Raw genomic sequence first — 56,601 nt, forward strand, 5'->3', positions numbered from 1 at the left:
ACCAACGTCGAGATGGCCTGGGCACCCCAATCGGTGACCGTCCACCTCACCGACGACCTCGACATCTCCCGCGGCGACCTGATCGCCCCCACCACAGGCGCCCCCACCCCCACCCAGGACATCGAAGCCACCGTCTGCCACGTCGCCGACCGTCCGCTGAAGGTGGGCCAGCGGGTGCTGCTCAAGCACACCACCCGCACCGTCAAGGCCCTCGTCAAAGACATCCCCTCCCGCCTGACCCTGGACGACCTCTCCCCCCACCCCACCCCCGGCCACCTCACCGCCAACGACATCGGCCAGATCACCGTGCGCACCGCCCAACCCCTGGCCCTGGACACCTACGCCGACTCCCGCCGCACCGGCTCCTTCCTCCTGATCGACCCCGCCGACGGCACCACACTCACCGCCGGCATGACCGGCACCGCCTTCACCCACACCGCGGCACCCGCACCCAACGACGCGGCGGACGACGAGGGATGGGACTTCTGATCATGCTCAGGGACGTGTTCTCGACCTTTGCGAAGGAAGGCGGCCGCGTGGGCAGCGGCGCGCTCGGCAGCGGGCAGGGCGGAGTCGGCCGATGTGCGCGCTGACCGTGATCTCCGACTCCATGCCCCCCACGTCCTCCTTCCGAAGATCCACCATCTCGCCGGGCGCGCCTTAACGGGGCGCACACCGCCCCGGCCTTCCGAGAGGAACTCCCGCCGTGCCTGCCGTTCGTCACCGCCTCCTGGCGGCCGCCACCGCCGTCCCCTTGCTGACCGTCGCACTGGGGGCCTGCGGCTACGGCTCCGAGGCCAAGAAGGACACCGCGGCCACCGTCGCCCCGAAGGGACCGAAGGTCGACGGCCTCGACTCGGTCAAGATCGGGTTCTTCGGCAACACCACCCACGCCACGCCACTGATCGGACTCCAGACGGGCCAGTTCCAGAAGGAACTTGGCGGCACGGCGGTACAGTCCTCGGTCTTCAACGCCGGACCGGCGGAGATCGAGGCGCTCAACTCCGGGGCCATCGACATCGGTTGGATCGGCCCCTCCCCCGCGATCAACGGCTATGTGAAGTCGCACGGCAAGAGCCTGAAGATCATCGCGGGTTCGGCCTCCGGCGGGGTCTCGCTGATCGTCAACCCCAAGAAGGTCAGCGGTCTGGACGACCTCAAGGGCAAGACCATCGCCACCCCCCAGCTGGGCAACACCCAGGACGTCGCCCTGCTCAACTACCTTGCCCAGAAGGGCTACAAGGTGGACGCCACCAGCGGCAAGGGCGACGTCACCGTCCAGCGCATCGACAACAAGGTGACCCCCACCGCCTTCCAACAGGGCAGCATCGACGGCGCCTGGGTCCCCGAGCCCACCGCGTCCAAGCTGGTCGCCGCCGGTGGCAAGACGCTGCTGGACGAGAAGCGGCTGTGGAAGGACGGCAAGTTCGTCATCACCAACGTGATCGTCTCGCAGCGGTTCCTCAAGGAGCACCCGAAGGCGGTCGAGGCCGTGCTGCGCGCCTCGGTGAAGACCAACGCCTGGATCCGCTCGCACCCCGCCGAGGCGGTCAAGGCGCTCAACGACAAGCTGGCCGACCCGTCGATCACCGGTAAGGCACTGCCGGACGACGTCATCGACCCGGCGTTCAAGCACGTCGACGTCACCGACGACCCGCTGGCCGCCACCCTCCAGGAAGAGGCGGACCACGCCGTCCAGGCAGGGCTCCTCAAGAAGCCCGACCTCAAGGGCATCTACGACCTCACCCTGCTGAACAAGGTGCTCAAGTCCGAGGGCAAGCCGCCGGCCGACGACGCCGGCCTCGGCGGCAACTGACCCCGGCCCCCCGATCTCCCAGGAGGTGACACCGATGACGACCAGCACACTCACCAAGCCCGCCCCGGCGGACGCCGGCACCACCGGCCCGTACGCCGCTCGCATCCACCACGTCTCGAAATCGTTCGGCCGCCCCGGCACGCAACAGCAGGTGCTGGACGACATCAGCATCGACGTCGCCCCCGGCGAATTCGTTTGCCTCCTGGGGGCCTCGGGGTGCGGCAAGTCCACCCTGCTCAACCTCGTGGCAGGTCTGGACAAGCCGACGGCCGGCAGCATCGAGGCGCCCGGCGGCCGGCCGGCGCTGATGTTCCAGGAGCACGCGCTGTTCCCGTGGCTGACCGCGGGCCGCAACATCGAACTGGCGCTGCGGCTGCGCGGGGTGCCGCGCGCGGAGCGCCGCGACGAGGCCGAGCGGCTGCTGGAACTCGTCCGGCTCAAGGGCGCGTACGGCAAGCGGGTGCACGAGCTGTCCGGCGGCATGCGCCAGCGGGTGGCGATGGCCCGGGCGCTCGCCCAGGACAGCCAACTGCTGTTGATGGACGAGCCGTTCGCCGCGCTCGACGCCATCACCCGCGACGTGCTGCACGACGAACTGACCCGGATCTGGCAGACCCAGAACAACAGCGGCTCCGCCGCGAACAGCCTCTCGGTGCTCTTCGTCACCCACAACGTCCGCGAGGCGGTGCGGCTCGGCGAGCGGGTCGTGCTGCTCTCCTCCCGCCCCGGCCGGGTCGCCCGGGAGTGGCGGGTGGACATCCCCCAGCCGCGCCGCATCGAGGACTCCGCGGTCGCCGACCTGTCCGTCGAGATCACCGAACAGCTCCGTGGGGAGATCCGCCGCCATGGCCAGCACTGAGACCAGCACCACCTCCTCCGCGGAACAGCCCGCCACGGAACAGCCCGCCGAGGCCCCTGGGGGGCCCGCCGAGGACGCCACAGGGCCAGCCAACGCCCCAGCCGCGAACCGGACCCCGGACTCGGGATCAGGTTCGGGATCAGGTTCGGGATCGGGGTCAGACTCGGCCGCGGCCCCGGACACCGGGACGACTCCCGGCGCCGGCGATCTCGCCGGTCTGGAGGCCGGGCTCGACGCCCTGGACTCCACCGTGATCTCCAGGCAACCGTGGCTGCGCTCCGCGCTGTCAAAAGCGTTCCCTCCCCTCGTCGCGATCGTGATCGTGCTGGGCGTGTGGCAGCTCGCCTATCACTTCCAGCTCAAGCCGCACTACCTGCTGCCGAGCCCGCTCGACGTCTACCGCTCGCTCCAGCAGAAGTGGCTCGAAGGCACCCTGCTGAGCTTCGTGTGGACCAGCGTCTCCCGCGGCGCCCTGGGCTTCCTGGCGTCGGTCGTCATCGGCACCCTGCTCGGACTGATCGTGGCCCGCATCAAGCCCGTCCGGGCGGCGATCGGGCCGATCCTGAGCGGGCTTCAGTCCCTCCCCTCGGTGGCGTGGGTCCCGGCGGCGATCATCTGGTTCGGGCTGAGCGACGCCACCATCTACGCGGTGGTGCTGCTCGGCGCCGTCCCGTCGATCGCCAACGGGCTGGTGTCCGGTGTCGACCAGATCTCCCCCCTCTTCCTCCGTGCCGGCCGCACCATCGGCGCGACCGGCCTCGCCGGCGTCCGTCATGTGCTGCTCCCCGCCGCGCTGCCCGGCTATCTCGCCGGCCTCAAGCAGGGCTGGGCGTTCTCCTGGCGCTCCCTGATGGCCGCCGAACTCATCGTCAACGCACCCGACCTCGGCACCGGACTGGGGCAACTCCTGGAGCAGGGCCGGGAGTTGCAGGACATGTCCTGGGTCCTGGCCGCGATCCTGCTGATCCTGATCGTCGGCATCGGCATCGAGTTGCTGATCTTCGCCCCGATCGAGCGCCGGGTGCTGCGCAGCCGCGGCCTCCTCGTCAAGAACTGAAGCCCATGAGCACACGCCCCACTCTCCTCGTCATCGCCCACGGCAGCCGCGACCCCCGGCACGCCGCGACCGTCTCCGCGCTCTGCGCGCGGGCCCGGAAGCTGCGGCCCGAGCTGCGCGTGGAGGTCGGCCACCTCGACTTCAACGCACCCCGGGTTCCCCGGGTGTTGGAGCGCCTCTCGGCCGACGGCGTACGGAACGTGGTGGCGCTTCCGCTCCTCCTCACTCGCGCCTTTCACGCGAAGTCCGATATCCCTGCGGTGCTGCGCGAGGCCGCCGCGCGGCTACCGCTGCTGTCCATCCATCAGGCCGAGGTGCTCGGCCCCTCGCCCCTCCTGACCGGCGCTCTGGAACGCCGGTTGGCGGAGGCCGGGTTGCGACCCGGTGAACGTCGCTCGACCGGGGTCGTCCTGGCCTCGGCGGGCTCCTCAGACCCGGAGGCGATCGCAGTGATCGCTGAAATCGCGCGGGAGTGGCGGCGCACCGCTGAGTGGTGTGCCGTGCGACCTGCGTTCGCCTCCGCATCCCTTCCCCGCACGGCCGACGCCGTGCGGGAACTGCGGGCCGACGGCTGCAAGCGGGTGGCCGTCGCCCCCTACGTGATCGCGCCGGGCTTCCTGCCGGACCGGATCGCTGCCGGCGCCCGCGAGGCCCGCGCCGACATCCTCGCCCCGGTGCTCGGCGACGCCCCCGAACTGGCCCGCCTGCTGCTGCGCCGCTACGACCAGGCCGTACGGGCCCACGCCCGCGGCGACATGACGACCGTGAGCACCATGAGCGCCCTTACGGCTTGAGGGCCTTACGGCCCAAGAGCTCGATGGCCCCAGAGCCCGATGGCCGCGCACCGCCTGGCAAGCTGCCGGGCTGACGGGGTGCCGGGCTGACGTGGTGCCGGGCTGACGTGGTGCCGGGCTGACGTGGTGCCGGGCTGACGTGGTTGCCGGGCTGATGTGGTGCCAGCCAGGCGGCCCAACCGCCTGGTGGCCCGAGCGAGATCGGCCGCGGGAGCAGCCGTGCCGGAAGCGGCGGCCACGTCGCAGCAGCGCTCCACACTCGACCACGACCGCGCTCGGTCAGGCCCACGGCCGGCCGCACTCACCGTCGACCACGCCTACCGCCAGCCGCCGGCCGCACCCGCGCCCCAGGCCCCGGGGCCCGCCCGGCTACGTCCCCACGGGAACCACCCCCCGATCCGTCCCCCGCCGCCCCGCGGGCGTGTCCGCGCGTCCCTTCTCGTAGACCGTGAGGCCCCGCGCCAAGTGCAGGGGGACCAGCAGGAGTTCCACTACCAGGGCCTTCCAGGCGTAGACGACGTTGACGGCCTTGGTGACATAGGCGCAGGGGATGTTGACCAGCACGCCCAGCAGCGGGAGTTTTCGGCGGCGGGCGGCGTACACCAGAGGTGCCACCGTCAACGCGAGGTCGGCGCCGGCCCACCAAGCGGCCGCGGCCGGTGGCGAGGCCCCGGTGGTCATCGCGGCCACGAAGGGTGTGGCCCACCACAGGGGTGCGGTGACGATCTCGAAGAGGGCGAGCAACACCCAGAGCGCCAGCAGGGGTTTGCGGACGATCAACGGCCCGGCGTGCAGCCGGACGTTCTGACAGAAGCCGGCCATCCAGCGCTTGACCTGTTTGCGGAAGTAGGTGAGGTTCTCCGGATCGGCGGCGAGGGCGACCGCGTCGGCGACATAGACCGCGCGGCGGCCGGCGATCTGCTGGGACCAGGTGTAGTCCATGTCCTCGACGATGGTCCGCTCGGGGAATCCGCCGAACGCCACCAGCGCGTCCCGCCGGAAGACCGAGCAGCAACCCGAGCACACCATGGGGCTGTTGGCGAGCGCCTGGATCGGTCGGTGGAAGTGGAAGCCGAAGAGGTACTCCGTGGAGCGGCCGCGCTCCCAGACCGTGCGGGTGTGCCGGGTGCGTACCATGCCCGCGGCGACCGCGACCCCGGGGTCGTCGAAGACCGGGAGGATGCGCTCGATGTAGTCGGGCGCGAGGACGGTGTCCGCGTCGACGGCCAGGACGAGATCGGTGGTGCACCGCGGGAGCGCGTGGTTCTGCGCCCTGGCCTTACTGCCGAGGTTGCGCGGCGGGCGCAGCACCGTGGCGCCGTGTGCGGCGGCTACCTCGCCGGTGCGGTCGGTGGAGGCGTCGTCGACGACCAGGATCCGGTCCGGCGGGACGGTTTGCCGGGCCAGGGATTCCAACGTGGCCGGCAGGCCCTCTTCTTCGTTGTGGGCCGGGACGATGACGGTGATGGTGTGCATGGTGGGCTCCCCCCTGTCCTGCGGACCGCGCCGACGACGACGCAGATCAGTCCGATGAATCCGTAGACGATGGTGCTGATGCCGAGGAACGGCGTGACTCCGTGCATGTCACTGACGGTAGCCACGCTCGGCCGCCCATGGTTTCGGAGAGAGCCTCCTGTGGATAACTCCGCGCGAGGGAGGGCGCGTTGGGGGTCCGGAAACGCGGCGACGCCGGCCGCCGCGCCCCGTGGGGGCGAGCGCGACGGCCGGCGTGCGGTTCCGGGTGACCCGGTGGGTTACTTGACGATCTTCAGCAGCTTGTTGGGCGTGCCCTGGCCCGGGTTGCTGATCTTGTCCGGCGTGGCGCCGTCGGTCAGCGCCTTCTCCACGTCGGCCGGCTTGGCGTCCTTGTGGTCGGCCAGGTAGACGGCGGCGGCACCCACGACGTGCGGGGTGGCCATCGAGGTACCGGAGATGGTCTTGGTGGCGTCGTCGCTGCCGTTCCAGTCCGAGGTGATGTCGGAGCCGGGGGCGTAGAGGTCCACGACGCTGCCGTAGTTGGAGAAGTCCGACTGCTGGTCGTCCTTGGTGCTGGAGGCCACGGTGATGGCCTCCTTGACGCGCGCCGGGGAGCTCTGGCCGGCGTCGGTGGACTCGTTGCCGGCCGCGACGCCGAAGGTGACACCGGAGTCGATGGCCTTCTTCACGGCCGCGTCGAGCGCCTCGTCGGCGCCGCCGCCGAGCGACATGTTGGCGACCGAGGGGCCCTTGTGGTTCTTGGTGACCCAGTCGATGCCCGCGATGACCTGCTCGGTGGAGCCGGAGCCCTGCCCGTCGAGCACCTTGACGGCGACCAGCTTGACCTTCTTGGCGACGCCGTGGGCGGTGCCGCCGATGGTGCCGGAGACGTGGGTGCCGTGGCCGTTGTCGTCCTCGGCCTTGTTGCTGTTGTCGATGGCGTTGAAGCCGTACGACGCGCGGCCACCGAAGTCCTTGTGGTTGATGTGGATGCCGGTGTCGATGACGTAGGCGGTGACGCCGTCGCCCGCGCTGTCCGGGTAGTTGTACTTGCCGTCACCCTTGGTGTCGGTCTGGTCGATCCGGTCCAGGCCCCACGACGGCGGGTTCTCCTGGGTGCCGTCGATGTGGAACGTGTGGTTCTGGACGACCTTGTCGACGGCCGGGTCGGCGGCGAGGCGCTTGGCGTCCTCGGCACCCAGGCCGGTGGTCGAGAAGCCGTCGATGGCGGAGGTGAAGGTCCGCTTGACCTTGCCGCCGTACTTGGCGGCGAGGTCGCCGCTCTCCGCGGCGTGCATCGCGGCGGACTTCTTCAGCAGCACGATGTAGCTGCCCTTGACGGCGCCCTTGGCGTCGGCGCCGTAGATCTTGCCCTCGGCGGCGGGCGACGCGCCCGCGGTGACCGCGGTGACGGCGGCGATACCAGTGGCGGCCACCGCGGCGGATATCGCCGTGATGAGCCGCTTCTTGCTGGAACGCTTATGAGCCATGGCGAGGGTTCTCCTCGTTCGTGGTGTGGGGGGAAGCGTTGCGTGACAGCCCGAAGGGAGCGGAACGGCTCCGCGCCGGACTGGTTCGAAACCTTGTCGGATTGACGAGTGCAATTCAAGGCCAGCCGGGCCGTGTGAGATTCACAACAACCCTGTAAAAATGCAAAACGGTCGAGAACTAGCCAAAAAGAACGGGGAGTTGACACACCACGGAGAAATGCGGTTCACGTTTACGCAATGAAGGGGGACAGCTGACGAACCGTTTGCACGTTCAACTGTCCCCCTGTGGCAGGCTCGCGCCCCGCAAGACGCGTACCGGCCGTTACCGCGCCGGGAGTTGCGCCTCGATGAGGTCCGCGGCTCGCCGGCTGCCGCCCTCCTCGGCCATCTCCGCGCGGATCCGACGGAGCGCCCCGGCCACGTCGGGGGCGTCGACCACCGAGCCCACCGCCTCCGCCAGCGCCTCGGCCGTCACCTCGCCCTTGGTCAACTGCCGGGCCACCCCGAGGGATTGCAGCGTCTCGGCGTTCATGAACTGGTCGGCGGCCTGCGGGACGCACACCATCGGCACCCCGTTCGCCAGCCCCTCCTGGCTGCCGCCCATCCCGGCGTGGGTGACGAACGCGTCCGCCTGTCGGAGGACCGCCACCTGCGGGACCCAGGTGTGCACCTCGACGTTGTCCGGCACCTCGCCCAGCACCGCCGGGTCGGTGAACTTCCCGATTTGCAGCACCACATGCCACTCCGGCCGCCCGCCGAACGCCTCGATGGTGGCGCGGTAGACATCCGGCGCGTCGGTGAACACCGACCCCAGGGAGACCAGGAGCACCTTGGCGTCCGGCGCCAGACCGGCCGGTCGACGCCAGTCGCCCTGCGCGGCGCGGTCGCCCTGACAGGAGCCGACGAAGGTGAAGATCGACGCGTCGACCCGGTCGGCATGCGGCTGCATGGCTCGCGGGATCAGGACCAGGGCGTGGGCTGGCCGGCCGGCCAGCAGCTCCGGTTCGGCGATGTCCGACATGCCGTTCTCATCCAACCAGGCCCGGAAACGGGCGGAGTAGGCGCGACCGCGCTCGGTGCGCAGGATCTCCTCCCGCACCGCCTCGCCCATCTCCTCCTCGTAGCCGTCCCAGGCGACGATGTGCGGGGTCAGCTGGATCGCCGGGACGCCCCACCGGCGGGCGAGCAACGGGGCCGGGAACGAGGCGCTGTCATGGAGGACGAGGTCCGGGGCGTCGCCCTCGTAGGCGGCGGCGAGTTGCGGCAGCGCCTGGATGGCGTCGTCGAGGAACGGTTCGAGGTGATCGAGGAGTTCGGCGCCGAAGGCTTCCGGGTTGTCGTCGGTGGGCAGGACGGAGGTCCAGGGGCGGGGCTCCGCCCCGGTGGCGGCGACGAGGTCGGCGAAGGCGGCCGGGACGGCGTAGCTGACGCGGTGCCCGCGGTCGACCAGTTCGCGGATGACGTCGAGGTTCGGCTGGACGTGACCGTGCGCCGGGATGCTGAACATGGCGATGTGCGAGGGGTGTTGAGGCATGTCCAGGACCCTAGACGAGACGATACGTATCGTGCAACGTGAAAAAATCGCCACCTCCCCTCGATGCGGGAGCCAACTCCCCTGTCGAGCAGCGTCGTTCCGGTGCCGGGCGGCCGCGCCCCTCGGTGGTTTTGGGCACCTGCAAGACTGGGCGCGAGACCGCACCGCAGGAGGCCGCCCGATGACCGAAACCAGCCCCGCCTTCACCGAGGCGCGCGCCCGTGACGTGCTGGCCGCGGCCGGGCACCCCGGCGCGGCGGCGGACGCCCGGCTCCTCGCACTCGGCGAGAACGCCGTCTTCGCCCTGGGCGACCGCGGACCGGTGGTGCGGGTGGGCCGCAGCCCCGAGCTGCTACCACGCGCCGAGCGCGAACTGGCCGTCGCCCAGTGGCTGGCGGCCGAGGGCGTGCCGGCGGTGCGGGCCGCGGAGCCGGCCGCCCGGCTCGCCGACGGGCACCCCGTGACCTACTGGCAGCGGCTCCCGGAGGCCGTTCGGCCGGCCGGGCCGCAGGACCTCGCCGCGCTGCTGAAGCTGGTCCACGCGCTGCCTGAGCCGCCGTTCGCGCTCCCCCGGCGCGAGCTGCTGGGCGGCGTGGAGCGCTGGCTGCGACTGGCCGGCGACGCGGTGTCGCCGTCGGACGCGGAGTATCTGCGCGGGCGCCGGGACGCGTTCGCGCTGGCTGCCACGGCGCTGGAGCCGCATCTGCCGCGCGGGCCGATCCACGGCGACGCGCTGCCCCGCAACGTCCATGTCGGGCCCGAGGGGCCGGTCTTGGTCGACCTGGAGACCTTCTCCTCGGACCTGCGCGAGCACGACCTGGTCGTGCTCGCGCTGAGCCGGGACCGCTACGGACTGGGCGCGGACGCCTATGACGCCTTCGTGTCGGTGTACGGCTGGGACGTCAGGGACTGGGAGGGGTGCGCCGTGCTGCGCGGCTCCCGGGAGACGGCGAGCTGCGCCTGGGTGTCCCAGCACGCCCCCGGGAACCCGGCGGCTCTGAAGGAATTCCGGCGCCGGATCGCCTCCCTACGGGAGAAGGACGCGGCGGTGCGCTGGTATCCGTTCTGACCCCGCGCCACGACCGCCGGCCCAACTAGCGCCTGCCCGACGGGCCATGGCCGGGGCCACGACGCCTGGCACGGCACCTCGCGGCGTTGCCGAAACGTCCCAATAGCTCCCCCTATCAGGTCGCTTTGACGCCTTGCGCTGCACCGCACCAGATGCACCGGCGTCGGCCCGCCCCTGACTCGCCGGACAGACCCCAGGGCCCGTCAGCGCTGATACGGGATCAGCGGCCAGGCCGGCTCGACTATCGCGCCGGGATTGCCGGAGCGGCGCAGATACGCCTGGAACGAGGCGGCCTGCTCCGCCGCGGCCTGCTCCTGGAGGGCGTGCAGATCGCGCGGTGCGGGCAGGGCGACGTCCGGGTACTTCTCGCCGATGCGACGGGCGACGCCGGCCGCGGCCGCCGCATCGGCACCCGCCTCGTGCGCGCCGTCCAGCGGGACGCCGTAGTGCCAACAGAGCGCCTGGAGGGCGCGCTTGCCCTTGCGGTAGCGGTCCACGTGCTTGTCGAGGACGAGCGGGTCGATGACCGGGGCGGGCGGGTGGCCCAGGCGCTCGGTCAGGGTCGGCACGCCGTGGCGGCGGCACTCGCGGTCGAGAAGCGAGAGGTCGTAGCGGGCGTTCATCACCACCAGCGGGAGATCCGCGCGCAGGGCCTCGGCCAGCGCCTCGGTGATCTCCGCTATCGCGCCGGCGGGCGGGCGGCCATGAGCTTGGACATATGCGGTCGAAATGCCGTGAATTTCCGCCGCTTCCTCGGGAATCGGCACACCCGGATCGAGCAGCCAGGACTGCCGCCCGGCCACCGTGCCGTCCCCCTCCAGCCGGATCAGCGCGGCCGTGACGATGCGGTCCTGCTCGACGTCGGTGCCCGTGGTCTCCAGGTCGAAGCTGACCAACAGCTCCTGATGCCAGCTCATGCGGCCTCCTTCGGTGGTACTCCCCCGTGATGTGACCAACTCTCCCACGCACCACTGACAACGGGCCGGCCCCGCCCGGCGCCGGCCGCCCGGACCGGCTCAGGAAACCGGTCGGGAGTCGGCCCACACGCTCTCGAACTCCTCGCGGTAGATCTCGAAGAGCCCGTGGTCGCCGTCGCGCACGTCCTGCCGGACCGCCTCGCGGCCGCCGCCGCGCAGCACGAACACCGGCGACTCCATGCCGCGGCTCTTGCGGAGGTAGGGCTGGACCACGGCTATCCCGTCCGGCCCGTCGCCGTCGACGAGGTAGGCGGTGAAGCGCGGGGTCTCGTCGAAGACCTGGATCTCGAAGGCGCCGGGGTCCCGCAGTCGGGCCCGGACCCGCCGCATGTGCAGGATGTTCATCTCGATGGAGCGGCTCATCTCGCCCTTTTTGAGGCCGATTTCGCGCTCCCGGCGGCGGACCGCGCTGCTGGCCGGGTTGAGGAAGAGGAGCCGGACCCGGCAGCCGGATTCGGCGAGCCGCACCAGGCGGCGGCCGGAGTAGTTCTGCACCAGGAGGTTGAGTCCTATGCCCACCGCGTCGAGGCGGCGGGCGTCGCCGAAGAGGTCCTCGGCCGGTAGCTGGCGCTGCAACCGGACCCGGTCGGGGTGCACCCCGACGACGTCGGCGTAGCGGTCGCCGACGAGGTCCTCGACGGCGTCGATCGGCAGCCGCCCGGAAATACGGGTGCCGGCTCCGGAGCCGAGGATGTCCAGGAGCCGGGCGGAGGCCCGTTCGGCCTGGGCCAGGACGGTCTCGGACAGCGCGCGGTTCCGGGAGACGATGTTGCGGGCGACCTCCAACTCGTCGAGGACCAGCTCGACCTCGCGGCGGTCGTCGACGTAGGGCTCGAAGCACGGCCAGTGCTGGACCATCAGCTCGCGCAGCTGCGGCAGCGTCAGGAAGCTGACGATGTTGTCGTCGGCGGGGTCGAGGAGATAGCCCTTGCGGCGGCTCACTTCGCGGACCGCGACGGCGCGCTGGACCCACTCCTGGCCCGCCGGCCCGGCGGCCGCGATGACCCACTCGTCGCCGTGCACCGGCTCGTAGATGGGGCGCAGGACGGCCGCGACGACGGCCCGTAGGCGCTGCTCGACGAGATTCAGCCAGATGTAGGCGCGGCCGGCCCGGCGGGCCCGGGTGCGCACCTCGCTCCAGGCGTCGGCGCCCCAGTCCAGTTCGGCGCCGATCTCCAGCGGTCGGGCCAGGGATACCGTGCCGGGCGGCGCATCGACGGAGCCGCCCTCGTGGCCCTCGTGACTCTCGTCACCAGGGGGCAACTCCAGCCCGCCGCTCACCTGCCACCGCCTTCCGAACCCCCGTGCCAACGATCAAGGCAGACTACTGCGGCGCGGGGGGCGGTGCAGCAGGATGGATCGAGTCGGTTGCCAACTCCCCTTGTCCATACTGCCGGTTGTGCGCGCGGAGCGTGGCCGGAGTGAGCGGTTTCATAGCCGCGAGGGGGGCGGTGGTTCGATTCCGGCCCACGCGATGGGGTGTTCCGGCGACGGCCCGTTGACACCACCCCCGAGGGCCCACCCAGGGGCGAATTCGCCGATTGGCCGGGTTTTCCCTGGTGAACTGCGCGCATCTGAGGTAGTCCGTCGAGGAGAAGTCACTTTCGGGACCGACCCGCCGTCTCGCCGTCCGCGGGTGGCCGCCCGCACCACCCGTTCACCCCCCGATCGACCCACGGTACGACTATCCGACATCGCCGAAGACGAACCACCGTTCAGCGGAGTTCACGCGAAAATCTCCCGCTATCCGGCAAGTTGGGACACGTTGGGGAAAGGATTCCGATTCGGTCCGCGGACGTGTGTCGGTCAGTCGCCGCCGCCCCGTAGAGAAAGTGGAAGAGACTACGCATGCAGGTCTGGCCGGGACAGATGTACCCGTTGGGTGCCACCTACGACGGTGCGGGCACCAACTTCGCGGTGTTCTCCGAAGCCGCCACGCGCATCGAACTGTGTCTGCTGCACGACGACGGGTCGGAGACCGCCGTCGAGCTGCGCGAGTCCGACGCCTTCGTGCGGCACGCGTATCTGCCGGGGGTGATGCCGGGGCAGCGCTACGGCTTCCGGGCGCACGGCCCTTACGAGCCCGAGCACGGGCACCGCTGCAACTCCGCCAAGCTGCTGCTCGACCCGTACGCCCGGGCGATGAGCGGCGTGATCGACTGGGACGAGGCGGTCTACGGCTACCACTTCGGCCGCCCCGAGGTGCGCAACGACCTCGACTCGGCGCCGCACACCATGGCGTCGGTGGTGGTCAACCCGTACTTCGACTGGGGCGACGACCGCCCGCCGCGGACCGCCTACCACGAGACGGTGCTCTACGAGGCGCACGTCAAGGGCCTGACGATGCGCCACCCCGAGCTCCCGGAGGAGCTGCGCGGCACCTACGCGGCGCTGGCGCACCCGGCGATCATCGACCACCTGACGAAGCTGGGGGTCACGGCGCTGGAGCTGATGCCGGTGCACCAGTTCGTCCAGGACCACCGGCTGGTGGACGCGGGGTTGACCAACTACTGGGGCTACAACACCATCGGGTTCTTCGCCCCCCACAACGCCTACGCGTCCTGGGGGGATCGCGGGCAGCAGGTGCTGGAGTTCAAGACCGCGGTCCGGGCGCTGCACCGGGCGGGCATCGAGGTCATCCTCGACGTCGTCTACAACCACACGGCCGAGGGCAGCCACTTGGGGCCGACGCTGTCCTTCCGGGGGCTGGACAACGCCTCGTACTACCGGCTGTCGGACGACCGGCGCTACTACATGGACACCACCGGCACCGGCAACTCCCTGTTGATGCGCAGTCCGCACGTGCTCCAACTGGTGATGGACTCGCTGCGCTACTGGGTGCAGGAGATGCGCGTCGACGGGTTCCGGTTCGACCTGGCGGCGACGCTGGCCCGGCAGTTCCACGAGGTGGACCGGCTGTCGTCGTTCTTCGACCTGGTGCACCAGGACCCGGTGGTCAGCCAGGTGAAGCTGATCGCCGAGCCGTGGGACGTCGGGGAGGGCGGCTACCAGGTGGGCAACTTCCCGCCGCTGTGGACGGAGTGGAACGGCAAGTACCGGGACACCGTACGGGACCTGTGGCGCGGGGAGCCGCGCACCCTGGCGGACTTCGGCTCCCGTTTGACCGGCTCGTCGGACCTCTACCAGGAGGACGGGCGGCGACCGCTCGCCTCGGTCAACTTCGTCACCTGCCACGACGGTTTCACCCTGCGCGACCTGGTCTCGTACAACGACAAGCACAACGAGGCCAACGGCGAGGACAACCGGGACGGTGAGCGCTTCAACCGGTCCTGGAACTGCGGGGTGGAGGGGCCGACCGACGACCCGGCGGTGCGCCGGCTGCGGCTGCGGCAGATGCGGAACTTCCTGGCCACGCTGATGCTGTCGCAGGGCGTGCCGATGCTCAGCCACGGCGACGAGTTCGGGCGCAGCCAGCGCGGCAACAACAACGCGTACTGCCAGGACAACGAGCTGACCTGGGTGCGGTGGCCGGAGCGGCGGCCGCCGACCGACGACGAGGGGCCCGACGGCGACCGGGAGGGCGCGGCGGACGGGGCCGGCGGGGCGGTGCTCGCGCCGGGGGCGACCGAACGGGAGGAGGCGCGGGCGCTGCTGGCGTTCGCCCGGCAGATGGTGTGGCTGCGGCGGGACCATCCGGTGTTCCGTAGGCGGCGGTTCTTCCAGGGGCACCCGATGGAGGGCACCCACGACGAGCTGTCCGACATCGCGTGGTTCACCGCGGCCGGCGCGGAGATGGGGACCCGCGACTGGCAGTCGGTGCACGACAAGTCGTTGACGGTGTTCCTCAACGGGAGCTCGATCTCCGAACCGGGGCCGCGCGGCGAGCCGGTGACCGACGACTCGTTCCTGCTGATGTTCAACGCCCATGAGCAGGAGCAGGAGTTCACGGTTCCGGAACACCTGGGGCGGCAGTGGCAGGTGGTGGTGGACACCGACCGGCCGCAGGCGCCGGCGGACGGCCGGGGCGCCAAGGTCAAGGGCGGCGACCGGCTGACGCTGATCGGGCGGAGCCTGCTGGTCCTCCAACGGCCGGCCTGAGCGCACCCGGGAGGGCCGCCGGGTCAGGGGGCCAACACCCGTGCGGCGTCAGGCAGTCGGGGTGCGGTCCATCGCGGCCCCCTGGCCGGGGCGGGCGGTGCGTACGGGGGCGGTGGGCCGGGAGCCGGCGCGGGTGCGGAGGGCGACGGCGAGGATCAGCACGGCGGCGCCGACCGCGACCGCGAAGGCGGCGGACGGGCCGTACGCGTCGGCGAGCCGCCCGGACAGGGCCAGCGCCAGGGCCTGGCCGCCGACCACCGCACTGGTCAGGAAGGCCATCGACTCGGCCAGCCGGGCGGCCGGCACGAGCCGTTCGGTCAGCCCGAAGAGCGTGATCAGATGCGGCGCGAAGGCCACCCCGAGCACCACCACGACCAGATAGAGCGCCCCCATGGAGCGGACGAGGAGCAGCGGCGCGGAGAGCACGATGAGCGCGGCGGCGGCCGCCCGCCAACGGGCCGGCAGGCCGATCCGGGCCGGCACCAGGGCGAGCGAGAGCCCGGCGACGGCGCTCATCACGCCCATCGCCGCGTACACCAGGCCGGCCTGGGCGGGCTGGTGGAGGCGTTCGGTGAGCGCGGTGATGCCGGCCTGGCAGGCGCCGAACATGGCGCCCTGGAGGGCCGTGGAGAGCCGCATGGCGTGCACGGCGCGCGGCATCCGCACGCGGGCCGCACGCGGCGGCCGAGGGGCCTTGCGGGCGCGGTCCGGGGCCGGCCCGGTGACCACCGCGGTCGGATGCAGGGCGAACGCCGAGCCGCAGACCGCCAACAGGACCGCGGCCAGCGCCAGCGCCACCGCCGGATGCGCTACCGAGGCGGCCACCCCCACCAGCGCCGGGCCGAGTACGAACGACACCTCGTCCAACGTGCCCTCGAAGGACAGCGCGGCGCTCACCACCCGGTCGCCGGCCGCCGCGCGGTGCGCCAGGGCGACCAGCCGGGTACGGGCCAGCGGTCCGACCTGGGGGACGCTCGCCCCGGCCAACAGGCCGATCAGGGCGAGTGGCGGGGTCGCCATCCGGGCCAGGGACGCGGCCACCAGGGCGGCCACCGCGAGGGCGTTGAGCCAGCAGCAGACCAGCACCACCGGGCGCTGCCCGCGCCGGTCGGCGAGCCGCCCGGTCAGCGGCCCGGCAACCGTCTGACCGGCCGCCAGGGCGCCGCCCACCAGGCCGGCGGTGGTGAGCGAACCGCTCGTCTCGGCCACCAACAGCACGCTGCCGAGCTGGCACATGGCGGTCGGCAGCCGCCCCAGGAACGAGACCACGGGCAGCAGCGGCCCGCCCAGGGCGAGCACCCGGCGGTAGGTGGCGGCGGCAGCGGTCATCAGAAGAAGCTAGCCGCCCCACCGGCACGATCCGTACCGGCGGTACGTACGAAGCGAGGCCCCGGACCGGCCCGGCCGTTCGGACGAAGACACGACGGGCGGGGCGGCCCGGGATGACGCAACCCGATGACAGAACGGGCCGCGGGCGGGGTACGGGTGTTCCCATGACGCAGCCTTCGAGTCCGTCGCCCACCGCCACCTACCGGCTGCAACTCCAGCCGAACTTCCCGTTCGCCGCGGCCGAGCGGGCCGTTCCGTACCTCGCCGCCCTGGGGGTGTCCCACCTCCACCTCTCCCCCGTACTGGAGGCGGTGCCGGGGTCCACCCACGGATACGACGTGACCGGCCACGCGACCGTACGGGCCGAACTGGGCGGCGAGGACGGGCTGCGGGCGCTGGCGGCGACGGCACGGGCGCACGGCCTGGGGCTGGTCGTCGATCTGGTGCCCAATCACATGGCGGTGCCCACACCGCTGTCGCTGAACGGGCCGCTGTGGGAGGTGCTGCGCGAGGGGCCGGCGTCGCCGTACGCGCGCTGGTTCGACATCGACTGGGACGGCGGTCACGGGGGCCGGCTGCTGCTGCCCGTCCTGGAGGGGCGGATCGGGGACGAGCTGCCCCGGTTCCGGGTGGCGGACGGGCTGTTGCACTACGGGGAGCAGGTCTTTCCGCTGCGCCCCGGTACGGAGCGGCTGCCGCTGGAGCGCCTGTTGGAGGCGCAGTGGTACCGCCTCGCCTGGTGGCGACTGGCCCGCACCGAGCTCAACTACCGGCGGTTCTTCACCATTTCGGAGCTGATCGGGGTGCGCGTCGAGGACCCGGAGGTGTTCGACGCGACGCACCGGGCGGTGTTGCGGCTGGTCCGGGAGGGCGTCATCGACGGGCTGCGGATCGACCACCCTGACGGGCTGGTGGATCCGGGCGGCTACCTGGCGCGGCTGCGCGGCGGCAGCAAGGGGTGTTGGACGGTGGTGGAGAAGATCCTCACCGGTGCGGAGCGGCTGCCGGACGGCTGGGCGTGCGCGGGCACCACCGGCTATGACGCGCTGCGCCACATCGACGGGCTGTTCGTCTGCCCGCAGGGCGTCGGGCGGCTGTTCTCGCACTACCGCGACTTCGTCACCCCGCTCGCCGACGAGGGCGGCGACTGGGAGGAGACGGTGCGCCGGGCCGCCTACGAGGTCGTCGCGCACGAACTCGCGTCCGAGGTCGAGCGGTTGGTGCGGACCGCGGCCCGGATCAGCGACCGGGTGCCGCGGCCGGGCGACCACGCGCCCTGGGCGCTGCGGCAGGCGGTCCGGGAACTCCTGGTGCGGCTGCCGGTCTACCGCCCGTATGCCGGCGACGCCACGGACGCCGCCCGGGCCGCGGCCGACGCGGCGATGCTGGGCAGTGCGGCGGAACGGGCCCGGGCCACCTTCCGGGTGCCGGAGGAGGCCGCGGCGGTGGACCTGGTTCACGACCTGGCGCTGGGGCGGTTCGCCTCCGGTGGGGAGGGCGGGGACCATCCGCCGGACCCCGATGTCGCGGGCTTCGCGGCCCGGTTCGCGCAGACCGCGTCCGCGCTGCACGCCAAGTCCGTGGAGGACACCGCCTTCTACCGCTATCCGGTGCTGTTGTCGGCGTGCGAGGTCGGGGGCGATCCGGGGGAACCCGCGCTGGGGCCCGGGACGTTTCACGAGTACTGCGCGCGGATGCAGCGGGACTGGCCGGAGAGCGGCACGGTGCTCTCCACCCACGACACCAAGCGCAGTGCCGATGTGCGGGCGCGGATCGCGGTGCTGTCGGAGTGTCCGGACCGTTGGCGGGACGTGCTCGGGGTGGTGACCGACGGGAGCGAGGACGCGGACGATGTGGTTCCGGTGGATCCGATGGTGTCGTGGACGGCCTGGCAGACCGCCTTCGGCCTGGGCGCGTCCGCCGCCGGGGGCCCGACGGCGGAGCGGCTGACGCCCGCGGTCCTCAAGGCCGTGCGGGAGGCCGGGCTGCGCACGTCCTGGACGGAGCCGGACGCGGTGTACGAGGAGAGGGTGGCGGAGTTCGTCCGCAGCGGGCCGTGCGGTGCGGCGGCCGACCAACTGGCCGCGCTGGAGGCGGAGCTGTCCCCGTTCGTCCGGGCCAATGTGCTGGGCGCGGCGCTGCTGCACCTGACCATGCCGGGGGTTCCCGACGTCTACCAGGGCACCGAGCGGGAGTACGCGGCGCTGGTCGATCCGGACAACCGGCAGCCCCCGTGGTTCGAACCGGGGCTGCTCGCCAGTTTGGACGCCGGGGCCACGCCGGTCGAGCTGTCCGCGGAGAAGCTGCTGTTGACGGCCACCGCGCTGCGGCTGCGGCGGGCGCACCCGGAGTGGTTCGGCGCCGCCGCGTCCTACGAGCCGCTGGTCGCGGAGGGGCCGGCGGCCGAGCACTGCGTGGCCTTCGTCCGCGGGGGGCGGGTGGCGACGGCGGTGACCCGGCTGTCGCTGCGGCTGCGGGAGACCGGCGGCTGGTGGGACACCGTGCTGCGGCTGCCCGCGGGCGGTGACTGGCGCGAGGCGCTGACCGGCCGGGCGCTGGCGGGCGGGACGGCGGTCGGGCTGGCCGCCCTGCTCGAACGGTGGCCGGTGGCCCTGCTCGTGCGGGAGTAGCGGGCGGTAGCGCAGAAAACGTACTGACGATGCGTCAATTGCCGTGTGTGGCGGGCGAACTGGTCGTTCGGGCTCACCGGTGGTGGCGTACGCGTGGTGCATCAGGCGGGCCGGGTCCGTTGGCGGATGGCATGCGGGCCGCCGTCCGGGCCGGGCCGCCCGACCGCTCAGCGCTCGCGCAGACCCCGGCGCTCGGTGAGGACGTAGTCGACCTCGCCGAACCTGATGTGGTCGCCGGGCCCGACCTGGATCTCGCCGACCAGGCGACGGCCGTTGACGCAGGTGCCGTTGGTCGAGCCGAGGTCGCGCAGCATCCAGCCGCTGCCCTCGCTGCGCAGCTCGGCGTGGTTGCGGGAGACCGTCTCGTGGTTGAGCCGCAGGCCGACGCCCGGCGCCCGCCCGATCCGCAGCGGGAACGGCCCGGGCTCGGGCAGCAGCAACTTCGGCAGCCGCTCCGTGCGCCAGGCCCTGCGCACCCGGAGGTGGAACGCCGACACCCGGCCGACCGCCCGCAGCACCAGCCCCTGCACCTTGCCGCGGTCCTCCAAGTCGGCCGTGGCCAGCGCGAGTTCCGAGTGCTGCTGGGCGCTGAGGACGAGTTCCAGTCGGCGCAGGAAGGTGTCCTGGGACAGCCGTCCCTCCGCCGCGCCGTCGCGCAGCAGCTCAAGTGCGCGTTCCCGGTCGGCGTCCGAGGGCCGCGCGGGGAACTGGAGCGAAGTCATGGCGCAATTGTCCGGCCTGCGGTGACTCGGTGTCCAGGCGATGTCGGTGCGCCGCCGCGCCACGTCCTTTCGTCCGGCGCGACGGCGTGCTTTCGTCGTCCGCAGCGGGCCGCCGGGCCGGAAGACGGTCGGCCGGAGCAACGAAGGAGGACAGCCGTGCTGTTCGAGGTATGGGCGCCGAACGCCGGGCGGGTCGCCCTCCAGTGGGCCGGCGACCGGTCCGGCCAGCCGCCGGTCCCGTTGGACCGCGACCCCGACCGGCCCGGTTGGTGGCGCGCGGAGGCGACGGCCCAGGAGGGCGACCGCTACGCCTTCCGGCTCGACGGCGGGCCGCCCCGGCCCGATCCGCGCGCCGCCCGGCTGCCGGAAGGTCCCGGCGGGCCCGGCGCGGTCGTCGACCACGCGCGGTTCGCCTGGCGGCACCCGTGGCCCGGCCGCCCGCTGCCCGGCGCGGTCCTCTACGAGCTGCACATCGGGACGTACACCCCCGAGGGCACCTTCGACGCGGCCGCGGACCGCCTCGGCCACCTCGCGGACCTGGGCATCACCCACGTCTCCCTGATGCCGGTGTGCCCGTTCCCCGGGCGGCACGGCTGGGGCTACGACGGGATCGCGCCCTGGGCGGTGCACGAACCGTACGGCGGTCCGGACGGGTTGAAGCGGTTCGTGGACGCCGCGCACGGCCACGGGCTCGGCGTCGTCCTGGACGTGGTCCACAACCACCTCGGCCCGTCCGGCAACCATCTGCCGGAGTTCGGCCCGTACTTCACCGCCGCCCACCAGACGCCCTGGGGGGCGGCGGTCAATCTCGACGCCCCCGGTTCCGACGAGGTCCGCGACTACTTCCTCGGGAGCGCGGCGAGTTGGCTGCGGGACTACCGGATCGACGGGCTCCGGTTGGACGCGGTGCACGCCCTGCACGACGACCGCGCACAGCACTTCCTGGCCGAACTGTCCGCCGCGGTGGACGCGCTCGCCGCCCAACTGCGCCGCCCGCTCTTCCTGATCGCCGAGTCCGACCGCAACGACCCGCGCACCACCGCGCCGCGCGCGGCCGGCGGCCTGGGCCTGCACGGCCAGTGGAACGACGACTTCCACCACGCCCTGCACACCGCGCTGACCGGCGAATCGCACGGCTACTACGCCGACTTCGCGCGCGCCCCGCTCGCCGCCCTCGCCAAGACCCTCAGCGGCGGCTTCTTCCACGACGGCAGCCACTCCAGCTTCCGCGGCCGCCGCCACGGCGCCCCCCTGGACCTGCGGACGACCCCGCCACACCGGCTGCTCGCCTACGCCCAGACCCACGACCAGATCGGCAACCGCACCCACGGCGACCGGCTCGCCGCCACGCTCTCCCCCGGCCTGCTGGCCTGCGCCGCCGCGCTGGTGCTCGGCTCCCCGTTCACCCCGATGCTCTTCATGGGCGAGGAGTGGGGCGCCCGCACCCCCTGGCAGTACTTCACCGACCATCCGGACCCGGAACTGGCCGAGGCCGTACGGGCCGGCCGGCGCCGCGAGTTCGCCGCCCAGGAGGGCGCCGCGCCCGGGGCCCTCCTGGGCGCCGACTGGCCGGACCCGCAGGACCCCGCCACCCGCGACCGCTGCGTCCTCGACTGGTCCGAGCCGTCGGCCGAGCCGGGCGCCGCCCTGCTGGCCTGGTACCGCGCGCTGCTCGCCCTGCGCCGCAGCCATCCGGCCCTGACCGACCCCGACCCGGCCCACACCCACCTCACCCACGACGAGGACGCCCGCTGGCTCCTCCTCCGCCGCGGCCCGCTCCGCCTGGCCGTCAACCTCGCCCCGCCCGGCACGACGGCCGCCGTTCCCCTCGCCCCTCCGCCCCCTCCTTCCCCGACCGGAACGCCGCGCTTCCGTGCCGTGGCCGGCTGGCCGCACCCTCATCTCCCGGAGGGCGACGGGGTGTTGCAACTTCCGGGGGAGTCGGTGGCGGTGCTGGAAGAACTGCGGGCCGAGGTCTAGGGCGCTTCGGATCTCCGTGGAGGAAGGAGCGGCGTCTGGTGCGTGCGATCGCAAGGCGCCGGGATGGCTTCATAGCGGAGCTATGGGGGCATTTCGGCAACGCCACGAGCGTGCGTGCCAGACGCCGCGACGCCGCGGAGATCCGTCAGCAGCGCCCTAAGGCCTGTCCGACCCTGGCCCATCGGACAGGCCCTGGGCGCCCCCGGCTACCTAGCGAACTCCTCGATCAGGGACGTGCAGAAGGCGTCCAGGTCGGCGGGCTTGCGGCTGGTGACGAGGGTGTTGGTGGCCTTGGTGCAGACCACGACCGGCTGGTCGACCCACTCGCCGCCGGCGTTGCGGATGTCGGTGCGCAGACTGGGCCAGGAGGTCAGGGTGCGGCCGCGGACCACGTCGGCCTCGATCAGGGTCCAGGGGGCGTGACAGATGGCCGCGACCGGTTTGCCGGTCTCGAAGAAGGCGGCGATGAGGGCGACGGCGCCCCTGTCGAGGCGGAGCGCATCGGGGTTCGCCACGCCGCCGGGGAGGATCAGGCCGTCGTAGTCGGCGACGGAGGCGGCGTCCACGGTGACGTCGACGGGGAAGCTGTCGGCCCGGTCGAGGTGGTGGAACGCCCGGATCCGGCCGGGCCTGGTGGAGATCAGCGTGGGGGTGCCGCCGGCGGCGGTGACCGCCTGCCAGGGCTTGGTCAGCTCGACCTGTTCGGTGCCCTCGGGGGCCACCAGGAACGCCGCCTGCATGGGCATGGTGCCTCACTTCCCTTCGTCCGCGCGGCCGTTCGGCGCTCCCGCGGTCCGTTCCGTCGCCGGCCCTGGCCGGTGGCGAAAACGCCGGTCGGCCGGTGGGATCTCTCCCTACCGACCGACCATAACGGGATGAAGCGGGCGACTCATCCGCGCTGCGAGGGGCCGCGCTACGCGCCGGAGCCCTCCGCGGCCGTCGCCGCGCCCTCCGCGCCCTCCGCGCCCTCCGTGCTCTCCGCGCCCGCGCCCTCCAGTTCGCGCTCGCTCTCGGCGATCGCGGCCCGTTCGGCCGCGAAGTCGAGGTTGCGGCAGAGCAGGTAGTACAGGCCGCCGCCGACCAGGAGGCCGGGGATGAACGACAGGTCCGCGCCGCCCAGTGCCTTGGTGACCGGGCCGGTGTAGAAGGCCGTGGAGAAGAACGGGATCATCGCGACGAAGCCCGCCACGTAGGCGACGATGCCGCGCCAGGACCAGCGGCCGTAGATGCCGGACGGGTCGAAGATCGCGGTGACCGCGTAGTGGCCGCGCCGGACCCAGTAGAAGTCCACCAGGTTGACCGCCGTCCACGGGATCAGGAAGTAGAGCATCATCAGCACGAAGGTGTTGAAGCTCTCCAGGTAGTTCTCCGGGAGCAGCATCGCCACGGTGAAGACGATCAGGCCGATGGCCACGATGCCGGCGATCCGGATCCGGACGGTCGGCTTGACCTTCCGGAAGGCGTCGACGGCGCTGGTGGTGGTGAGCATCGCGCCGTACGCGTTGACGGCCATGATGCCGACCAGGGCGACCGAGGAGACGACCACGGCGAAGGTGCCGAAGCCGGGCAGGATCGCGTTGCCGACCTGGCGGATGCCGCTGATCGCGTCCGGGTGCGGCAGCGCCGAGGCGAGCAGGGCGCCCAGCGACATCAGCCAGGCCGCGGAGCCGGCGGCGCCGGCGTAGGTCCACCAGATGACCTTGCGGGCGGGGACGTCCCGGGGCAGGTAGCGGGAGTAGTCCGAGACGTAGACGGCGTAGCTGATCTGGTAGCCGGCCGCGGCGGAGAAGACCACCAGGAAGGACGTCCAGGAGCCGTGCGCGGCGTGGCCGGCGGCCGCGGAGTGCGGGTCGAGGTGGATCAGGGCGCCGACGGTCAGCACGCCGAAGACGGCGATCAGCACGTAGGTGAGCCAGCGTTGCACCAGGTGCAGCAGGTCGTGGCCGACGACGGCGAGCACGATGGCGACGCCGATGATCAGCACGTACCAGAGGGTGGTGCCGCCGGGGAAGACGGTGCGCAGGCCCTGGGCGGCCAGCACGACGTTGAAGACGTTGAAGCCGACGTAGACGAAGACCACGGCGGCGAACGGGACGATCGCGCCGCGGATGCCGAACTGGGCCCGCGACTGGATCATCTGCGGCAGCCCCATCCGGGGGCCCTGGTTGGCGTGGAAGGCCATGAAGAAGGTGCCGAAACAGGCGCCGAGGATGACGGCCGCCACGGAGAGCGGCAGGCTCAGGCCGAGGGCCGGGCCGAGGAAACCGGTGACCATGGTGGTCAGCACGAAGTTGCCGGTGAACCAGAACGGGCCCTGGTGCCACACCTTCCCGTGCCGCTCGCGGACGGGGACGTAGTCGATGGAGCGGACCTCGATCATGCGGGAGCCTCGCCCCTCGCTCGTGTCTTCCATGGGTGCCGTGGGATCCATGGTTACTCCTCGGGCGTGGCGACGGGATGTGTGGAGAGGGGCCGCGGGCCACTACGGGGAAACGAGGGGCGGATTCCGCGGTGGTGTGAACCTAGGCCCCCCGCCGCCAGGACTCGATCGCCCGATCGTCCATCCAATAGATATGTGGTGGACACTATGTCTATGCCTCTGCGTATCTCGGATCTGCTGGCACAGCCCGATCTCCATCTGTCGCTGACCTACGACGTCCCGCCGGAGCTGCTGTCCCGGACCATCGAGGCGGCGACCGTCTCCGACCTGCTGGTCCCGGGCAAGTGGTTGCAGGGCGGCGAGCTGCTGATGACCATCGGGCTGCTGCTGCCGATGGAGCCGGCCGCCTGCCGGGCGTACGTGCGGGACGCCGCCGAGGGCGGCGCGGCCTGCCTGGCGCTCGGGCTGGGGCAGGGGCTGCCGTACCAACGGGCGCCTGAGCCGCTGGTGACGGCGGCGCGGGAGGCGGGGCTGCCGCTGCTGACGGTGCCGGACGAGGTGCCGTTCATCGCGGTCACCAAGGCCGTCTTCGACGCCCGGGCCGCCGAGCAACGGGAGGTGCTGCACCGGGCGTTCGCCACCCAGCGGCGGCTGACCGCCGCCGCGGCGACCAGCGACGGGCTCCAGCCGATGCTGGCGGAGTGGACGGCGGCCACCGGGGTCGGCGCCACGGTCCTCGACCCCCTGGGGCGGCAGTTGGCGACCGCCGAACAGGAGCCGCTCGCGCCCCTGGAGCAGGCGCACGATCTGATCGAGCGGGTCGCCGCGCGGGGGCTGCGGGGCAGCGCGAGCAGTACGGCCGGCGGCCGGCAGTTGGAGGTGCAGCCGCTGGGTGCCCGCCGGCTGCGCGGTCTGCTGCTGCTCACCGGGCGGCCCGACGACGCCGCGCGGTCCGTCGTCCCCGGGCTGATCTCGCTGCTCTCGCTGGAGTTGGAGCGGCGCCATCTGCGCGACGAGCCGGAGCGCCGGCGGCGGTCGGCGCTGCTGTCGGAGCTGCTGGCCGGCGAGGACCTGGTGGCCGAGCGGGCCCGGGACATGCTGGCGTCGGTGGGGCTGTCCGCGGAGCGGGTGCGGGCGGTGGTGGTGGAGGCCGCGCCCGCCACGGGCCCGCGGGGTCCGGGCGGTGCGCGCTCGGCGGCCGGGCTGTCGGAGGCCGCGGCGCAGGAGATGGCGGCGGATCTGGCGCTGGCGATGCCGGGCGGGCTGGTGCGGGTGACCGGTGGGCCGGGCTCCGCGCCGGTGCCGGTGATCGAGGCGGTGGTCGGCGAGGAGTTGGACATCCACGCGGTGCTCGGCCGGTTCGCGCCGCACTGCCCGGCGGGCATCGGCCCGGCCACCGCGCCGGAGGCGGTGCGGGTCTCGCTGCGGCAGGCGACCGGGCTGCTGGCCGTCAGCCGGACTGGCGGGGCGCCCGCGGAGGCCCGGCAGAGCGAGGCCGCCCGGCTGCTGTTGGAGCTCGGCGACCGGCGCACCCTGCACGGCTACGCCGACACCGTGCTCGGCCCATTGGACCTGGCCGACAACGGCGAGGAGTTGATCGCCACCCTCGCCGCCTGGCTGGAGACCGGTGGCGCCTGGGACGCCACCAGCCGTCGGCTCGGCGTCCACCGGCACACCGTGCGCAACCGCCTGGACAAGGCGATGGACCTCACCGGGCGCCGCCTCGACGACCCCGACGACCGCTTCGACCTGTGGCTGGCCACCCGCATCCGGCGCGGCGGCGCCCCCTCCCCCGGCGTGCGGTGACCGCCGTCGACGCCCCGGGGCGCCCCCTCCCACCGACCGTCCCGTAGGGGCTCCCCCACGGCACACCCCCTGGATCCCGGGAGGCGCTTCACTTCTCTTCGCGTCACCGTCTTTACTGCTGAGGTGACCTACGAGATCCGCACCTTCGCCCCAGGCGCCGAGCACGCCACCGCCACGCCGGCCCCCGCGTCCCGCGAGGGCCGCTTGGTGGCCGTCAGCGATCTGCACGTCCGGTACGACGAGAACCGCGAGATCGTCGAGCGATTGCGCCCGCAGTCCGACGACGACTGGCTGCTGGTCGCCGGGGACGTCGGGGAGTACGTCGAGGACATCCGCTGGGCCCTCTCCGTGCTGAGCAGTCGGTTCGCCAAGGTCGTGTGGGTGCCCGGCAACCACGAGCTGTGGACCCCGACCAAGGATCCGATCCAGCTGCGCGGCGTGGCCCGTTACGAGCATCTGGTGGAGATCTGCCGGGAGTTGGGGGTGCTCACCCCCGAGGACCCCTTCCCCGTCTGGGAGGGCGCCGGCGGCCCGGTCGTGATCGCGCCGCTCTTCCTGCTCTACGACTACTCCTTCCGCATGCCGGGCGCGGGCTCCAAGGAGGAGGCGCTCCAGATCGCCGAGAAGGCGGGCATCGTCTGCACCGACGAGTACTTCCTCCACCCCGACCCGTACCCGTCCCGCGAGGCGTGGTGCCGGGCCCGGGTCGAGGAGACGGAGGCCCGGCTCGCCGCGCTCCCGGAGGACCTGCCGCCGATCCTGATCAACCACTGGCCGCTGGTCCGCGAACCCACCCGTCCGCTGTGGTACCCGGAGTTCGCCCTGTGGTGCGGCACGGAGGCCACCGCCGACTGGTCGCGCCGGTTCCGGGCCGCCACCGTGGTCTACGGCCATCTGCACATCCCCCGGCTGATCGTGTGGGACGGAGTGCCGCACCAGGAGGTGTCGCTCGGTTACCCTCGCGAATGGCGGCGCCGCGCCGGCTCCCCCGGCCGCCCGGTCCAGATCCTGCCCGTTGCGACGACCGGAGTCCCCGCGTGATCGAGAAGCTGCTCCCGGCGCCCATAGCGACCGCCGAGTCCTTCGCCGACGACCCGGTCGAGGAGATGTTCCCGGAGGAGTTCGCGCTGGTGGCCCAGGCGGTGGACAAGCGGCAGCGGGAGTTCGGCACGGTCCGCAACTGCGCCCGCCGGGCCCTGGCCACGTTCGGCATCGCCCCGGCGCCGGTGCTGCCCGGGCCGGGCCGCGCCCCGCGCTGGCCCGACGGCATCGTCGGCACCATGACCCACTGCACCGGCTACCGCGGCGCCGCGGTGGCCCGGGCGACGGACCTGCGCTCCCTGGGCATGGACGCCGAACCGCACGCTCCCCTGGGCGACCCCGGCATCCTGCCCCTGGTGACGCTCCCCGAGGAACGCGCCCAGCTCGCCCAACTCGCCGCGCACCAGCCGGAGATCTGCTGGGAACGCCTGGTCTTCAGCGCCAAGGAGAGCGTCTACAAAGCCTGGTACCCGCTCACCGGCCGCTGGCTCGGCTTCGAGGAGGCCCGCCTCACCCTCGACCCGACCGACGCCACCTTCACCGCCCAACTCCTCGTCCCCGGCCCCCTGGTGGACGGCCACCGTCTCGACACCTTCACCGGCCGCTGGCTGATCGGCTCGGGATTGGTGATGACGGCGGTGACGGTCGCGCCGGTGCGCGCGTAGCGAGGCGGGACCCGCCAACCTGCCGCCCGCCGCCACTAGCACAACTTCCCCCCATTGACGCCGTGTTGACCACATGTCGGGCCAACGGCTCGCCGCCAGGGCCGGTCCGATGGGTCAGGGGCGGTCAGGCCCTAAAGTCCCTTTCGGATGGGTCGTGGACGGTGCGGGCGCTCCGCGGTGCGGGGCGCGGTGCGGGTGCGGGGAGGCGTGCGCATGAGGCCGGGGAAGGCGCTGTGGCGCTGGCGGCGGAATCCGCTCAGGCGGCCGTCGGACGTCCTGGAGGCGGCCGCCCTGCTCGTCGCCTCGGCGCTGGTGGTCGTCGGCGGGCCCGCGGTGGGGGTCGGCTCGGGGCTGGCGGCGCAGGACGCCTTCCGGCAGCAGCGTCGGGAGCGGTATCCCACCACCGCCTTCCTGGTGGACGACGCGCAAGGGCGGCCGACGGGCGTCTTCTCCAGCTACGGCGGCGACAACACCGTGCGCGTCGCCATCCGTTGGCGCGATGCGCAGCGCTCCGCCCACCGGGGCACCACCCAGGTCGAGGCCGGGCGCAGGGCGGGGTCGGGGATCACGGTGTGGCTGGACCGCGGCGGGCGGCTCGCCCATGAACCGCTCGACCCGGCCGGCGGCGCCGTCGCGGCCACGCTGGTCGGCGCGGTGGCGGCGGTCACCTGGTGCGGCGTGGTGGCCGGTGCCGTCTGGGGCCTGCGGGCGTGGCTACGACACCGGCGCGCCGGCCAGTGGGAACGGGCCTGGGCCGAGGGCGGCCCGCGGTGGGGGGACGGGCGGTTGTGAGGCAGAGCGGAGCGGCCGATCGGCTCGGCCGCCCCGGTCAGTCGCCGCTCAGCGGGCGAAGAAGTCGATCAGGGCCCTGGCCGTCTCCTCCGGTTGGTCCTCGGCGAGGAAGTGGCCGGCAGCGGGGACGGTGCGGCGTTCGGCGCCGGGGATGGCGGCGGCGAGTCGGTCGCCGGTGGTGGTGGGCAGCCACGCATCCTCGGCGCCCCACAGGACGAGGGTCGGCGCGGCGATCTCGCCGAGCCGGCCCACGGCCTCACGGGTGTCCTCGAAGCTGACGGCGCAGACCTGGTCGACCCAGCGCCGCTGGCCTTCGGGCCCCGCCCAGGGCGCGCGGTAGGCAGCGGCGGCCTCCTCGGACAACGGCCGGTGGACCGCGGTCCGGAGGCGGGAGGCGACGAGGTCGTCGAAGAGGTCCGTCGGCATCGTGCGGTACGCCTCGGCGTAGCGCTGCTGGTGCTCGGTGAAGGGGGTGTTCCACGGGCCGAGGACGGCGGCGTCGAGGAGCGCGAGGCGGGAGGCCGGCACCCCCTCCAGGAGGTGGGCCCGGACGACGGCGCCGCCGCCGATGTCGTGCCCGACGAGCGCGGGCGCCGAAAGGCCCCAGTGGTCGACGAGTTCGGCGAGGGTGCGGGCCTGTTGGGCGATGGAGGGGGCAGCCCCGGAGGCGATGCGGGAGGCGCCGAAGCCCAGCAAGTCCCAGACGTAGACGGTGTGGTGGCGGGCGAGGAGGGGGACGACGTTCCGCCAGAGGTAGGACGAGGCGGGGGTGCCGTGGACGAGGACGACGGGCGGGCCCGCTCCGAAGACGCCGGTGGCGACCTCGCCGGCAGCGACCGGTACGCGCTGACGGAGCTTCCACTGGGCGGGCTGAGTATGCGCACTCAAGCCGATCCCTCCAAAGGTAACGGGTATAGTCGGCGTTCTCCGATTACCCTAGCGTGGAGTAAGGCGTGAAGTTTTCCTTTTCCGATTACACGCTCGGGGCGGGCGTCGCAACCGAACTCGTCAACACCTCCGCCCTGGTCCGCAGGAGCACGGGCGAACTGCTCGTGGACCCGGCCGCGTTGGGCCGCTTCCTGGTCGAGCACGAGATTCCCGTGGCCCCCGCGACCCCCGGCCGCCGGCCGAACGAGGAGGACTTGGCGCAAGTGCTGGCGCTGCGCGGCGAGTTGCGCGCGCTGCTGGAAGCCGACAGCGAGGACCGGGTGGCCGAGGGCGCCAACGCGCTGGTCGGGCGGGCGGGCGCGGTCCCGTCTCTGGGACGGGACGCGGAGGGGCGCTGGCAGTGGTACGTCGCCACCGGCCAAGGGGCCTCACTGGCCGACGAGTTGGCCGCCCTGATCGGCACCGGGCTGCTGGGGGTGCTGCGGACGCTCGGCCACCGTCGCATCCGACACTGCGCCTCACCCGTGTGCGACGGCATGTTCGTGGACACCAGCAAGGCGGGGCGGCGCCGTTACTGCATGCCCGAGCTGTGCGGCAACCGCCTCAACGTCGCCAGGCACCGCGCCCGCCGACTCGCGGCCGACTCCCCCGGGTCGCAGCCGGGCCCTACCGGTCCTGAGCGCCCCTCGTAGCCTTAGGGCTCGCAGGCCACTTGGGGCTGTCGGGGGCGGTGGGGCGAAGGCCCCGGGCGGCCTCCGGGGAGGCCACGGCGTGCAGCAACGCCCGCCAGGAGCAGGCGAGTTGCGCCGTGTCCGTGGTGCCGGTGTGGGCGCAGGCCGCCTGGAGGGCGGCGGTCTCCGCGGCGGCGACGAGGCCGGCCGCCAGTGTGGTCACCGTCGCCGGGGTCACCTCCGCCCGCAGCGCACCGTCCTCGTCGGCGCGGGTGCTCGCCGCGTGCAACTCCGGCAGCCACGCCCCGTACCAGCCGTCCCGGGCCCCGTCCTCGCCGCCCAACCGGCTCGCCGCGCGCACCAGGTCGTCCTCGCCGAGCAGCCGCACCAGGAGGTGGGTGAGGTCGATCACCGCCTGGAGCGGGCCGGCCGCGCGCTCGACGCCGAGCGCGACGGCCTCGCGGGTGATCTGGCGGCCCAGTTCGCAGACCGCGTCGGCCAGTTGACGCTTCGCCGCGAAGTGGAAGGTGATCGACCCCATCGTCACCCCCGCGGTGTGTGCGATGTGGGTGAGGGTGGTGGCGGCGTAGCCCCGGCGGGCGAACTCCACCGCGCCCGCCTCCAGGACGCGTCGGCGCGTCCGTGCGGCTCGTTGCTGGATCACCGCGTGCCTTTCTTGCTCGACTGCCGGCCCGCCGGTGCCGGGGCGCCGCGAGCGGCGCACGGAGCGGGGTGCGGGGCGCGCCCCCGACGCTCCGGACGCCGCGCGACCGCCGGGTCGGTGCAGGTGCGTACGTTCGGTGGTGCCGTTCTCAGGTCCCTGTGAAGGGGTGCGGTCTCAGGGCGTGGCCGGGTCGGCCGGGGGTTCCGGCTCGCGCTGCGGTACCGGCGTCCGCCACTCCGGGTGGCCGGCGCGGCCCGTCACCGTCGCCCGGAAGACCGTCGCGATCGCGTCGAACACCGGGCGCTCCGCCGCGAACGGCCGGCCGTCCAACGAGGCGACCGGCAGCAACTCGCCGGCGGTGCCGGTGAGGAAGACCTCCTGCGCCGCGTGCACCTCGGCGACCTCCACCGGCCCCTCCGTCACCTCCAATCCCAGGTCGCGGGCGAGGGTCAGCACGGAGTCGCGGGTGATGCCGGCGAGCAGGTTGTCGTTGAGCCACGGGGTGCTCAGCCGCCCCTCGGTGACGAGGAAGACGTTGGCGGTGGTGGCCTCCGCCACCCGGCCGGTGTCGCAGTCGAGTTGGAGCGCGTCGTCGAAGCCGGCGGCCTGCGCCGCGGTCTTGGCCAGCCCCGAGGTGACGTAGGTGCCGACGGCCTTGGCGCGCCGCGGGAAGGACTGCGGCGAGGGGCGGCGCCACGGCGAGACGGTCAGCCGCACGCCCGGTATGTCGGGCGGCTCGGGCGGCGGCGCGGTCACCGGCCAGACCTCCACGCCCAGGGTGAACGGCACGGTGGCCAGGGCGATGCTCACCACCGGGTCGGCGGCGAAGAGCCCGGGGCGCACGTAGCCGTCGGCGCAGCCGCTGTCGGCCGTGGCACGCAGCGTCGACCGGCGTAACCGGGGCAGGTCGTAGTCGTGGCGAATGCCCAGCAGCCGGGCCGAGTTGAGCATCCGTTCCAGGTGGTCGTCGAGGCGGAAGATGGCGGGCCCCTCCGGCGTGGCGTAGCAGCGGATGCCCTCGAAGACGGCGGTGCCGTGCTGGACGCTGCTGCTGCCGAAGGGGATGCCGCGTCCGGGGTCGAGGGTCGGGACGTTGGGGCCGTCCCAGTGGGTGTGGACCGAGGTGGGCAGGTTCATCTCGGGTGCTCGCCTCCTTCACGGGGCCGCGCGTACGGCGCGGGCGGTGTGTCGTCGGTGGTCGTCGTCCACGGTCAGGGGGAGTGCGAAAGGGCGCGCACCGCAGGCGTGGTGCGGTACGCACTCGTGACACAGCGGAGCCCAACGGCGGTGCGGGGGCGGGAAGTTCGGGCCCCGCCGCTCACACGCCCGTCTTCAGGCACGCGCAGAACAAAAGATAGGGCTCTTTATGTAAGTTGGGTAGGGCGCGGCGAGCGGCAGCAGGGCGCCGGTGTCCGGTTCGGACGGGGTGCTCAGACCGCCGAGTAGCCGCCGTCCACGGGGACCACGCCGCCGGTGACGAAGGACGCCTGGTCGCTACAGAGCCAGGCGGCGGCGCGGGCGACCTCGACGGGGTCGGCCAGCCGCCGCTGGATGGCCCGGGCGACCACGTCCAACTCCCGGCGGCCGGCCGCCTCCAGGGCGGTGGCGAGCATGTCGGTGCGGGTGGCGCCCACGACGAGGGCGTTGACGCGGATGCCGTGGTCGCCGTACTCGGCGGCCGCGGTCTTCGTCAGCCCCAGGACGGCGTGCTTGGCGGCCACGTACGGGGCGATCGCACCGGTCGCGAACAGGCCGGCCGTACTGGAGGTGTTGACGATCGCGCCACCGGTGTCCTGGGTGAGCATCGTCCGGATCTGGGCGCGCAGGCAGTTCCACACCCCACGGACGTTGACGTCCATGATCCGGTCGAAGACCGCCTGCTCGGTCTCGTGCAGGCGGCAACCGAGCGTGCCCTGGCCGGCGTTGTTGAAGGCGGCGTCCAGGGTGCCGAATTCGGCCAGCGCCACCTCGACCGCGCGCTCCACGTCGGCCTGGTCGGTGACGTCGCCGGTGACCACGGCGGCCCGGCCGCCGGCCTCCTCGATCTCGCCGGCGAGCAGGCGCAGTCGCTCCTCGCGGCGGGCCATGAGGACCACGGAGGCGCCCTCCTCGACGAAGCAGCGGGCGGCGGCCGCGCCGATGCCGCTGGAGGCCCCGGTGATCATGACGGTCTTGTGGTGGAGCGTGCCGGGCCCGCGCTCCCGGACGCCGGGCTGCACCGCCGTCCGTCGCCTCGGAAGGAGGCACGTCCTCGGTCGCGCCCTCCCCGCGGTCGGTGTGCTCCTTGCCGCCTGTACCGGAATCGTCGGCGTCATGCCATACCCCCGTGTGTGGACAGCCACTGGTGCGCGTCTCAGAATCGCGATGTGCCCCTGTGGTGTACCCGCGTCCCACCAACCCGGTCAATACCCGTCATACGGAGCGTGACTGACCCATCCTCACAAGGCGATTTCGGCCACCCTGCCCCGCTCGACGTCGAGTTCGACCGCGGCCGCCGCCTCCGGCGCGGCCAGCGCCGGCAGCAGGCAGCGCCACATCTCCACCACGCGGTCGGGCAGATCGCGGTGCCCGGTCGCCATCTGGGCGTGCATCTGCGCGCCCGTGCAGGCGTTGACTATCAGGCGGGCGGTGGCCGCCGCGTCGCAGCCGGGGAGGAGTTCGCCGCGCTCCCGGGCCCGGCCCAGCTCCTGCTCGAATATCCGCGCCCACTGCTGGTGGGAGTTCTGCTCGGGGCCGATGAACTCCCCCTGCTCCATGACCAGTCGGGCGCCGGCCAGCAACACCGGGTCCTCCAGGAGCTGGTGGGCCCAGGTCAGGGTGATGTCGACGACGCGTTGGAGGCCGGCGGAGGGGCGCGGAGGCAGCACCCGGTCCGGCTGACCCACCACGATCTCGCGGGCCAGCGCCGCCTTGTTCTTGAAGTGGAAGTACATCGCCCCCATCGTCAGGCCCGCGCGGTCGGTGATCTTGGTGACACTGGCGCCCGCATACCCCTGCTCGGCGAAGACCTCAGCCGCCGCCCGCACGATGGCGGCCCGGGTCCGGAGGGCACGGTCCTGTCGCTGTCGTGGCATGGTGTTTTCCGGTCCGCTCTCGACAGAATAAATAACGTTCTCTATGTTACGGCAGGTGGCTGGTTCAACTCCATCCCCAGTCACACCAGTTGCCGCACACGACGATCACCAGCGTGAGGAGAAGTCGTATGCCCGCCCCCCTAGCCGCCGTCCCGGCGGTACCCGGGTCGGCCCCGGTACCGGGCCGCCTGGTCCGCAAGCACCTCAACGACGAGGTCCTGATCACCGACTGGCACCCGGTCTCCGGCACCACACACCGCGTCACCGCGCACTGGCCGCAGCGGCACGACTTCTACGCCCCGCACGTCGACCGCTACAGCCCCCTGCTGCTGATCGAGACCATCCGCCAGGCGCTCGCCATGCTCTCCAACACGGCCTTCGAGGTGCCGCTGGAGTACCGGTTGGGCTGGGACTACTGCTCCTCCACCATCACCCCGGCGATGCTCGGCATCCGGCCGGAGGACAGCGGGGCCGCCGTCGAGTTGACCATCACGCACACCGTGCCCACCAAGCGCCGCAGGGGCGGTCCGGTGCGCCTGGAGGCAGAGATCAGCGCGTTCCGCGAGGGGGAGCTGTTAGGCACGGCGCACCTTCGCTATACCTGCCATCCGCCGGCCCTCTACGACCGGTTGCGCGGTCGGCACGCCGACGCCAAGACCGCCACCTCGCTCGCCCCGCCGCCCGGCACACCGGTGCCGCCCGGGCAGGTGGGCCGCACCACCGAACGGGACGTGGTGCTCTGCCCGACGGACCAGCCGCGGCGCTGGCAACTACGGGTGGACACCGGCCACTCGGTGCTCTTCGACCACGCCCACGACCACCTGCCCGGCATGGTGCTGCTGGAGGCCGCCAGTCAGGCCGTGCAGTACCTCGCGGGGCCCGAGCGCACCAACCCGGTGACGCTGCGCACCCACTTCACGCGCTACACCGAACTGGACGCGCCCTGCTGGATCGAGGCGACGCCGCTGGAGCGGCCGGAGCCCGGCCTCGTCAGCAGCGACATCACCGGCACGCAGAACGGCCATGTCACCTTCACCACGCAGGTGGTGGCCCGACTGTCCACGTGACCCCGTGACGCACGCCCCGCTGCCCACGTGTCCTCGCCCCTGCGGGCGAGGACACGGGAAGCGTTCCGGTCTGCGTGCGCAACGACGTCGCATGACCGGCATGCGCATCTGGGCCAGCGGACGGCGTCGCCCATCGAGTGAACCCCGGCAGTGCGCCGCATACTCAACGGCCCAACAGCCCAACGGTCAGGGCGTCATGGGCGCGTCATCGGCCCCGCGCCCGCCCGCTGGCCGGCCCGCCACACGGCCGACACCAGGGGCACGCCCGGCCGGTAGGCCAGGTGCACGTGCGAGGGGGCGTCCAGGACGACGAGGTCGGCGCGGGCGCCGGGCGCGAGGCGGCCGATGTCGGTGCGGCGCAGCGCGCGGGCCCCGCCGGCGGTGGCCGACCAGAGGGCGTCGTCGGGCGTCATGCCCATCTCGCGCACGGCGATGGCGATGCAGAACGCCATGGAACTGGTGAAGGACGAGCCGGGGTTGCAGTCGGTGGACAGCGCCACGGTGGCGCCCGCGTCCAGCAGACGACGGGCGTCGGGGTAGGGCGCGCGGGTGGAGAACTCGCAGCCCGGCAGCAGGGTGGCGACGGTGTCGCCGTGCGCGAGGGCGTCGACGTCGGCGTCGGTGAGGTGCGTGCAGTGGTCGGCGGAGGCCGCCGCGAACTCGACGGCGAGCTGCACGCCGGGGCCGTAGGAGAGCTGGTTGGCGTGCACCCGGGGCAGCAGGCCGGCGCTTCGCCCGGCGGCGAGGATCGCCCGGGCCTGGTCGCCGTCGAAGGCGCCCTGCTCGCAGAAGACGTCGATCCAACGGGCATGCGGGGCACAGGCGTCGAGCATCGGCCCGGTGACCAACTCGACGTAGCCGGCCGGGTCGTCGGCGTATTCGGGCGCGACGATGTGCGCGCCCAGGAACGTGACCTCGTCGGTGTACTGGCCGGCGATCCGCAGGGCGCGGGCCTCCTGGTCGGGGGTGAGGCCATAGCCGGACTTGGTCTCCAGGGTGGTGGTGCCCTGACGGAGTGCCTCGGTCACGTGGCGGGCGAGGTTGGCGCCCAACTCCTCGTCGCTGGCCGCGCGGGTGGCGGCGACGGTGGTGCGGATGCCGCCGGCGGAGTAAGCCCGCCCGGACATCCGGGCGTTGAACTCCTCGGTGCGGTCGCCGGCGAAGACCAGGTGGTTGTGGGAGTCGACGAAGCCGGGGACGACGGCCCGGCCGCCGGCGTCATGGACGTGGTCGGCGGCCGGTGCGTGGCGGGCGGGCCCCACCCAGGCGATCTTCGTGCCCTCGATGAGGAGGGCGGCGTCGCGGAGTTGACCCAAGGGGCCGGCGCCGAGGGCGAGGTCGTTCGTCACGAGGTTGCCGATGTGGGTGACGAGGGTGGTCGTGGTGGGGTGCGCTGGTGCCATGCCACCATGAAGCCGCAGGTCCGGGCCGTCGGGCTACCGGGTGTGGCGGCCTACTGTCTGGCATCCGAGACGTACCGTCGCGGCTCCTGTGCCGGGCGCGTCGCGCTCCTTACGCTCGTCCCATGTCCACTGTGCCCGCCGCCGACCAGGTTCTTTCTATTTTGCGGTACCTTGCCCGCCAGGCCGGGCCGGTACCGGCCGCCGCGATCAGCCGCGACATCGGGCTGCCCCGGTCCACCACCTACCACCTCCTCGACACCCTGGCCCGGCAGGACTTCGTGGTCCACCTGCCGGAGGAGCGGCGCTACGGGCTGGGCGTCAGCGCCTTCGAACTCGCCTCCGGCTACAGCCGGCAGGCCCCCTTCGAGCGGCTGGCGCGGCTGCCGCTGGCCCAACTCGTCGACCGCACCGGCTACAACGCGCACCTCGCCGTGCTGCACGGCCGCGAGGTGCTCTACGTCATCGAGGAGCGCGCACCGGGCCGGGCGCCGCTGGTCAGCGACGTCGGGGTCCGGCTGCCGGCCCAACTCACCGCCAGCGGGCGGGCGGTGCTGGCGCGGCTGTCCCGGGCGCAGGTGCGCGCGCTCTTCCCCGACCCCTCGGCGTTCGTCACCCGCAACGAGACCGGGCCGGGCTCGCTGTCGGCGCTGCACGAGCTGCTGGTCGAGGTGCGGCGGCGCGGCCATGCGACGGAGGAGGGCGAGGTGACCCGCGGCTTCTCCTCGCTCGCCGCCGCCGTCCTCGACCACCGCGCCCACCCGATCGCGGGCGTCGCGGTGACCTTCCCGACCGCGGACGTCGGCACGGAGGAGCGGCACCGGCTCGCCGGTCAAGTGACCTGGACCGCAAGGGAGTTGACGCGTCGGGTGGGCGGGGTCGTCGATCCGGACGCGACGGCCGGCGGGCCGCCCGAGGCCGGTCGCCGTCAGGCCGGCGACCGGCGCCCTTGAGTTCCGTCGCGGCGGGGAGCGCCCTCGCCTCGACGGAACCGATGGGACAGCCCGTCCGATGGGACACGCCCTAGCGCAGCTCGCCGACCACCGCCTCGGCCGCGGCCAGCGCCTCGCCGCGCGCCACGTACTGGACGGACGCCTCGATCTCGGGCGCCAACCAGCGGTCCGTGCCCGGCCCTTGGACGGTCTTGCGCAGGCCGTCGCGCACGGCCGCGGTGGCCGGGGCCGGCGTCAGCGGCGCGCGCAGGTCGAGCGCCCGGGCGGCGGTGTAGAGCTCGATGGCGAGGACCCGGGTGAGCCCGTCGACGGCGCGGCGCAGCTTGCGCGCCGCGGCCCAGCCCATCGAGACGTGGTCCTCCTGCATGGCGCTGGAGGGGATGGAGTCGACGGAGGCGGGCGCGGCCAGCCGCTTGAGCTCGGAGACGATCGCCGCCTGGGTGTACTGCGCGATCATGTGGCCGGAGTCCACGCCGGGGTCGTCGGCGAGGAACGGGTTCAGGCCGTGGTTGCGGGCCGCGTCCAGGAAGCGGTCGGTGCGCCGCTCGGAGACCGAGGCCACATCGGCGACGGAGACCGCGAGGAAGTCCAACACGCAGGCGACCGGCGCCCCGTGGAAGTTGCCGTTGGACTCCACCCGGCCGTCCAGCGTGACCACGGGGTTGTCGACGGCCGCCGCCAGCTCGCGGCCCGCGACCGTCTCGGCGTGGCCCAGCGTGTCCCGCGCCGCGCCGTGCACCTGGGGCGAGCAGCGCAGCGAGTAGGCGTCCTGCACGCGGGGGCAGTCGGGGCCGCGGTGGCTGGCGACGATCCCCGAATCCTTCATCAGCGCACGCAGGTTGGCGGCGCTCTCGGCCTGGCCCGGGTGCGGGCGCAGGGCCTGGAGGTCGGCGGCGAAGACCGCGTCGGTGCCGAGCTGGCCCTCGACGCTCATGGCGGCCGCGAGGTCGGCGGTGCGCAGCAGCTTCCGCAGGTCGTGGGCGGCCAGGACGAGCATGCCGAGCATGCCGTCGGTCCCGTTGATGAGGGCCAGGCCCTCCTTCTCCTGGAGCACGACGGGAGTGATGCCGGCCTCGGCCAGCGCCTCGGCGGCCGGCTTGCGCGCGCCCTGGGCGTCCCGCACCTCGCCCTCGCCCATGACGGCCAGCGCGCAGTGCGCCAGCGGTGCGAGGTCGCCGGAACAACCGAGCGAGCCGTACTCGTGAACAACGGGCGTGATACCGGCGTTGAGCAGCGCGGCATAGGTCTGCGCGGTCTCGGTGCGGACGCCGGTGCGGCCGGTGGCGAGGGTGGAGAGCCGGAGCAGGAGGAGCGCGCGGACGACCTCGCGCTCCACCTCGTCGCCCGAGCCGGCGGCGTGCGAGCGGACCAGGCTGCGCTGGAGCTGGGCGCGCAGGGCGTGCGGGATGTGGCGGGTGGCGAGGGCGCCGAAGCCGGTGGAGACGCCGTAGTGCGGGACCACGTCGTCGGCGAGGCCCTCGATGACCTCGCGGCTGCGCGCGATCTCCTTCAGGGCGTCCTGGGAAAGCTCCACCGCGGCGTCGTGGCGGGCGACGGAGACGACGTCATCGGCGGCCAGCGGGCCGATGCCTACAACAACAGTGTCAGCAACAACAGTCATGAGCCCATGAAGCCGCATGTCAGAGCGGCTGTACGAGAGCCCTGGAACGACATGTGTCCGGGATTCCAGACAGGTCGTCCCGTCTGGAATCCCGGACACCGGCGGTGGCGGGGGGGCTATCCCCGGCCGGCCGGTACCGTCTCGGCGACCGCCTCCGGCGCCTGCGCGCCCGACGGTTCGGCGGCGAGCCGCGGCCGCACCCACAGCGCGTACACCCCGCCGAGCAGGGCGAGCCAGACCGCGCCGACGACGAGGGCGATGCGGGTGTCACCGGAGAAGGCGAGCAGCACCATCACGGCGACCATGAAGACGGTGGCGGCGATTTGGGCCACCGGCCACAACGGCACCGGGTAGCGCAGCGCGGCGGTCTCCTCGGGCGACATCTTCCGACGGGCGTTGAGCTGACTGAGCAGGATCATCAGCCACACCCAGACGGTGGCGAAGGTCGCTATCGAGGAGATGATCAGGAAGATCTTCTCGGGCATGAGGTAGTTCAGCACCACCCCGACCAGCAGGGCCACGATCATGATCACGACGGTCAGCCACGGCACGCCGTTGCGGGAGAGCCGTCGCATGGCGGCGGGTGCCTGGCCGCGCTGGGCCATCCCGTACATCATCCGGCCGGCGGCGAAGATGTCGCTGTTGATCGCGGACAGCGCGGCGACGATGACCACGACGTTGAGCAGGGTCGCCGCGGACTTGATGCCCAGGCTCGCGAAGATCTGCACGAACGGGCTGCCGGAAGTGCCGACCTCCTGCCAGGGGTTGAGCGACATCAGCACGGCGAGGGTGAGGACGTAGAAGAGCACCACCCGGATCGGGATGGAGTTCACGGCGCTCGGGATCGTCTTCTCCGGGTTCTCCGCCTCGCCGGCGGTGACGCCGATGACCTCGGTGCCGCCGAAGGCGAACATCACCACGGCGAAGGAGAGGATGAAGCCGTGGACGCCGTGCGGGAAGAAGCCGCCGTTGCTCCAGAGGTTGGCGACGCTGACGTGATGGCCACCACCGTGGCTGAGCCCGAAGAACAGGATCGCGGCGCCGCCGATGATCATCGCCACGATGGCGACGATCTTCACCAGGGAGAGCCAGAATTCGAGCTCGCCGAACGCCTTGACGCTGAAGAGGTTGATCGCGCCGATGATGAGGATGGCGGCCAACAGCCATGTCCAGCGCGGCACATCGGGGAACCAGAAGCCCATGTAGACGCCGAGGGCGGTGATGTCCGCGAGGCAGACGATGACCATCTCGAAGGCATAGGTCCAGCCGGTGGTGAAGCCCGCGAGCGGGCCGAGGTGTCTGGTCGCGTACTCGCCGAACGAGCCGGCGCAGGGCGAGCGGACGGCCATCTCACCGAGCGAGCGCAGGACCAGGAATACGGCCGCGCCCCCGATCAGATAGGCGAGGAGAACGGCCGGTCCGGCCGCCCTGATGGATTCTGACGAACCGTAGAAGAGGCCGGTGCCGATCGCGGAGCCCAATGCGATGAAGCGGATGTGCCGCGGACGGAGCCCTCTGCTCAGCGTCGCCTTTTCAGTGGCCAACTGCGTCCTCCCTTGGGACCAGTGGTGGTGTGGGTGCCGGGTGTTCACGGAGATGCCGGCGAGCCGGGTGGTGGAGCGAGGACCCCGGAGTGGGGGTTGCCGTGCACCGCGAAAGCACCCTGTATATTCCTGTATAGACAGGCATTGTCAAGAGGTGAACCGGTGAACGAACGGAGATCGACGTCGAGCACGTCCCCCGCAGTCGGTCGCGCCCTGGACATCCTGGTGCACCTCGCGGGCCGCTCCGGACCGGTGAAGACCGCAGCCCTCGCCCGTGACCTCGGCATCCCCCGCTCGTCGGCGTACCACATCCTCACGGTCCTGGCCGAGCGCGGCTTCGTCACCTACCTCCCGAAGGAGCAGGCGTACGGCCTGGGCGTCGCCGCCTTCGAGATCGGCTCCGCGTATCTGCGGCACGAACCCCTGGAACGGCTGGCGCGACCCATCCTGCGCAGCCTCGCCGGAAACCTCGGCCAGACCGTACACCTCGGCATCCTGCACGGCGCCGAGTCGGTCTACCTCCTCAAGGAGCGCCCGCGCGGCGGACGGTCCGGCGACGTCGAAGCCGCTCTCGTGACCGACATCGGCGTCCGACTGCCGGCACATCTCACCGCCAACGGGCGCGCCATCCTCGCACACTCCACCGAGGCGCAAGTACGGGCCCTCTTCCCCAGGCCCGGCGACCTCATCACGCGCACCGGCAGGGGCCCGCGATCCCTGTCCGAACTGCTGGCCCTGCTCGCCCGGGACCGGGAGCGCGGCTGGTCCGAGGAGTCCGAGCTGGTCTCCAAGGGCTTCCGCTCCCTGGGCGTCGCCGCCTTCGACCACCACGGGCGGCCGGTCGCCGCGCTCAGCAGCACCTGGCACACCCACCGCAGCACCCACGAGCCGGACGCCGTGCGGGACGCCCTGTGGGACGGCGCGGCCCGGCTGACCTCGGCCGTCTCCGGCCATGCGCCGGTCCCCATGGCCACCGGTCAGCCCGGCGGATTCCCCGCCTCGAAGGCGCCCTCCAGGCGGTAGCGCGATCCGGGGTGCAGCAGCCGCGCCACGCTTACCGGCGCGCCCCGCGACCACGTCCGACGGTGGATCAACAGGCACGGCTCCGCCCCGTCGACGCCCAGCAGCGCGGACTCCTCCGGTGACGGCAGCACCGCCTCCACGACGTGCTCGCCCCGGTCCAGCGGCGCGACCTCGGAGAGGAAGGTGAACGGGGTGCGCACGGTGAAGTCCTGCGCCAAGTACCCGGGCGCGAAGGCCGGGTTGACGTAGCGGTCCTCGATCTGGATCACCGCGCCGTTCTCGCTGTGCACGATGCGGGAGCGGAAGACCGGCCGCCCCTCGACGACCCCGATCTCCGCGGCCGTCCGGGCCCCGGCCGGCTCCTCCCCCAGCGCCAGCACCCTGGCCTCGTAGCGGTGGCCGCGGCGCCGCACCTCCTCGGCGATGTTGTGCACCTCGACCAGGCACGAACTGCCCTTGGCCACCGCCACGAAGCTGCCCACGCCCATCACGCGGCGGATCAGCCCCTCCGCCGCCAGCTCGCGCAGCGCGCGGTTGACCGTCATCCGGGACAGCCCGAGCGACGCCACGAACTGGCTCTCCGACGGCAGCGCGTCGCCCTCCCGCCAACGGCCGCCGGCGATCTGCTCGGACACCAGGTCCTTCACCCGCCGATACGCCGGCACGGCGCCGGAGGCGCGCTCCTGGAAGAGCCGTGCGAGATCCGTGATCTGAGTGGTCAAGACGTCCCCCCTCCCACCGGCTCGGACCGGTGCTGCGGTTGCGCCCTGGCGATTCTATGTGAGCGCCAACTCCGTTCTCGGATCCGAGAATCGCGGGCTCGGCTCCTGGCACCGGCGGTCTGGACCGCCTGTCATGGGACGCACGCCGCACCGCCGGCCCGCACCGGCGGGACGCCGTGCGCCGGGCCGCCGCCCGGCGCACGGCGCGGCATCCACCCACCCCCATCCAGGAGGCACCATGACCAGCGTCTCTGAGCAGGCCCGGACCGTTCGGGCCCCCCGCGGCACCGAGTTGACCTGCCGCGGCTGGCAGCAGGAAGGCGCCCTGCGGATGCTCATGAACAACCTCGACCCCGAGGTCGCCGAGCACCCGGAGGAACTGGTCGTCTACGGCGGCACCGGCAAGGCCGCCCGCAACTGGCCCGCCTTCGACGCCATCGTCCGCACCCTGCGGACACTGGAGAACGACGAGACGCTGCTGGTGCAGTCCGGCAAGCCGGTCGGCGTGATGCGGACCAACGAGTGGGCGCCGCGGGTGCTGATCGCCAACTCCAACCTGGTGGGCGACTGGGCCAGTTGGGAGGAGTTCCGCTCCCTGGAGGCCCGCGGCCTGATCATGTACGGCCAGATGACGGCCGGTTCGTGGATCTACATCGGCAGCCAGGGCATCCTCCAGGGCACCTACGAGACCTTCGGCGCGGTGGCCCGCAAGAAGTTCGACGGCACCCTGGCCGGCACCATCACGCTGACCGCGGGACTCGGTGGCATGGGTGGCGCCCAGCCGCTCGCCGTCACCATGAACGACGGCGTGGCGATCTGCGTCGACTGCGACCCGACCCGTATCGAGCGCCGGATCGCCCACCGCTACCTCGACGTCGCCGCCGACGACCTCGACCACGCGCTACAACTCGCCGTCGAGGCCCGCGACGCGCGCCGCCCGCTGTCCATCGGCGTGACCGGCAACGCCGCCGAGGTCTTCCCCGAACTGCTGCGCCGCGGCGCACCGATCGACATCGTCACCGACCAGACCTCGGCCCACGACCCGCTCGCCTACCTCCCGATCGGCGTCCGTGTCGAGGAGTGGCACGAGCTGGCCGCCAAGGACCCGGAGGGCTTCACCGAGCGGTCCCGCGCTGCCATGGCCCAGCACGTCGAGGCCATGGTCGGCTTCCTGGACGCCGGCGCCGAGGTCTTCGACTACGGCAACTCCATCCGCGACGAGGCCCGCAAGGCCGGTTACGGGCGGGCCTTCGACTTTCCCGGCTTCGTCCCGGCGCACATCCGGCCGCTGTTCGAGGAGGGCCTCGGCCCGTTCCGCTGGGCGGCCCTGTCCGGTGACCCGAAGGACATCGAGGCCACCGACAAGGCGATCATGGAGCTGTTCCCGGAGAACGAGCACCTGCACCGCTGGCTGAAGATGGCCGGCGAGCGCGTGGAGTTCGAGGGGCTGCCCGCGCGCATCTGCTGGCTCGGCTACGGCGAACGGCACCGCGCCGGCCTGAAGTTCAACGAGATGGTCGCAAGCGGCGAGCTCTCCGCCCCGGTCGCCATCGGCCGCGACCACCTCGACTCCGGCTCCGTCGCCTCGCCCTACCGCGAGACCGAGGCGATGAAGGACGGCTCCGACGCCATCGCCGACTGGCCGCTGCTCAACGCCCTGGTCAACACCTCCTCCGGCGCCTCCTGGGTCTCCCTGCACCACGGCGGCGGCGTCGGCATGGGCCGCTCGATCCACGCCGGCCAGGTGTGCATCGCCGACGGCACCGAACTCGCCACCCAGAAGCTGGCGCGGGTGCTGACCAACGACCCCGGCATGGGCGTCATCCGACACGTCGACGCCGGCTACGAGCACGCCGCCGACGTCGCCCGCGAGCGCGGCGTGCGGGTGCCGATGAACGAGTCGCAGTGAACGCGGTCGAGCGATGAACCGAACCGACCGCAACCGAGGAAAGGGCACGCAGCGATGACGGTCCCCGTGGACGCACCGTCCAAGCCGTGGACGGGCCGGGACGACGGGCCCGGCGAGGACACCCTGCGTTGGCACCACGCCGTCGCCCGCGACGCCGAACGGGCCGACTGGGACGCCGCGTTCGTCGGCTTCCGCAGCGACGAGGGCGTGCGGCGCAACCAGGGGCGGCAGGGCGCGGCCGGCGGCCCGGCGGCCCTGCGCACCGCCCTGGCCTCCATGGCGCTGCCCGCACCGCTGCGGGCGCTCGACGCCGGTGACATCGCCGTAGCCGACGGCGATCTGGAGGCCGGCCAGCGGCGCCTCGGCGCGGCCGTCACCGCGCTCCTTGACCGGCGGCGGCCCGTGGTGGTGCTCGGCGGCGGCCACGAGGTCGCCTACGGCAGCTACCTCGGGCTGGCCGACAGCCGCGCCCTGCGCGACGGGGCCCGGCTCGGGGTGCTCAACCTCGACGCCCACTTCGACCTGCGCGACGACGAACGACCCAGCTCCGGCACGCCGTTCCTCCAGATGGCGCGGGCGGAGGAACGACAGGGCCGGCGGCTGAACTACGCGGTCCTCGGCGTGAGCCAACCCAGCAACACCCAACGACTGTTCCACACCGCCGACAAGCTGGGCGTCCGCCACCTCCCGGACACCGAGTGCGGCCCGCTGCACCGCGGCGGCGTCGACCTCTTCGTCGACGCGTTCCTGACGAGCTGCGACGTGGTCCACCTCAGCATCGACCTCGATGTGCTGCCCGCCGCGGCGGCCCCCGGCGTCAGCGCCCCGGCCGCCTACGGCGTCCCGATGGAGATCGTCGAGCACGTCTGCGCCCGGGTCGCGGCGAGCGGAAAACTGGCCGTCGTCGACGTCGCCGAGCTCAACCCGGACCTCGACATCGACAACCGCACCGCCCGCGCCGGCGCCCGCCTCGTCCACCGCATCCTCACCACCCCCCACGTGGGACCCCCGGGACACGACGCCTGACCCGCCCCCTCACGGGGACGACGGGGACAACGGGAGCGGGCACGGCCGTGGTGGCCGTGCCCGCTCCCGTTACGCCTCGAACTCACCCGCTCCGCACGCCGGTTGGCGGCGGAGCGGGCAGCTCAGCCGCCTCAGCCCTCGTCCGGCACCAGCCGCAGCGAGATCGAGTTGATGCAGTACCGCTGGTCCGTCGGCGTCGGATAGCCCTCGCCCTCGAAGACATGGCCGAGGTGCGAACCGCACCGGGCGCAGCGCACCTCGGTGCGGACCATGCCATGGCTGCGGTCCTCCAACAGCTCGACGGCGGCACCGTCCTTGGGGTCGTAGAACGACGGCCAGCCGCAGTGGCTCTCGAACTTGGTGTCCGAGCGGAAGAGTTCGGCGCCGCAGGCGCGGCAGGAGTAGACGCCGGTGGTCTTGGTGTCGGTGTACTCGCCGACGAAGGCGGGCTCGGTGCCGCCCTGGCGGAGGACCTGGTACTCGGCCGGGGTCAGCTCGGCGCGCCACTGCTCGTCGGGCTTGTCGATCTCGTACGTCATGGAGGGGCTCCTCAGCTCATGCGCCCAGGCGGGACAGGATGGCGGGGCCAAGGTCGGTCACATCGCCCGCGCCCATGGTGAGAACAAGGTCGCCGGGGCGGCTCATTCCGGCGATCAGCTCCGGGATCGCGCCCTTGTCGGCCTCGGGGGTGACCTGGGCGCCGGCTTCCCGGGCGGCGTCGGTGATCAGGGCGCTGGTGACGCCCGGGATCGGGTCCTCGCGGGCCGGGTAGATGTCCAGGACGACGGAGGCGTCGGCGAGGGCGAGGGCCTGGCCCATCTCGGTGCCGAGCTCCTGGGTGCGGGAGTACAGGTGCGGCTGGAAGACCACCAGGATGCGACCGCCGGACTCCTCGGTGGCGCTGCGGATCGCCTCCAGGTCGGCGGACATCTCGGTGGGGTGGTGCGCGTAGGAGTCGATGACCTGGACGCCGGCGGCCTCGCCCTTGAGCTGGAGGCGGCGCTTGACGCCGGTGTACTTGCCGAGGGCGTCGGCGAGTTGGTGCGGCGGGAGGTCCAGGGCGACGCCGGCGGCCAGGGCGGCTACCGCGTTGCTCGCGTAGTGCCGGCCGGGGACGGAGACGGTGAAGGTGAGGATCTTGCCGCTGGTGAGGGTGACCGTGACGTCGCTGGCCAGGCCGTGCGGGGTGATCTGGAGGATGCGGACGTCGGCGTCCTTGGCCTCGCCGTAGGTGACGATCTCGATGTCGTCGCGGCCGAGCCGGCCGGTCAGCTCACGGGCGCCGGGGTGGTCGGCGGAGATGACCAGGGTGCCGCCGGGGCGAATGCGGTCCACGAAGGTCGCGAAGGACTCGTAGATCTCGTCCATCGAGGCGTAGTTGGCGTGGTGGTCCAGCTCGACGTTGAGGACGATGGCGACCTCGGGGGCGTACTTGTGGAAGCTGCGGTCGCTCTCGTCGGCCTCGGCGACGAAGATCTGGCCGGTGCCGTGCTCGGCGTTGGAACCGGGGGCGTCCAGGTCGCCGCCGATGGCGTAGGACGGCTTGAGGCCCAGGGCGCCGAGGGAGACGGCGAGCATGGACGTGGTGGTGGTCTTGCCGTGGGTGCCGGCGACGGCGATGGGGCGCAGGCCGTCCATGAGGGCGGCGAGGGCGTCGGAGCGGTGCACGACGGGGAGGCCGCGCTCGCGGGCGGCGGCCAGCTCGGGGTTGTCGTCGCGGATCGCGGAGGAGACCACGACGCTGGTGGCGTCGGCCGCCAGGTGCTCGGCGGCGTGGCCGATGTGGACCGTGGCGCCGAGGGTGCGCAGGGCCTGGGCCGTCGCGGAGTCCTTGGCGTCGCTGCCGGCCACCGCGGCACCGCGCTGCGCGAGGATCTTGGCGATGCCCGACATACCGGCGCCGCCGATGCCGATGAAGTGCGGCCGTTCCATCGAGGCTGGGATGGCGGGTGCCATGGAGGGGTCTCCCTGATCGTCGAGCGGGCATGCGGTCCTGCGTGTGCTTGCCGACGATTCTCGCACCCGGCACTGACAGCGCCGGCCCGCGACCCCGCGGCGGGGCGCACCACGGGACGCCGGCCCGGTGCGGAGGTCAGCGGCGGATCAGGCCCTGGGCGGTGGCGGCGGCCACCGCGGCCGTGCGGGAGTCGACCCCCAATTTGGCGTAGATGTGGACGAGATGGGACTTGACGGTCGCCTGGCTGAGGAAGAGCCGCTTGCTGATCGCCGCGTTGGACAGGCCGTCCGCGACGAGCTGGAGGACCTCGGTCTCACGGCGGGAGAGGGCGGCGGCGGGCGTCCGCATCCGGTCCATCAGACGGTGCGCGACGGTGGGGGCGAGCGCGGACTTCCCGGCCGCCGCGGTGCGCACCGCGGCCGCCAGCTCGTCCGGCGGGGCGTCCTTGAGGAGGTAGCCGGTGGCGCCGGCCTCGATGGCGGCGAGGATGTCGGCGTCGCTGTCGTAGGTGGTCAGGATCAGCACGCGGGGCGCCCCGGGGCGGGCGGTGATCTCCGCCGTGGCCCGGGACCCCAGCATCCGGCCGCCGAACTGGAGGTCCATGAGGACCACGTCGACGTCCAGGCTGGCCGCCAGCGCCACCGCCTCCTCGGAGGTCGGGACGTCGGCGGCGATCTCGAAGTCCGGCTCGGTCTCCAGGACGGCGCGGAGCCCGGCCCGTACGACGGGGTGGTCGTCGGCGAGCAGCAGCCGGACGGGGGCGGCGGGTGTGGTCACGGGGCGGCCCCCTGGGCGGTCTCGGGGGCAGCGGACGGGTCGGGGCAGGGCAGGGTGACGGCGAGGGCGGTGCCCTCCCCGGGGGCGGACTCCACGGCGAGGGTCCCCTGGAGGGCGCGGGCCCGGGCGCGCATCGCGGCCAGCCCGAAGCCGGAGCCGCCGGCGGCCGCGGAGCCGGGCGGCGGCACCTCGGCGGGCACGAACCCGCCGCCGTCGTCGACGACGTCCAGGGCGACCTCGGTGTCCATGTAGCTGAGGGTCAGCTCGACGCGGTCGGCGGCGGCGTGCTGGACGGTGTTGGCGAGCGCGGACTGGGCGATCCGCAGCAGGGCCACCTCGTGCGGGGTGGGCAGCGGCGTGGGCGCGCCGGAGACCTGGCAGTGCACGGCCAGCCCGGAGGTGCGGGCGGTGGCGGCGCACAGCCGCTCCAGCGCGGCCGGCAACGAGCCGGCTTCCAGGTCGGGCGGGCTCAGGGCGCGGACGAAGCGGCGCGCCTCGGCGAGGTTGTCGACGGCGGCGGTACGGGCCTGCCGGATGTGCCCGAGGGCGGTCTCCGGCCGCCCCGGTACGGCGCGTTCGGCGGCCCTCAGGAGCAGTTGGATGCTGGAGAGCCCCTGGGCGAGGGTGTCGTGGATCTCGCGGGCCAGCCGCTCCCGTTCGGCGAGGACGCCGGCGGCCCGCTCCGCGGCGGCCAGTTCACTGCGGGCCGCGGTGAGCTCCTCGATGAGGCGGCGACGCTGCTCGCTCTCCCGGTAGAGGGCCTGGTAGCCGAAGACGACGGCGACGGCGACCGCGGCACCCAGGACGGGGCCGATGACCGTGCCGACGCCGAGGGTGTGGGTGTGCCAGGCGAAGCCGGCGATGGCGGCGGCCGTACTGGCGGCGACGGTGGGCAGCGCCCAACGGGCCGGCAGCAGGTGCAGTTCGACGAAGAACAGCGGGAAGGCCAGCCAGACGCCGTCCTGGGTGAGCGCCAACAGCACCAGCCACACCGCGACCACGGTGGTGAGCCAGAGGACGACGGCGGCAAAGGTGCGGGCCCGGAGCAGCGCGGGCCCCAGGACGTAGAGCGCCAGCAGGACCACCGCGGTGGCGAGCACGGCCGGGGCGTCGGGGGCTCCGTCGGCCAGGGCGCGTACGGCGGCGAGCGCGAGCAGCGCGGCCACCATCAGGTGGAGGCACAGGCGCAGCGCGCGCACAACGGGGGTGAGGGAGAGGTCGGTCCTGGCTTGTTCGATCACGGCCCCTTCAGGCTACGGGCCGGCGACGACCCCGGCATCAATCGAAAGGTGGAGCCCGCACCGCACCCTTCGGCTCCGGTGAACCACTCCCGGGCGCGATGCCGCACACCCCCGTGGCGGGCGACGGTGGGAGCAGCCGCCGGGCAGTGGGCCCGGCATCGATCCGAGGATGGCCGCGCCGGTGTTCGTCGCCTTCAGAGACCTGAGATTCGCCAAGGGGCGGTTCGCCCTGATGGGGACCGTCGTCACGCTGATCACGGTGTTGGTGGGACTGCTGTCCGGGCTGACGGCGGGGCTCGGCCGGGAGAACACCTCGGCGATCACCGGGCTGCCCGCCGACCACCTGGTCTTCGCCGCCCCCGCCGGCGACGGCAAGCCCTCGTTCACCGACTCCCGGCTGCCGGAGCGGACGGTGCGCCAGTGGTCCCAGGTGCCCGGGGTGCGCAGCGCCGACCCGTTGGGGATCTCCCCCGCGAAGGTCGAGGGGGCCGGCGGGAAGACGGCGGCGGTCTCGGTGTTCGGGGTGCGGCCCGGTTCCCGACTGGCGCCGTCCTCCGGGCCGGCCGGTGACGGCACGGTGGTGCTGTCGCAGAAGGCCGCCGACAAGCTCGGCGCGCGGGCCGGTGACCGGCTCACGCTGGGCGGCCGGGAGGTGACGGTGGCGGCGGTCTCGGGCGCGGCGATGTTCAGCCACACGCCGGTGGTGTGGGCCACGCTCGGCGACTGGCAGCGGCTGTCCGGGAGCCCCGGCGGCGCGGCCTCCGGGGGCGCCACCGTCGTCGCCCTGTCCACCACCGGGACGGACGGTCTGGCCACCGGGGACCGCCGGCTCGGCACCCGCACCGTGACGGCCGCCGACGCCCTGACCGCGATCGGCTCCTACAGCGCCGAGAACGGCTCCCTGCAACTGATGCGCGGCTTCCTGTTCGCCATCTCCGCGCTGGTCATCGGGGCGTTCTTCACGGTCTGGACGATCCAGCGCAGCGGCGACGTCGCGGTCCTCAAGGCGCTCGGCGCCTCCACCCGCTATCTGCTGCGGGACGCGCTAGGCCAGGCCGTCGTCCTGCTGGTGGCCGGCACCGGCCTGGGGACCGCGGTGGCCGCCGGGGTGGGCGCCGCGGTGGGCGGCACCGTGCCGTTCGTGCTCGACGCCACCACCGTGCTGATCCCGGCCCTGATCATGATCGCGCTCGGTGCCGTGGGCGCCGCGCTGTCCATCCGCCGCCTCACCTCCGTCGACCCGCTGACCGCCCTGGGAAGTGCCCGATGAGCCTCGAACTGACCGATGTCACCCTCACCTACCCCGACGGCGACACCCGGCTGACCGCGCTGGACGCGGTGTCACTGACCGTGCCGGCCGGCACCGTGACGGCGGTGGTCGGCCCGTCCGGCTCCGGCAAGTCCAGCCTGCTGGCGGTCGCCGCGACGCTGATCCGGCCGGACCGCGGGCGGGTGGTGCTCGACGGCACGGACACCACGGGGCTGCGCCGCGCCGAGCTGACCGCGCTGCGCCGGACCACCGTCGGCACGGTCTTCCAGCAGCCGAACCTGCTGCCGTCGCTGACGGCCGCCGAGCAGCTCCAGGTGATGGCCCACCTGGCGGGCCGCTCGCCCCGCGCGGCCCGGGACCGGGCCCGCGAACTGCTGGCGGCGGTGGGCCTGTCGGGCCAGGCGGACCGGCGGCCGCACCAGTTGTCCGGCGGTCAGCGGCAGCGGGTGAACATCGCCCGGGCGCTGATGAACGAGCCCGCGGTGCTGCTGGTGGACGAGCCGACCAGCGCGCTGGACCACGAGCGGGGCGCCGCGGTGCTGGACCTGCTGACCGAGCTGGCCCACCAGCGCGGCACCGCCACGGTGTTGGTCACCCACGACCGTTCCCATCTGGCCGCGGTGGACGCGGTGGCGGAAGTCCTGGACGGCCGGCTGACGTTGGGGGCCGGCGCGGCGGTATGAGCCCTACGGGACGGGCGGGCGCCGCCCGTCCCGTACGCCGGCGCCGGCCCGGCCACGACATCGGGCAAGCCCTAGGGCGCTTCTGACGGATCTCCGCGGCGTCGCGGCGCCTGGCACGCACGCTCGCGGCGTTGCCGAAATGCCCCCATAGCTCCGCTATGAAGCCATCCCGGCGCCTTGCGATCGCACGCACCAGACGCCGCTCCTTCCTCCACGGAGATCCGTCAGAAGCGCCCTAGTCGTCGCGGTGGGAGAAGGTGGGGAACAGGTTGGACCTGGCGGCCTTGCGGCCCTGGTGCGGGCCGCGCGCTCCGGGCCCGGAGTCGTCGGCCTCCCGGGCGGTCGGGTCCGCGCCGCGCTCCTCGCCCCGGGTCCGGTCCTCGTTCCGGCCGCGCTCCCGTTCCGCGTCCGGTTCCCGCTGGTCCGCCATGACGGCCCCTTTCTCGATGCGCCGGTCTCGGCTGTGCTGGATTCGGCCCGCTGCGGGCCGCTTCCTGACCAGGAACGCACCGATTCGGGACAGCGGTGAGCTACAGATAACCCGTTCGGGTGTGGAATCGGCGCAACGTTGACGCGCCGGCCGAAGCGGCGCCGGCTCAGCCGCCGTTGGGCTCCTGCGACTGCTCGTCGACGGCGTGCGAGAACAGCTTCAGAACGGGGACACCGACCTTGTGGCGGGCTCGGGAGGCCCAGTCCCGGTGGAAGAACTCCTCGACGAAGTGCGGGGTGGTCAGCACGATCACCTCGTCCGCGCCGGTCTCGTCGACGACCGACTTCAGCAGGTCCAGCGGGTGGTCCTCGACCACCTGCCCGACCGCCTCGGCGCCGGCGGCGCGCAGCGCCTGGAGGGTGTGCGAAAGCCCCTGCTCGGCGGGGAGCACGGCGCTGGTTCCGCCCGGCTCCTCGCCCTCCCGCACGGCGTCCTCGAACTCCCCGAGCGCGACGTCGTCGATGGCCCGCAACAGGACGTCCTGCTTGCCGCGCGGCTGCATGAGGACCACGAAGGAGACCCGGTCGTCGCCGTGCAGGGTGGTGACGAACTCCACGTCCGCGGGCGTCAGAGGCTTCTCGATCATCAATACGCTCGTGAACACGACGGACGCCCTTCTTCTCTTCCGGGCACCGTATGTCACGGCGCCCACAGAAACCATCCTGCCCCGTCGCCACACGGGGCCTGTCGGCTTTTAGTGTGCCCAACGGAAGCTAAGCGGAACAGATAATTCCGCTGAAATCAGAACCGGCGGTAACGGGTGAACAGGAACCCGGACTCCTCCAGCACCGACACCAGCGCGAACCGCTCGGGAACCGCCACGGCGGGCCCGTCCATGATCCGCTGCGCGTCGCCCACCGCCACCACCGGGGACAGCGACAGGCACATCTCGTCCAGCGCCCCGGCCGCCGCGAACTGCCCCAGCAGCCGCGGCCCGCCCTCGGTGAGCAGCCGGGTGTGTCCCCGCTCGGCCAGCGCCCCCGCCACGCGTACCGGGTCGACGCCCAGCCCCTCGCCCGCGAAGAGCACCTCGACACCGGCGGCGCGGGCCGCGCGCACCCGCTCCTCGGGGGCGTCGGCGCCGGTCAGCACCAGGGTGGGCACCAGCGGCTCGGTGAACAGCGGCAGCGTGAAGTCCAGCCCCAGGCCCGCGCTGACCACCGCGATGGCGGGGGCCGGCCGCTGCCCCGCGGCGGCTCGTTGGGCGGCGAACGCGGCCCGGGCGCGGGCCGGCCGGTAGCCCTCCCGCCGGACCGTCTCGGCGCCGACCACCACCGCGTCCGACAGCGCCCGCAGCACCCCGAAGATCCGCATGTCGGCGTCCCCGGAGAGCGGCTGCGAACGCCCGTCGTGGTGTGCCGCGCCGTCCAGGGAGGAGACCATGTTGGCGCGCAGCCAACCGGGGCGGTCGGACCGCACCGGTTCGTCCGCCGCCGGGTACGCGTAGGCCGCGGCGAGCTCGTCCAGGGTCCACTCGCGGTCGGTGGTCCAGTCGGAGCCGGCGGCGTCCGGGGCGGTCGGGAGGGGGAGGGGGAACAGGCGTCGCATGGGCGCAGTGTGACATGCCTCGCTCACCGGGCCGGGTGGTGCCGCGGAGCCACTAGGCTGGAGAGCTGTGTCACCTTCGCAGCCCTCGTCCTCCCCCGCGCCCTCCCCGATAGCCACGCCCCCGGCCAACGGGGACGATGCCGCGGCCCCCACCGCACTGACCTCCCGCACGCCGCACGTGCCGGCCGAGCGCCTGGTCGCCGAGATGGTGCCGCCGCCGCGCTTCCAGGGCGCCCGCTTCGACACGTACATCCCCCAACCGGGACAGCCGAGCCAGGCCGAGGCCGTGCAGGTCCTGCGGACGTTCGCCTCGGGCCTCGGTGTCGGGGCCGAGGCCGACGGCGGCAAGCGCCGCTGGTTCTCCAGGAGTTCGAAGAAGCCCGCCGCCCCCAACGGGCCGCGCGGTGTCTACCTGGACGGCGGCTACGGCGTCGGCAAGACCCACCTGCTCGCCTCCCTCTGGCACGCCACCCCGGCGGCCCCCGAGCTGAAGGCGTTCGGCACCTTCGTCGAGCTGACCAACCTGGTCGGCGCGCTCGGCTTCCAGCAGACCGTGCGCACGCTGAGCGGCCACCGGCTGCTGTGCATCGACGAGTTCGAGCTGGACGACCCCGGGGACACGGTGCTGGTCTCCACCCTCCTGGGCAAGCTGGTCGAGGCCGGCGTCGGACTGGCCGCCACCTCCAACACGCTGCCCGGCAAGCTGGGCGAGGGCCGGTTCGCCGCCGCCGACTTCCTGCGCGAAATCCAGGGCCTGAGCGCCCACTTCCGCGCCCTGCGCATCGACGGCGAGGACTACCGCCACCGCGGCCTGCCCGAGGCGCCCGCGCCGTTCGACGACGAGACCGTGGTCCGCGTCGCGCACCGCACCCCCGGTGCCTCGCTCGACGACTTCCCGTCCCTCCTGGCCCACCTGTCGACGGTGCACCCCAGTCGGTACGGCGCGATGTGCGACGGCATCCGGGCGGTCTGCCTCACCGACGTCCAGGCGGTGCCGGACCAGTCCACCGCGCTGCGCCTGGTGGTGCTCGCCGACCGGCTCTACGACCGCGAGGTGCCGGTACTGGCCGCCGGCAAGCCCTTCGACGGGCTGTTCAGCGACGAGATGCTGCGCGGCGGCTACCGCAAGAAGTACTTCCGCGCCATCTCGCGGCTGACCGCGCTGGCCCGGGACGCCAAGGCGTTGGTGGCGTAGCCGGCCCGAGCCGAAGTCGGGGGCCGCGCAGCCCCGTTGGTCAGCCCGAGCAGGCCGTGCGCTGGGCCTCCTGCCAGGCGCAGACCGGGCAGTGGACGATGCCGGGCGTCGACGCCGGGTACTCGGTGGGCCGGCCGCACTCGACGCAGTCGGCGGGCGGCGGGCGGCGGGCCCGTGGTGGGGCCGGCGGTGGCCGGGCTCCCGTCGAACGGTGCGGGCGGCGGCGTCGGGTCGGTGGACGGCATGGGGCGAGCCTACGCCGGCGGCGCGGTGGCCGGGACGGGCCGGGCTGCGGCGCCGGACGTACCGGCCGGTGCGTCGCCGCATGCCCCCGCGGTCCGTTGGCCGTCCGTCGTCCCGTTGGTCAACCGCGGCGGCCCGTGAGGGCGCAGGCCAGGGCCGTGGCCCCGGAGGCGAGCAGTGCCGCGGCGGCCAGTGGTAGCCAGGGGGCGGTGATCGTGCCGCGTTCAGAGCCGGTGATCATGCCGGTGAGCGCGGCGTTGGCGGGCGAGGCACCCAGGACGAGGACCAGCAGCGCGGCGATCAGCCCGGTCGGGACGCCCCAGCCGGGGCGGCGCAACACCGGCCAGGAGCACAGCGCGCCGAGCGCGGTGCCCAACAACAGGCAGACCAGCGCGGTCAGCAGCCCGGCGCCGGTCGCGGGCAGGACCGGGACGGCGACCCGGTGGTCGGTCGAGTGCGGGTCGGAGAGCAGGGCGACGAAGCCGGTGCCGGCGAGCGCCAGCAGCAGCGCGGCGCCGGCCGCGGTCAGCAGGGCCGCGCAGTGCGCACGGGCGGGCCCGGCGGCGGCCGCGGTACAACTGCGGGCGGCCGGCGGCTCGTTGGTCGCACAGATCCGGGTCAGCCACACGGTGACCGGCAGCAGCCCGCCGGCGGCGTAGCCGTACGCGTCCAGGATCGGGCCGCCGGTCTGGACGCCGATGGCGAGGAACGCCGCGTAGACCAGGAGCGGCGGCAGCCAACGGTACGAGCCGGCGAGCAGCGCCGCCTGGTAGCGGACCAGGGCGGTCAACGGGGCAGTCATGGGCGGGAGTTCTCTCCGGGAGCGGGGGTCGTCGCACCGGGCGGCCCGGCGGCGGTGACGGCGCGGATGTGCCAGGGCGGGCGCGCGGCGAGCAGGGCGCGCAGCAGGGCGTCGGAATGGGCGGCCGGCACCGTCAGCCGGACGGTGCCGTCGGGCCCCGGGGCGATGACGGGCGCCCCGGGGAGGGCCGACGGGACCGCGCACCCCGGTGGGCCCTCGGCCTCGACGACGGTGCGCGGGCCGGGGTGGTGCGCGTCCGGCTGCTCCAGCCGGTCGTCCGGGCCCGGTTGCCGCAGCAGTCCGTCCGCGACCCGGTAGCGGGCGTCCGCGGCCCCGGCCAGTCGGCGCGGGTCGTGGTCGACGAAGACGACGGTGCCGCCGGCGGCGACCCGTTCGGCGACCGCGCGGTCGAGGAGGTCGCGGGCGGCCGGGTCCAGACCGGTCCACGCCTCGTCCAGGACGAGGAGTTCGGGCTCGGCGAGCAGCGCCTGGGCGACCGCGACCTTCTGGCTCGTCCCCTTGGACAGCTCGGCCAGCGGCGTGCGGGCGTGCCCGGCCGCCCCGAAGCGTTCCAGCCACTCGGCCGCGCGGCGGGCCGCCTCCGACGTCCGCAGGCCGTGGACCCGGCCGAGGTGGGTGAGGTAGCCGACGGCGGTGAACGGGAGGGCGGGCGGGAAGCGTTCGGGAACGTAGGCGGTGCGCGGGCGCCCGGTGATCCGCCCGGTGGTGGGCCGGTCGATCCCGGCGAACAGCCGCAACAGGGTGGACTTCCCACTGCCGTTGGCCCCCTCGACGCGCAGCAGCGCGCCCGGTGGCACGTCGAGCCGCACCTCGCGCAGCACCCAGGGCCCGCGCAGCCCGTAGCGCCGCCCGACCCCGTCCAGCCGCATCCGCTGCGCCGTCTGCCGCGGCATCGACCGCCCCTCCCCCTGGCCCGCTTCCCCGTTGGCCCGTTGGCCCGTTGGCCCGTTGGCCCGTTGGCCCGTTGGCGCTGACGGTAGCCGGGGGTGGGGTGTGGGGTGGCGCCGGGGGCGGGTGCGGCGACCGCGGGCGGCCGCGGGGCACTGTCAGTGGCGGCTGGCAGACTGATCGATGTGACCAGTACCGAGACCGCCGGCCGCCCCGGCGAGCACAGCCAGCCCGACCGGACCGACCAGACGCCCACCGGCCGGACGCCGGCCGACGAGACGCGGACCGACGACGCGCAGCCCGGCGCCCGCGAGGAGCGCGCGCAGGCGGCGCCGGCGCCTGAGTACGTGCTGCCGCTCGTGGTGCGCCTGGAGCGAGACGCTCCGCCGGCGCGCACCGACGCGCTGGAGACCGCGGCGCGGGCGGTGCTCACGCTGCTCTCCGACGA

General features: G+C 73.1%; 49 protein-coding genes and 1 pseudogene (1 of these 50 only partly in view). 23 read left to right on the top strand and 27 right to left on the bottom strand.

Annotation, left to right across the window (positions count from 1 at the left end; genetic code table 11):
* From ACFVFQ_RS32555 to ACFVFQ_RS32575, 5 genes and pseudogenes are all read left to right on the top strand, one after another.
* Positions 1–489, top strand: a pseudogene (locus ACFVFQ_RS32555) (hypothetical protein); the annotation flags it as partial.
* Between the two features lie 217 nt (positions 490–706).
* Positions 707–1,816, top strand: coding sequence for an aliphatic sulfonate ABC transporter substrate-binding protein (locus tag ACFVFQ_RS32560; protein ID WP_383423003.1), 1,110 nt, complete (start codon positions 707–709; stop codon positions 1,814–1,816).
* 34 nt (positions 1,817–1,850) lie between these two features.
* Positions 1,851–2,675, top strand: a complete 825-nt coding sequence (locus ACFVFQ_RS32565; protein WP_383423005.1) for an ABC transporter ATP-binding protein — start codon at positions 1,851–1,853, stop codon at positions 2,673–2,675.
* Positions 2,662–3,732: an ABC transporter permease gene (locus ACFVFQ_RS32570; RefSeq protein ID WP_383423007.1), complete on the top strand. Its 1,071-nt coding sequence runs from the start codon at positions 2,662–2,664 to the stop codon at positions 3,730–3,732. Before ACFVFQ_RS32565 ends, ACFVFQ_RS32570 begins: the two co-directional genes overlap by 14 nt.
* 5 nt (positions 3,733–3,737) lie before the next feature.
* On the top strand, positions 3,738–4,526 hold the full coding sequence (locus ACFVFQ_RS32575; RefSeq protein WP_383423009.1) for a sirohydrochlorin chelatase: 789 nt from the start codon (positions 3,738–3,740) through the stop codon (positions 4,524–4,526).
* 369 nt (positions 4,527–4,895) lie between these two features.
* On the opposite strand, the gene ACFVFQ_RS32580 is transcribed toward ACFVFQ_RS32575, so the two are convergent.
* The 3 genes from ACFVFQ_RS32580 to ACFVFQ_RS32590 all read right to left on the bottom strand — a co-directional run bounded on the left by ACFVFQ_RS32580 (position 4,896) and on the right by ACFVFQ_RS32590 (position 9,026).
* Entirely contained in the window at positions 4,896–6,002 is a 1,107-nt protein-coding gene (locus tag ACFVFQ_RS32580; protein WP_383423011.1) for a glycosyltransferase family 2 protein, read from the bottom strand.
* A 278-nt stretch (positions 6,003–6,280) separates the two neighbouring features.
* Positions 6,281–7,492 (bottom strand): S8 family peptidase, encoded by a 1,212-nt coding sequence (locus ACFVFQ_RS32585; RefSeq protein ID WP_383423013.1) that lies wholly within the window; start codon positions 7,490–7,492, stop codon positions 6,281–6,283.
* Between the two features lie 322 nt (positions 7,493–7,814).
* On the bottom strand, positions 7,815–9,026 hold the full coding sequence (locus ACFVFQ_RS32590) for a macrolide family glycosyltransferase (protein WP_383423015.1): 1,212 nt from the start codon (positions 9,024–9,026) through the stop codon (positions 7,815–7,817).
* A gap of 181 nt (positions 9,027–9,207) precedes the next feature.
* Between ACFVFQ_RS32590 and ACFVFQ_RS32595 the strand changes: the two genes are divergently transcribed.
* On the top strand, positions 9,208–10,095 hold the full coding sequence (locus ACFVFQ_RS32595) for an aminoglycoside phosphotransferase family protein (protein WP_383423017.1): 888 nt from the start codon (positions 9,208–9,210) through the stop codon (positions 10,093–10,095).
* Positions 10,096–10,298: 203 nt separating this feature from the next.
* On the opposite strand, the gene ACFVFQ_RS32600 is transcribed toward ACFVFQ_RS32595, so the two are convergent.
* Positions 10,299–11,012 (bottom strand): exonuclease domain-containing protein, encoded by a 714-nt coding sequence (locus tag ACFVFQ_RS32600; protein WP_383423019.1) that lies wholly within the window; start codon positions 11,010–11,012, stop codon positions 10,299–10,301.
* Positions 11,013–11,111: 99 nt separating this feature from the next.
* Positions 11,112–12,353, bottom strand: coding sequence for an SAV2148 family HEPN domain-containing protein (locus tag ACFVFQ_RS32605; RefSeq protein ID WP_383423021.1), 1,242 nt, complete (start codon positions 12,351–12,353; stop codon positions 11,112–11,114).
* Positions 12,354–12,920: 567 nt separating this feature from the next.
* Here ACFVFQ_RS32605 and glgX point away from each other — a divergent pair.
* A complete protein-coding gene (glgX, locus tag ACFVFQ_RS32610; protein WP_383423023.1) occupies positions 12,921–15,131 on the top strand; it encodes a glycogen debranching protein GlgX in 2,211 nt (736 codons plus the stop codon).
* A gap of 48 nt (positions 15,132–15,179) precedes the next feature.
* Here glgX and ACFVFQ_RS32615 read toward each other — a convergent pair whose 3' ends face one another.
* Positions 15,180–16,460 carry an MFS transporter gene (locus ACFVFQ_RS32615; protein WP_383423025.1) on the bottom strand — a complete coding sequence of 427 codons (1,281 nt, stop codon included), beginning with the start codon at positions 16,458–16,460 and terminating at the stop codon, positions 15,180–15,182.
* 164 nt (positions 16,461–16,624) lie between these two features.
* On the opposite strand from ACFVFQ_RS32615, the gene treY reads away from it, so the two are divergent.
* The gene (treY, locus tag ACFVFQ_RS32620) at positions 16,625–19,090 is read left to right on the top strand and encodes a malto-oligosyltrehalose synthase (protein WP_383423027.1); all 2,466 of its coding nucleotides are present in this window, start codon (positions 16,625–16,627) and stop codon (positions 19,088–19,090) included.
* Between the two features lie 167 nt (positions 19,091–19,257).
* Here treY and ACFVFQ_RS32625 read toward each other — a convergent pair whose 3' ends face one another.
* On the bottom strand, positions 19,258–19,812 hold the full coding sequence (locus ACFVFQ_RS32625) for an FHA domain-containing protein (protein ID WP_383423032.1): 555 nt from the start codon (positions 19,810–19,812) through the stop codon (positions 19,258–19,260).
* 156 nt (positions 19,813–19,968) lie between these two features.
* On the opposite strand from ACFVFQ_RS32625, the gene treZ reads away from it, so the two are divergent.
* Positions 19,969–21,792, top strand: coding sequence for a malto-oligosyltrehalose trehalohydrolase (gene treZ, locus ACFVFQ_RS32630; protein WP_383423034.1), 1,824 nt, complete (start codon positions 19,969–19,971; stop codon positions 21,790–21,792).
* A gap of 206 nt (positions 21,793–21,998) precedes the next feature.
* Here the strand turns inward: treZ and ACFVFQ_RS32635 are convergent, their stop codons facing one another.
* Complete coding sequence (locus tag ACFVFQ_RS32635) at positions 21,999–22,532, bottom strand: type 1 glutamine amidotransferase domain-containing protein (protein WP_383423100.1); 534 nt, start codon at positions 22,530–22,532, stop codon at positions 21,999–22,001.
* A 173-nt stretch (positions 22,533–22,705) separates the two neighbouring features.
* The gene (locus ACFVFQ_RS32640) at positions 22,706–24,223 is read right to left on the bottom strand and encodes a purine-cytosine permease family protein (RefSeq protein WP_383423036.1); all 1,518 of its coding nucleotides are present in this window, start codon (positions 24,221–24,223) and stop codon (positions 22,706–22,708) included.
* Between the two features lie 162 nt (positions 24,224–24,385).
* On the opposite strand from ACFVFQ_RS32640, the gene ACFVFQ_RS32645 reads away from it, so the two are divergent.
* The 4 genes from ACFVFQ_RS32645 to ACFVFQ_RS32660 all read left to right on the top strand — a co-directional run bounded on the left by ACFVFQ_RS32645 (position 24,386) and on the right by ACFVFQ_RS32660 (position 28,476).
* Positions 24,386–25,978, top strand: a complete 1,593-nt coding sequence (locus ACFVFQ_RS32645; RefSeq protein ID WP_383423038.1) for a PucR family transcriptional regulator — start codon at positions 24,386–24,388, stop codon at positions 25,976–25,978.
* A gap of 123 nt (positions 25,979–26,101) precedes the next feature.
* Positions 26,102–27,019, top strand: a complete 918-nt coding sequence (locus tag ACFVFQ_RS32650; protein WP_383423040.1) for a metallophosphoesterase family protein — start codon at positions 26,102–26,104, stop codon at positions 27,017–27,019.
* Positions 27,016–27,684: a 4'-phosphopantetheinyl transferase gene (locus ACFVFQ_RS32655; protein WP_383423042.1), complete on the top strand. Its 669-nt coding sequence runs from the start codon at positions 27,016–27,018 to the stop codon at positions 27,682–27,684. Before ACFVFQ_RS32650 ends, ACFVFQ_RS32655 begins: the two co-directional genes overlap by 4 nt.
* A gap of 213 nt (positions 27,685–27,897) precedes the next feature.
* The gene (locus tag ACFVFQ_RS32660; RefSeq protein ID WP_383423043.1) at positions 27,898–28,476 is read left to right on the top strand and encodes a hypothetical protein; all 579 of its coding nucleotides are present in this window, start codon (positions 27,898–27,900) and stop codon (positions 28,474–28,476) included.
* A gap of 48 nt (positions 28,477–28,524) precedes the next feature.
* On the opposite strand, the gene ACFVFQ_RS32665 is transcribed toward ACFVFQ_RS32660, so the two are convergent.
* On the bottom strand, positions 28,525–29,364 hold the full coding sequence (locus ACFVFQ_RS32665; RefSeq protein WP_383423045.1) for an alpha/beta fold hydrolase: 840 nt from the start codon (positions 29,362–29,364) through the stop codon (positions 28,525–28,527).
* A gap of 65 nt (positions 29,365–29,429) precedes the next feature.
* Here ACFVFQ_RS32665 and ACFVFQ_RS32670 point away from each other — a divergent pair, with 65 nt between their 5' ends.
* The gene (locus ACFVFQ_RS32670) at positions 29,430–30,056 is read left to right on the top strand and encodes a CGNR zinc finger domain-containing protein (protein WP_383423047.1); all 627 of its coding nucleotides are present in this window, start codon (positions 29,430–29,432) and stop codon (positions 30,054–30,056) included.
* On the opposite strand, the gene ACFVFQ_RS32675 is transcribed toward ACFVFQ_RS32670, so the two are convergent.
* From ACFVFQ_RS32675 to ACFVFQ_RS32690, 4 genes are all read right to left on the bottom strand, one after another.
* Entirely contained in the window at positions 30,031–30,699 is a 669-nt protein-coding gene (locus ACFVFQ_RS32675) for a TetR family transcriptional regulator (protein ID WP_383423049.1), read from the bottom strand. The genes ACFVFQ_RS32670 and ACFVFQ_RS32675 overlap by 26 nt on opposite strands.
* 174 nt (positions 30,700–30,873) lie before the next feature.
* Positions 30,874–31,836 carry an aminotransferase class IV gene (locus ACFVFQ_RS32680; RefSeq protein WP_383423051.1) on the bottom strand — a complete coding sequence of 321 codons (963 nt, stop codon included), beginning with the start codon at positions 31,834–31,836 and terminating at the stop codon, positions 30,874–30,876.
* A gap of 293 nt (positions 31,837–32,129) precedes the next feature.
* Entirely contained in the window at positions 32,130–32,864 is a 735-nt protein-coding gene (locus ACFVFQ_RS32685) for an SDR family NAD(P)-dependent oxidoreductase (RefSeq protein WP_383423102.1), read from the bottom strand.
* Between the two features lie 273 nt (positions 32,865–33,137).
* Positions 33,138–33,773: a ScbR family autoregulator-binding transcription factor gene (locus ACFVFQ_RS32690; RefSeq protein ID WP_383423053.1), complete on the bottom strand. Its 636-nt coding sequence runs from the start codon at positions 33,771–33,773 to the stop codon at positions 33,138–33,140.
* A gap of 128 nt (positions 33,774–33,901) precedes the next feature.
* Between ACFVFQ_RS32690 and ACFVFQ_RS32695 the strand changes: the two genes are divergently transcribed.
* The gene (locus tag ACFVFQ_RS32695) at positions 33,902–34,840 is read left to right on the top strand and encodes a ScbA/BarX family gamma-butyrolactone biosynthesis protein (protein WP_383423055.1); all 939 of its coding nucleotides are present in this window, start codon (positions 33,902–33,904) and stop codon (positions 34,838–34,840) included.
* A gap of 194 nt (positions 34,841–35,034) precedes the next feature.
* Here ACFVFQ_RS32695 and hutI read toward each other — a convergent pair whose 3' ends face one another.
* Positions 35,035–36,243 (bottom strand): imidazolonepropionase, encoded by a 1,209-nt coding sequence (hutI, locus tag ACFVFQ_RS32700; protein ID WP_383423057.1) that lies wholly within the window; start codon positions 36,241–36,243, stop codon positions 35,035–35,037.
* A 122-nt stretch (positions 36,244–36,365) separates the two neighbouring features.
* Here hutI and ACFVFQ_RS32705 point away from each other — a divergent pair, with 122 nt between their 5' ends.
* Positions 36,366–37,193 carry an IclR family transcriptional regulator gene (locus tag ACFVFQ_RS32705; protein WP_383423059.1) on the top strand — a complete coding sequence of 276 codons (828 nt, stop codon included), beginning with the start codon at positions 36,366–36,368 and terminating at the stop codon, positions 37,191–37,193.
* Positions 37,194–37,263: 70 nt separating this feature from the next.
* Here the strand turns inward: ACFVFQ_RS32705 and hutH are convergent, their stop codons facing one another.
* Positions 37,264–38,814, bottom strand: coding sequence for a histidine ammonia-lyase (hutH, locus tag ACFVFQ_RS32710; RefSeq protein ID WP_383423061.1), 1,551 nt, complete (start codon positions 38,812–38,814; stop codon positions 37,264–37,266).
* A 116-nt stretch (positions 38,815–38,930) separates the two neighbouring features.
* A complete protein-coding gene (locus ACFVFQ_RS32715) occupies positions 38,931–40,358 on the bottom strand; it encodes an amino acid permease (RefSeq protein WP_383423063.1) in 1,428 nt (475 codons plus the stop codon).
* 162 nt (positions 40,359–40,520) lie between these two features.
* On the opposite strand from ACFVFQ_RS32715, the gene ACFVFQ_RS32720 reads away from it, so the two are divergent.
* Entirely contained in the window at positions 40,521–41,381 is an 861-nt protein-coding gene (locus ACFVFQ_RS32720) for an IclR family transcriptional regulator (protein WP_383423065.1), read from the top strand.
* On the opposite strand, the gene hutC is transcribed toward ACFVFQ_RS32720, so the two are convergent.
* Positions 41,336–42,103, bottom strand: a complete 768-nt coding sequence (hutC, locus tag ACFVFQ_RS32725; protein WP_383423067.1) for a histidine utilization repressor — start codon at positions 42,101–42,103, stop codon at positions 41,336–41,338. The two genes, ACFVFQ_RS32720 and hutC, sit on opposite strands and share 46 nt — an antisense overlap.
* A 238-nt stretch (positions 42,104–42,341) precedes the next feature.
* Here hutC and hutU point away from each other — a divergent pair, with 238 nt between their 5' ends.
* Together hutU and hutG are read left to right on the top strand one after the other, a co-directional pair.
* The gene (gene hutU / locus ACFVFQ_RS32730; protein WP_383423069.1) at positions 42,342–44,012 is read left to right on the top strand and encodes a urocanate hydratase; all 1,671 of its coding nucleotides are present in this window, start codon (positions 42,342–42,344) and stop codon (positions 44,010–44,012) included.
* Positions 44,013–44,066: 54 nt separating this feature from the next.
* Positions 44,067–45,038 (top strand): formimidoylglutamase, encoded by a 972-nt coding sequence (hutG, locus tag ACFVFQ_RS32735; RefSeq protein ID WP_383423071.1) that lies wholly within the window; start codon positions 44,067–44,069, stop codon positions 45,036–45,038.
* Between the two features lie 131 nt (positions 45,039–45,169).
* Here hutG and msrB read toward each other — a convergent pair whose 3' ends face one another.
* From msrB to ACFVFQ_RS32755, 4 genes are all read right to left on the bottom strand, one after another.
* The gene (msrB, locus tag ACFVFQ_RS32740; protein ID WP_383423073.1) at positions 45,170–45,577 is read right to left on the bottom strand and encodes a peptide-methionine (R)-S-oxide reductase MsrB; all 408 of its coding nucleotides are present in this window, start codon (positions 45,575–45,577) and stop codon (positions 45,170–45,172) included.
* A 16-nt stretch (positions 45,578–45,593) separates the two neighbouring features.
* Positions 45,594–46,994, bottom strand: a complete 1,401-nt coding sequence (gene murC, locus ACFVFQ_RS32745) for a UDP-N-acetylmuramate--L-alanine ligase (RefSeq protein ID WP_383423078.1) — start codon at positions 46,992–46,994, stop codon at positions 45,594–45,596.
* A 136-nt stretch (positions 46,995–47,130) separates the two neighbouring features.
* The gene (locus ACFVFQ_RS32750; protein ID WP_383423080.1) at positions 47,131–47,772 is read right to left on the bottom strand and encodes a response regulator; all 642 of its coding nucleotides are present in this window, start codon (positions 47,770–47,772) and stop codon (positions 47,131–47,133) included.
* Complete coding sequence (locus tag ACFVFQ_RS32755; RefSeq protein ID WP_383423082.1) at positions 47,769–49,013, bottom strand: sensor histidine kinase; 1,245 nt, start codon at positions 49,011–49,013, stop codon at positions 47,769–47,771. Before ACFVFQ_RS32755 ends, ACFVFQ_RS32750 begins: the two co-directional genes overlap by 4 nt.
* A 181-nt stretch (positions 49,014–49,194) precedes the next feature.
* Here ACFVFQ_RS32755 and ACFVFQ_RS32760 point away from each other — a divergent pair, with 181 nt between their 5' ends.
* Positions 49,195–50,283, top strand: coding sequence for an ABC transporter permease (locus ACFVFQ_RS32760; RefSeq protein WP_383423104.1), 1,089 nt, complete (start codon positions 49,195–49,197; stop codon positions 50,281–50,283).
* Positions 50,280–50,966: an ABC transporter ATP-binding protein gene (locus ACFVFQ_RS32765; protein ID WP_383423084.1), complete on the top strand. Its 687-nt coding sequence runs from the start codon at positions 50,280–50,282 to the stop codon at positions 50,964–50,966. Before ACFVFQ_RS32760 ends, ACFVFQ_RS32765 begins: the two co-directional genes overlap by 4 nt.
* 235 nt (positions 50,967–51,201) lie before the next feature.
* Here the strand turns inward: ACFVFQ_RS32765 and ACFVFQ_RS32770 are convergent, their stop codons facing one another.
* The 3 genes from ACFVFQ_RS32770 to ACFVFQ_RS32780 form a co-directional block, all read right to left on the bottom strand.
* Positions 51,202–51,396 carry a hypothetical protein gene (locus ACFVFQ_RS32770; RefSeq protein ID WP_383423086.1) on the bottom strand — a complete coding sequence of 65 codons (195 nt, stop codon included), beginning with the start codon at positions 51,394–51,396 and terminating at the stop codon, positions 51,202–51,204.
* 166 nt (positions 51,397–51,562) lie between these two features.
* Positions 51,563–52,060 carry an indole-3-glycerol phosphate synthase gene (locus ACFVFQ_RS32775; RefSeq protein WP_383423088.1) on the bottom strand — a complete coding sequence of 166 codons (498 nt, stop codon included), beginning with the start codon at positions 52,058–52,060 and terminating at the stop codon, positions 51,563–51,565.
* A gap of 137 nt (positions 52,061–52,197) precedes the next feature.
* The gene (locus ACFVFQ_RS32780) at positions 52,198–53,004 is read right to left on the bottom strand and encodes a pyrimidine reductase family protein (RefSeq protein ID WP_383423090.1); all 807 of its coding nucleotides are present in this window, start codon (positions 53,002–53,004) and stop codon (positions 52,198–52,200) included.
* 67 nt (positions 53,005–53,071) lie between these two features.
* Here ACFVFQ_RS32780 and zapE point away from each other — a divergent pair, with 67 nt between their 5' ends.
* Complete coding sequence (gene zapE, locus ACFVFQ_RS32785) at positions 53,072–54,199, top strand: cell division protein ZapE (protein WP_383423092.1); 1,128 nt, start codon at positions 53,072–53,074, stop codon at positions 54,197–54,199.
* A gap of 364 nt (positions 54,200–54,563) precedes the next feature.
* Here the strand turns inward: zapE and ACFVFQ_RS32790 are convergent, their stop codons facing one another.
* Entirely contained in the window at positions 54,564–55,244 is a 681-nt protein-coding gene (locus ACFVFQ_RS32790) for an ABC transporter (RefSeq protein WP_383423094.1), read from the bottom strand.
* Positions 55,241–56,134 carry an ATP-binding cassette domain-containing protein gene (locus ACFVFQ_RS32795; protein WP_383423106.1) on the bottom strand — a complete coding sequence of 298 codons (894 nt, stop codon included), beginning with the start codon at positions 56,132–56,134 and terminating at the stop codon, positions 55,241–55,243. Before ACFVFQ_RS32795 ends, ACFVFQ_RS32790 begins: the two co-directional genes overlap by 4 nt.
* Positions 56,135–56,338: 204 nt before the next feature.
* On the opposite strand from ACFVFQ_RS32795, the gene ACFVFQ_RS32800 reads away from it, so the two are divergent.
* Positions 56,339–56,601, top strand: partial view of a peptidyl-tRNA hydrolase gene (locus ACFVFQ_RS32800; protein ID WP_383423096.1) — the 5' portion only. 562 nt of this gene lie beyond the right edge of the window; only the first 263 of its 825 coding nucleotides appear in the window; its start codon is at positions 56,339–56,341; its stop codon lies beyond the right edge, outside the window.

This window comes from Streptomyces sp. NPDC057743 (genome assembly GCF_042798755.1).
Classification (GTDB): domain Bacteria; phylum Actinomycetota; class Actinomycetes; order Streptomycetales; family Streptomycetaceae; genus Streptomyces.

What these genes read in the sequence shown, in the direction of transcription:
- ACFVFQ_RS32565 (WP_383423005.1), top strand. Translation starts at nt 1,851, where the DNA reads ATGACGACCAGCACACTCACCAAGCCCGCCCCGGCGGACGCCGGCACC.
- ACFVFQ_RS32570 (WP_383423007.1), top strand. Translation starts at nt 2,662, where the DNA reads ATGGCCAGCACTGAGACCAGCACCACCTCCTCCGCGGAACAGCCCGCC.
- ACFVFQ_RS32575 (WP_383423009.1), top strand. Translation starts at nt 3,738, where the DNA reads ATGAGCACACGCCCCACTCTCCTCGTCATCGCCCACGGCAGCCGCGAC.
- ACFVFQ_RS32580 (WP_383423011.1), bottom strand. Translation starts at nt 6,002, where the DNA reads ATGCACACCATCACCGTCATCGTCCCGGCCCACAACGAAGAAGAGGGC.
- ACFVFQ_RS32585 (WP_383423013.1), bottom strand. Translation starts at nt 7,492, where the DNA reads ATGGCTCATAAGCGTTCCAGCAAGAAGCGGCTCATCACGGCGATATCC.
- ACFVFQ_RS32590 (WP_383423015.1), bottom strand. Translation starts at nt 9,026, where the DNA reads ATGCCTCAACACCCCTCGCACATCGCCATGTTCAGCATCCCGGCGCAC.
- ACFVFQ_RS32595 (WP_383423017.1), top strand. Translation starts at nt 9,208, where the DNA reads ATGACCGAAACCAGCCCCGCCTTCACCGAGGCGCGCGCCCGTGACGTG.
- ACFVFQ_RS32600 (WP_383423019.1), bottom strand. Translation starts at nt 11,012, where the DNA reads ATGAGCTGGCATCAGGAGCTGTTGGTCAGCTTCGACCTGGAGACCACG.
- glgX (WP_383423023.1), top strand. Translation starts at nt 12,921, where the DNA reads ATGCAGGTCTGGCCGGGACAGATGTACCCGTTGGGTGCCACCTACGAC.
- ACFVFQ_RS32615 (WP_383423025.1), bottom strand. Translation starts at nt 16,460, where the DNA reads ATGACCGCTGCCGCCGCCACCTACCGCCGGGTGCTCGCCCTGGGCGGG.
- treY (WP_383423027.1), top strand. Translation starts at nt 16,625, where the DNA reads ATGACGCAGCCTTCGAGTCCGTCGCCCACCGCCACCTACCGGCTGCAA.
- ACFVFQ_RS32625 (WP_383423032.1), bottom strand. Translation starts at nt 19,812, where the DNA reads ATGACTTCGCTCCAGTTCCCCGCGCGGCCCTCGGACGCCGACCGGGAA.
- ACFVFQ_RS32635 (WP_383423100.1), bottom strand. Translation starts at nt 22,532, where the DNA reads ATGCAGGCGGCGTTCCTGGTGGCCCCCGAGGGCACCGAACAGGTCGAG.
- ACFVFQ_RS32640 (WP_383423036.1), bottom strand. Translation starts at nt 24,223, where the DNA reads ATGGATCCCACGGCACCCATGGAAGACACGAGCGAGGGGCGAGGCTCC.
- ACFVFQ_RS32645 (WP_383423038.1), top strand. Translation starts at nt 24,386, where the DNA reads ATGCCTCTGCGTATCTCGGATCTGCTGGCACAGCCCGATCTCCATCTG.
- ACFVFQ_RS32660 (WP_383423043.1), top strand. Translation starts at nt 27,898, where the DNA reads ATGAGGCCGGGGAAGGCGCTGTGGCGCTGGCGGCGGAATCCGCTCAGG.
- ACFVFQ_RS32680 (WP_383423051.1), bottom strand. Translation starts at nt 31,836, where the DNA reads ATGAACCTGCCCACCTCGGTCCACACCCACTGGGACGGCCCCAACGTC.
- ACFVFQ_RS32685 (WP_383423102.1), bottom strand. Translation starts at nt 32,864, where the DNA reads ATGATCACCGGGGCCTCCAGCGGCATCGGCGCGGCCGCCGCCCGCTGC.
- ACFVFQ_RS32690 (WP_383423053.1), bottom strand. Translation starts at nt 33,773, where the DNA reads ATGCCACGACAGCGACAGGACCGTGCCCTCCGGACCCGGGCCGCCATC.
- ACFVFQ_RS32695 (WP_383423055.1), top strand. Translation starts at nt 33,902, where the DNA reads ATGCCCGCCCCCCTAGCCGCCGTCCCGGCGGTACCCGGGTCGGCCCCG.
- hutI (WP_383423057.1), bottom strand. Translation starts at nt 36,243, where the DNA reads ATGGCACCAGCGCACCCCACCACGACCACCCTCGTCACCCACATCGGC.
- ACFVFQ_RS32705 (WP_383423059.1), top strand. Translation starts at nt 36,366, where the DNA reads ATGTCCACTGTGCCCGCCGCCGACCAGGTTCTTTCTATTTTGCGGTAC.
- hutH (WP_383423061.1), bottom strand. Translation starts at nt 38,814, where the DNA reads ATGACTGTTGTTGCTGACACTGTTGTTGTAGGCATCGGCCCGCTGGCC.
- hutU (WP_383423069.1), top strand. Translation starts at nt 42,342, where the DNA reads ATGACCAGCGTCTCTGAGCAGGCCCGGACCGTTCGGGCCCCCCGCGGC.
- hutG (WP_383423071.1), top strand. Translation starts at nt 44,067, where the DNA reads ATGACGGTCCCCGTGGACGCACCGTCCAAGCCGTGGACGGGCCGGGAC.
- msrB (WP_383423073.1), bottom strand. Translation starts at nt 45,577, where the DNA reads ATGACGTACGAGATCGACAAGCCCGACGAGCAGTGGCGCGCCGAGCTG.
- murC (WP_383423078.1), bottom strand. Translation starts at nt 46,994, where the DNA reads ATGGCACCCGCCATCCCAGCCTCGATGGAACGGCCGCACTTCATCGGC.
- ACFVFQ_RS32765 (WP_383423084.1), top strand. Translation starts at nt 50,280, where the DNA reads ATGAGCCTCGAACTGACCGATGTCACCCTCACCTACCCCGACGGCGAC.
- ACFVFQ_RS32770 (WP_383423086.1), bottom strand. Translation starts at nt 51,396, where the DNA reads ATGGCGGACCAGCGGGAACCGGACGCGGAACGGGAGCGCGGCCGGAAC.
- ACFVFQ_RS32780 (WP_383423090.1), bottom strand. Translation starts at nt 53,004, where the DNA reads ATGCGACGCCTGTTCCCCCTCCCCCTCCCGACCGCCCCGGACGCCGCC.
- ACFVFQ_RS32790 (WP_383423094.1), bottom strand. Translation starts at nt 55,244, where the DNA reads ATGACTGCCCCGTTGACCGCCCTGGTCCGCTACCAGGCGGCGCTGCTC.
- ACFVFQ_RS32795 (WP_383423106.1), bottom strand. Translation starts at nt 56,134, where the DNA reads ATGCGGCTGGACGGGGTCGGGCGGCGCTACGGGCTGCGCGGGCCCTGG.